The 57671-nt window shown below is 34.5% G+C and carries 53 protein-coding genes (2 of these 53 cut by a window edge); 26 read left to right on the top strand and 27 right to left on the bottom strand.

Translation table 11 applies throughout. The annotated features are described in order from the left end of the window. Positions 1-386: the 5' portion of a CvpA family protein gene (locus ACGLWY_RS05225; protein WP_396618595.1), read on the bottom strand. Its footprint begins 151 nt before the window's first position; 386 of the gene's 537 nt are visible here — the first part of the coding sequence; the start codon lies at positions 384-386; its stop codon lies off the left edge, out of view. A gap of 90 nt (positions 387-476) precedes the next feature. On the opposite strand from ACGLWY_RS05225, the gene ACGLWY_RS05220 reads away from it, so the two are divergent. The 10 genes from ACGLWY_RS05220 (at position 477) to ACGLWY_RS05175 (ending at position 12527) form a co-directional block, all read left to right on the top strand. Then, positions 477-833: a hypothetical protein gene (locus ACGLWY_RS05220; RefSeq protein WP_396618594.1), complete on the top strand. Its 357-nt coding sequence runs from the start codon at positions 477-479 to the stop codon at positions 831-833. Between the two features lie 165 nt (positions 834-998). Next, on the top strand, positions 999-2330 hold the full coding sequence (locus tag ACGLWY_RS05215) for a cytochrome ubiquinol oxidase subunit I (RefSeq protein ID WP_396618593.1): 1332 nt from the start codon (positions 999-1001) through the stop codon (positions 2328-2330). 3 nt (positions 2331-2333) lie between these two features. Beyond that, on the top strand, positions 2334-3410 hold the full coding sequence (gene cydB / locus ACGLWY_RS05210; protein WP_396618592.1) for a cytochrome d ubiquinol oxidase subunit II: 1077 nt from the start codon (positions 2334-2336) through the stop codon (positions 3408-3410). A gap of 385 nt (positions 3411-3795) precedes the next feature. Further along, positions 3796-4221 carry a hypothetical protein gene (locus ACGLWY_RS05205; protein WP_396618591.1) on the top strand — a complete coding sequence of 142 codons (426 nt, stop codon included), beginning with the start codon at positions 3796-3798 and terminating at the stop codon, positions 4219-4221. A gap of 420 nt (positions 4222-4641) precedes the next feature. After that, positions 4642-5661: a phenylalanine--tRNA ligase subunit alpha gene (gene pheS / locus ACGLWY_RS05200; protein WP_396618590.1), complete on the top strand. Its 1020-nt coding sequence runs from the start codon at positions 4642-4644 to the stop codon at positions 5659-5661. 129 nt (positions 5662-5790) lie between these two features. Continuing rightward, the gene (locus tag ACGLWY_RS05195; protein WP_396618589.1) at positions 5791-6291 is read left to right on the top strand and encodes a GbsR/MarR family transcriptional regulator; all 501 of its coding nucleotides are present in this window, start codon (positions 5791-5793) and stop codon (positions 6289-6291) included. Positions 6292-6300: 9 nt separating this feature from the next. Then, a complete protein-coding gene (locus ACGLWY_RS05190) occupies positions 6301-7428 on the top strand; it encodes an efflux RND transporter periplasmic adaptor subunit (protein WP_396618588.1) in 1128 nt (375 codons plus the stop codon). Positions 7429-7440: 12 nt separating this feature from the next. Next, the gene (locus tag ACGLWY_RS05185; RefSeq protein WP_396618587.1) at positions 7441-10575 is read left to right on the top strand and encodes an efflux RND transporter permease subunit; all 3135 of its coding nucleotides are present in this window, start codon (positions 7441-7443) and stop codon (positions 10573-10575) included. Between the two features lie 4 nt (positions 10576-10579). Continuing rightward, the gene (locus ACGLWY_RS05180; RefSeq protein WP_396618586.1) at positions 10580-12007 is read left to right on the top strand and encodes an efflux transporter outer membrane subunit; all 1428 of its coding nucleotides are present in this window, start codon (positions 10580-10582) and stop codon (positions 12005-12007) included. A 124-nt stretch (positions 12008-12131) separates the two neighbouring features. Next, complete coding sequence (locus tag ACGLWY_RS05175) at positions 12132-12527, top strand: hypothetical protein (RefSeq protein WP_396618585.1); 396 nt, start codon at positions 12132-12134, stop codon at positions 12525-12527. Positions 12528-12618: 91 nt separating this feature from the next. Here ACGLWY_RS05175 and ACGLWY_RS05170 read toward each other — a convergent pair whose 3' ends face one another. Beyond that, on the bottom strand, positions 12619-13620 hold the full coding sequence (locus ACGLWY_RS05170; protein WP_396618584.1) for an NAD(P)H-dependent glycerol-3-phosphate dehydrogenase: 1002 nt from the start codon (positions 13618-13620) through the stop codon (positions 12619-12621). Positions 13621-13820: 200 nt separating this feature from the next. On the opposite strand from ACGLWY_RS05170, the gene ACGLWY_RS05165 reads away from it, so the two are divergent. After that, a complete protein-coding gene (locus ACGLWY_RS05165) occupies positions 13821-14759 on the top strand; it encodes a nicotinic acid mononucleotide adenyltransferase (RefSeq protein WP_396618583.1) in 939 nt (312 codons plus the stop codon). A gap of 521 nt (positions 14760-15280) precedes the next feature. Here the strand turns inward: ACGLWY_RS05165 and nadD are convergent. From nadD to panC, 6 genes are all read right to left on the bottom strand, one after another. Then, the gene (gene nadD, locus ACGLWY_RS05160; RefSeq protein WP_396618582.1) at positions 15281-15859 is read right to left on the bottom strand and encodes a nicotinate (nicotinamide) nucleotide adenylyltransferase; all 579 of its coding nucleotides are present in this window, start codon (positions 15857-15859) and stop codon (positions 15281-15283) included. A 103-nt stretch (positions 15860-15962) separates the two neighbouring features. Beyond that, on the bottom strand, positions 15963-16553 hold the full coding sequence (gmk, locus tag ACGLWY_RS05155; RefSeq protein WP_396618581.1) for a guanylate kinase: 591 nt from the start codon (positions 16551-16553) through the stop codon (positions 15963-15965). Between the two features lie 87 nt (positions 16554-16640). Continuing rightward, positions 16641-17498 carry a YicC/YloC family endoribonuclease gene (locus ACGLWY_RS05150; protein WP_396618580.1) on the bottom strand — a complete coding sequence of 286 codons (858 nt, stop codon included), beginning with the start codon at positions 17496-17498 and terminating at the stop codon, positions 16641-16643. Positions 17499-17799: 301 nt separating this feature from the next. Continuing rightward, the gene (locus tag ACGLWY_RS05145) at positions 17800-18759 is read right to left on the bottom strand and encodes a lysylphosphatidylglycerol synthase transmembrane domain-containing protein (RefSeq protein WP_396618579.1); all 960 of its coding nucleotides are present in this window, start codon (positions 18757-18759) and stop codon (positions 17800-17802) included. 4 nt (positions 18760-18763) lie between these two features. Next, positions 18764-19114, bottom strand: a complete 351-nt coding sequence (gene panD / locus ACGLWY_RS05140; RefSeq protein WP_117173454.1) for an aspartate 1-decarboxylase — start codon at positions 19112-19114, stop codon at positions 18764-18766. Positions 19115-19127: 13 nt separating this feature from the next. Further along, a complete protein-coding gene (gene panC / locus ACGLWY_RS05135) occupies positions 19128-19979 on the bottom strand; it encodes a pantoate--beta-alanine ligase (RefSeq protein WP_396618578.1) in 852 nt (283 codons plus the stop codon). Between the two features lie 196 nt (positions 19980-20175). On the opposite strand from panC, the gene ACGLWY_RS05130 reads away from it, so the two are divergent. From ACGLWY_RS05130 to ACGLWY_RS05095, 8 genes are all read left to right on the top strand, one after another. After that, positions 20176-20985 carry a glycogen/starch synthase gene (locus ACGLWY_RS05130; protein ID WP_396618577.1) on the top strand — a complete coding sequence of 270 codons (810 nt, stop codon included), beginning with the start codon at positions 20176-20178 and terminating at the stop codon, positions 20983-20985. Between the two features lie 27 nt (positions 20986-21012). After that, the gene (locus ACGLWY_RS05125) at positions 21013-22704 is read left to right on the top strand and encodes a DUF4270 domain-containing protein (RefSeq protein ID WP_396618576.1); all 1692 of its coding nucleotides are present in this window, start codon (positions 21013-21015) and stop codon (positions 22702-22704) included. 187 nt (positions 22705-22891) lie between these two features. Next, on the top strand, positions 22892-24739 hold the full coding sequence (gene glmS / locus ACGLWY_RS05120; RefSeq protein ID WP_396618575.1) for a glutamine--fructose-6-phosphate transaminase (isomerizing): 1848 nt from the start codon (positions 22892-22894) through the stop codon (positions 24737-24739). Positions 24740-24961: 222 nt separating this feature from the next. Then, positions 24962-27757, top strand: a complete 2796-nt coding sequence (locus ACGLWY_RS05115) for a TonB-dependent receptor (protein WP_396618574.1) — start codon at positions 24962-24964, stop codon at positions 27755-27757. A 1-nt stretch (position 27758) separates the two neighbouring features. Next, complete coding sequence (locus tag ACGLWY_RS05110) at positions 27759-29315, top strand: G-D-S-L family lipolytic protein (protein WP_396618573.1); 1557 nt, start codon at positions 27759-27761, stop codon at positions 29313-29315. 162 nt (positions 29316-29477) lie between these two features. Then, positions 29478-30986, top strand: coding sequence for a F0F1 ATP synthase subunit beta (atpD, locus tag ACGLWY_RS05105; RefSeq protein ID WP_396618572.1), 1509 nt, complete (start codon positions 29478-29480; stop codon positions 30984-30986). A 103-nt stretch (positions 30987-31089) separates the two neighbouring features. Continuing rightward, complete coding sequence (locus tag ACGLWY_RS05100) at positions 31090-31380, top strand: F0F1 ATP synthase subunit epsilon (RefSeq protein ID WP_396618571.1); 291 nt, start codon at positions 31090-31092, stop codon at positions 31378-31380. 284 nt (positions 31381-31664) lie between these two features. Further along, the gene (locus tag ACGLWY_RS05095) at positions 31665-32102 is read left to right on the top strand and encodes a hypothetical protein (RefSeq protein WP_396618570.1); all 438 of its coding nucleotides are present in this window, start codon (positions 31665-31667) and stop codon (positions 32100-32102) included. A gap of 157 nt (positions 32103-32259) precedes the next feature. On the opposite strand, the gene ACGLWY_RS05090 is transcribed toward ACGLWY_RS05095, so the two are convergent. After that, positions 32260-33315, bottom strand: a complete 1056-nt coding sequence (locus ACGLWY_RS05090) for an endonuclease/exonuclease/phosphatase family protein (protein WP_396618569.1) — start codon at positions 33313-33315, stop codon at positions 32260-32262. A gap of 211 nt (positions 33316-33526) precedes the next feature. Here ACGLWY_RS05090 and ACGLWY_RS05085 point away from each other — a divergent pair, with 211 nt between their 5' ends. The 3 genes from ACGLWY_RS05085 to ACGLWY_RS05075 all read left to right on the top strand — a co-directional run bounded on the left by ACGLWY_RS05085 (position 33527) and on the right by ACGLWY_RS05075 (position 37929). Continuing rightward, positions 33527-36295: a carboxypeptidase regulatory-like domain-containing protein gene (locus ACGLWY_RS05085; RefSeq protein WP_396618568.1), complete on the top strand. Its 2769-nt coding sequence runs from the start codon at positions 33527-33529 to the stop codon at positions 36293-36295. Positions 36296-36420: 125 nt separating this feature from the next. Beyond that, positions 36421-37305 carry a DUF5689 domain-containing protein gene (locus ACGLWY_RS05080; protein WP_396618567.1) on the top strand — a complete coding sequence of 295 codons (885 nt, stop codon included), beginning with the start codon at positions 36421-36423 and terminating at the stop codon, positions 37303-37305. 246 nt (positions 37306-37551) lie between these two features. Next, positions 37552-37929, top strand: a complete 378-nt coding sequence (locus ACGLWY_RS05075; protein ID WP_396618566.1) for a hypothetical protein — start codon at positions 37552-37554, stop codon at positions 37927-37929. Here the strand turns inward: ACGLWY_RS05075 and ACGLWY_RS05070 are convergent, their stop codons facing one another. Continuing rightward, positions 37930-38898 (bottom strand): endonuclease/exonuclease/phosphatase family protein, encoded by a 969-nt coding sequence (locus ACGLWY_RS05070; RefSeq protein WP_396618565.1) that lies wholly within the window; start codon positions 38896-38898, stop codon positions 37930-37932. Between the two features lie 75 nt (positions 38899-38973). Between ACGLWY_RS05070 and hflX the strand changes: the two genes are divergently transcribed. Together hflX and ACGLWY_RS05060 are read left to right on the top strand one after the other, a co-directional pair. Then, on the top strand, positions 38974-40185 hold the full coding sequence (gene hflX, locus ACGLWY_RS05065; protein WP_396618635.1) for a GTPase HflX: 1212 nt from the start codon (positions 38974-38976) through the stop codon (positions 40183-40185). 24 nt (positions 40186-40209) lie between these two features. Next, positions 40210-42459 (top strand): transglycosylase domain-containing protein, encoded by a 2250-nt coding sequence (locus tag ACGLWY_RS05060; protein ID WP_396618564.1) that lies wholly within the window; start codon positions 40210-40212, stop codon positions 42457-42459. A gap of 111 nt (positions 42460-42570) precedes the next feature. Here ACGLWY_RS05060 and ACGLWY_RS05055 read toward each other — a convergent pair whose 3' ends face one another. The 13 genes from ACGLWY_RS05055 to ACGLWY_RS04995 all read right to left on the bottom strand — a co-directional run bounded on the left by ACGLWY_RS05055 (position 42571) and on the right by ACGLWY_RS04995 (position 53090). Continuing rightward, positions 42571-43497, bottom strand: coding sequence for a DUF3078 domain-containing protein (locus ACGLWY_RS05055; protein ID WP_396618563.1), 927 nt, complete (start codon positions 43495-43497; stop codon positions 42571-42573). A 512-nt stretch (positions 43498-44009) separates the two neighbouring features. Continuing rightward, positions 44010-44516, bottom strand: a complete 507-nt coding sequence (locus tag ACGLWY_RS05050; protein WP_396618562.1) for a DUF2480 family protein — start codon at positions 44514-44516, stop codon at positions 44010-44012. Positions 44517-44598: 82 nt separating this feature from the next. Then, positions 44599-44922, bottom strand: coding sequence for a DUF59 domain-containing protein (locus ACGLWY_RS05045; protein WP_396618561.1), 324 nt, complete (start codon positions 44920-44922; stop codon positions 44599-44601). A 90-nt stretch (positions 44923-45012) separates the two neighbouring features. Beyond that, positions 45013-45435: a SufE family protein gene (locus tag ACGLWY_RS05040; protein ID WP_396618634.1), complete on the bottom strand. Its 423-nt coding sequence runs from the start codon at positions 45433-45435 to the stop codon at positions 45013-45015. A 127-nt stretch (positions 45436-45562) separates the two neighbouring features. Continuing rightward, complete coding sequence (locus ACGLWY_RS05035; RefSeq protein WP_396618560.1) at positions 45563-45991, bottom strand: hypothetical protein; 429 nt, start codon at positions 45989-45991, stop codon at positions 45563-45565. A gap of 110 nt (positions 45992-46101) precedes the next feature. Next, on the bottom strand, positions 46102-47172 hold the full coding sequence (locus ACGLWY_RS05030; RefSeq protein WP_396618559.1) for a zinc metalloprotease: 1071 nt from the start codon (positions 47170-47172) through the stop codon (positions 46102-46104). A gap of 154 nt (positions 47173-47326) precedes the next feature. Next, positions 47327-48541: an aminotransferase class V-fold PLP-dependent enzyme gene (locus ACGLWY_RS05025; protein ID WP_396618558.1), complete on the bottom strand. Its 1215-nt coding sequence runs from the start codon at positions 48539-48541 to the stop codon at positions 47327-47329. A gap of 125 nt (positions 48542-48666) precedes the next feature. Continuing rightward, positions 48667-49980 carry a Fe-S cluster assembly protein SufD gene (gene sufD / locus ACGLWY_RS05020; RefSeq protein ID WP_396618557.1) on the bottom strand — a complete coding sequence of 438 codons (1314 nt, stop codon included), beginning with the start codon at positions 49978-49980 and terminating at the stop codon, positions 48667-48669. Between the two features lie 74 nt (positions 49981-50054). After that, on the bottom strand, positions 50055-50807 hold the full coding sequence (gene sufC / locus ACGLWY_RS05015; protein ID WP_396618556.1) for a Fe-S cluster assembly ATPase SufC: 753 nt from the start codon (positions 50805-50807) through the stop codon (positions 50055-50057). Positions 50808-50876: 69 nt separating this feature from the next. Continuing rightward, complete coding sequence (gene sufB / locus ACGLWY_RS05010) at positions 50877-52325, bottom strand: Fe-S cluster assembly protein SufB (protein ID WP_396618555.1); 1449 nt, start codon at positions 52323-52325, stop codon at positions 50877-50879. A 29-nt stretch (positions 52326-52354) separates the two neighbouring features. Next, positions 52355-52468, bottom strand: coding sequence for a hypothetical protein (locus tag ACGLWY_RS05005; protein ID WP_396618554.1), 114 nt, complete (start codon positions 52466-52468; stop codon positions 52355-52357). After that, entirely contained in the window at positions 52468-52647 is a 180-nt protein-coding gene (locus tag ACGLWY_RS05000) for a four helix bundle protein (protein ID WP_396618633.1), read from the bottom strand. Before ACGLWY_RS05000 ends, ACGLWY_RS05005 begins: the two co-directional genes overlap by 1 nt. Before the next feature lie 113 nt (positions 52648-52760). Then, positions 52761-53090: an iron-sulfur cluster assembly accessory protein gene (locus ACGLWY_RS04995; RefSeq protein ID WP_117173402.1), complete on the bottom strand. Its 330-nt coding sequence runs from the start codon at positions 53088-53090 to the stop codon at positions 52761-52763. A gap of 256 nt (positions 53091-53346) precedes the next feature. Between ACGLWY_RS04995 and thiL the strand changes: the two genes are divergently transcribed. Next, positions 53347-54387 (top strand): thiamine-phosphate kinase, encoded by a 1041-nt coding sequence (gene thiL, locus ACGLWY_RS04990; protein ID WP_396618553.1) that lies wholly within the window; start codon positions 53347-53349, stop codon positions 54385-54387. Here thiL and ACGLWY_RS04985 read toward each other — a convergent pair. From ACGLWY_RS04985 to ACGLWY_RS04970, 4 genes are all read right to left on the bottom strand, one after another. Then, positions 54377-54625, bottom strand: a complete 249-nt coding sequence (locus tag ACGLWY_RS04985) for a hypothetical protein (RefSeq protein WP_396618552.1) — start codon at positions 54623-54625, stop codon at positions 54377-54379. The genes thiL and ACGLWY_RS04985 overlap by 11 nt on opposite strands. A 72-nt stretch (positions 54626-54697) precedes the next feature. Next, positions 54698-54964, bottom strand: coding sequence for a hypothetical protein (locus ACGLWY_RS04980; RefSeq protein WP_396618551.1), 267 nt, complete (start codon positions 54962-54964; stop codon positions 54698-54700). A 58-nt stretch (positions 54965-55022) separates the two neighbouring features. Continuing rightward, positions 55023-55802: an alpha/beta fold hydrolase gene (locus ACGLWY_RS04975; protein ID WP_396618550.1), complete on the bottom strand. Its 780-nt coding sequence runs from the start codon at positions 55800-55802 to the stop codon at positions 55023-55025. 33 nt (positions 55803-55835) lie between these two features. Beyond that, entirely contained in the window at positions 55836-56492 is a 657-nt protein-coding gene (locus ACGLWY_RS04970; RefSeq protein WP_396618549.1) for a hypothetical protein, read from the bottom strand. Between the two features lie 331 nt (positions 56493-56823). Here ACGLWY_RS04970 and ACGLWY_RS04965 point away from each other — a divergent pair, with 331 nt between their 5' ends. After that, positions 56824-57671 carry the 5' portion of an aspartate kinase gene (locus tag ACGLWY_RS04965; protein ID WP_396618548.1) on the top strand. 475 nt of this gene lie beyond the right edge of the window, so only the first 848 of its 1323 coding nucleotides appear in the window; the start codon lies at positions 56824-56826; the stop codon falls past the right edge of the window.

Below are 57671 nucleotides of genomic sequence, written 5' to 3'. Positions count from 1 at the left end.
ATTGGTCTGTTCATTTTTTCGAACACAATAAGTACAGCACTTAAAATAACGGCAATTTTCAATCCGCCAAAAAGGGCACCCAAGGCTTTGTTAACGAGTCCAAGTGCAGCAAAATCGGCAATTTTTGTTAATGCTTTTCCTGCCAAGGCAATTGCTAAAATAATAAGCATTAAGGTAGCAACAAAAGCCACAATATTTATAGTGTTTTCATTCCAATCTACTTTTTCTTTTAAAAAATCAGAAGCAAAATCACTAAAATGAAATGCACCATAAACTCCAGCAACCAAAGCTACTAACGACGCGACTTCAACAAAAAGTCCTCGCCAAAACCCTCTTACCAATCCTAGAATTAAAAAGGCTAATAAAACAATATCTAAAACATTCATAATATAAATATTTTTATCAAATATAAGTTAACTTTGCAAATCTGCAACTTTGTAACTTTGCATCTTTGAAACTAAGCAACTTAAAAACAAATGTCTAGAGACGAACAATTAAAAGAACGCTGGGAATTGGTAGTAAAAAAACTATCTAACCAATTTGCTGATGGCGATATGCTAGACCTCGATGCCATTATTTATTTAATAGGCGTACAAGAACTTGGGCAGCTAGACAGGGAATTTAAAAAAGACCATAAGCTCGATTTAATGCACATTGCCATCTGTAAGTTGCTAACGCCATATGGCTATTACGAACTCGATTTTGTGGATGCCGAAGGTTGGCCACACTACAAAACCATTGAAACCTTGCCGCATTTAAAAGCAGGCGAACAAAGTGTTTTAATGAAAGAAGCCATTGTTAATTATTTTCTGGAAACAGAATACATAGAATAGTTTTTGAACTCTTAGTTTTTTCATTCCCACGAATCCCGTCCTGATAACTATCGGGAGGCTCATCAGAATCGAATTAACATTAGACGTTTAAATTTTACTTAATTTGTATCATATTCGACTCCGATTTTAACCTTTGTTGCTTAAATTTGCCCAAATTCTGCTTTTATGGAAGAAATGTTGTTCTATGATAGAATGCAATTTGCGTTTACTATTACGTTTCATTACCTATTTCCACAATTAACCATGGGACTGTCTTTAATGATAGTCTATTTCAAATGGAAATTCCTTAGAACACAATCAGAACATTATAACGATGCCGCAAAATTTTGGATGCGTATTTTTGCCCTTAATTTTGCTATGGGGGTTGTCACGGGAATCCCTATGGAATTTCAGTTCGGAACAAACTGGGCAAAGTTTTCAGAATTAACAGGAGGTATTATTGGGCAAACCCTAGCCATGGAAGGGATGTTTTCTTTTTTCTTGGAATCTTCCTTTTTAGGGCTGTTTTTATTCGGCGAAAAACTCATGGGACAAAAGTTACATTTCCTCACTGGGTTCTTGGTTTTTTTAGGTTCTTGGGCAAGCGGGTTTCTTATCATTGCCACACATTCTTGGATGCAAAACCCCGTAGGCTATGAAATATTGGCCAATGGGAAATTTGTCCTTAATAATTTCAGTGCGCTGTTTTCAAACCCTTGGCTTTGGCCTTCCTACTTACATAATCAGGCAGCGTCTTTAGTAACCAGTTCATTTGTGGTTGCAGGTATAGGAGCCTTTTATGTGTTGAACAAAAAGCATCTGGAATTTGGCAAGCTGTTTGTAAAAACGGGTATTATCTTTGGTTTAGTGGCCTCAATAATAGTTGCGGTTCCTACCGGCGATTTGTTGGCTAAAAATGTCGTGAAATATCAACCAGTAACTTTTGCAGCTATGGAAGGTATTTTCCATACTGAAGAAGGGGGATCTGAAATAGTATTAATAGGGCAGCCCGATGTCTTAAACAAAAAGCTTGATAATAAAATTGCAGTTCCCAACATTTTAAGCTTTCTAACCTATGGTAATTGGGAAACCGAAGTAAAAGGATTAGCTGAATTTTCAGAAGAAAAGCATCCCACAAACATTTCAGGTCTCTATTATGCGTATCATATTATGGTAGGCTTAGGTACTATTTTTATTGGGCTTTTAACATTAGCTGTTTTTCAATTAGTTATAAGAAAGCGTTACGAAACCCAATGGATTTTATGGGCCTTGCTGTTAATGATACCTTTTCCATATATAGCCAATACAACTGGGTGGTACACAGCAGAACTAGGCAGACAACCTTGGTTGGTATACAATTTATTACGAACCACCGAAGGTGTTTCTCCAACGGTGTCTTCGGGAAATACACTATTCACCTTGCTGGGGTTTATAGGACTTTATTTGTTGTTAGGCTTGTTATTTTTACTACTGGTTACTAAGATAATCAGAACAGGGCCTCATTCTAAACTGCATTAAAATATGGAAATTTTTTGGTATATAGTTTTAATACTCATGCTTGCCACATACATCGTACTGGATGGTTATGATTTTGGTGCGGGCATCATTCATTTGTTTTTTGCCAAGAAAGAAAAGGACAAAAAAGCAATTACCAATGCTATTGGTCCGTTTTGGGATGCCAACGAAGTTTGGCTTATTGCCACGGGAGGTGTCTTGTTTTTTGCTTTCCCAACGTTGTATGCATCCTCTTTTAGTGGTTTTTATCTCCCTTTAATAATGATTTTATGGTTACTTATATTTAGGGCCATCGGGCTGGAATTGCGAGGACAAATTAATCATCCCATGTGGGAAGCTATTTGGGACAAAGCCTTTGGAATAGCCAGTTTATTATTGGCGCTCTTTTTTGGTATGGCCTTAGGAAATGTGGTAAGAGGCGTTAACCTTGGTATGGTCGAAAACGGTGTGTCTACTCAAGAAGCTCACTATTTCTTTTTACCCCTTTGGAATCCTACATTCAGTCCCCAAGCCGAACATTTGGGTATTATAGATTGGTTTACATTACTCTTAGGTATTATTAGCGTCATCGCTTTAACGATTCACGGAGCCAATTGGATTATTTACAAAACCAATTCCGATTTAAATCCCAAATTGAAAAAGGTTATTTTTAATCTGAATTTTGTACTATTGGCATTGGTGATTGTGTCCCTGTTTATATGGCATATCATCGAACCAAAACCATTTAGCAATTTTATAAAACACCCTGTTCTTTGGCTGTTGCCAGTCATTACACTTACAGGGTTGTTTGGGGTTTTCAAAGTAAAACGCTTCAAAAAGGAAGGTTTAGGATTTCTGTTTTCAAGTTTATTTTTGGTGGGTGGATTGGGCTCAACCGTTGCGTCTATGTTCCCCAATGTATTGCCGTCAACAAATGATATAAATCCGTCTTTAACTCTTTATAATGTCGCTGCGGATACTTACGGACTTTCCGTAGGTATGAACTGGTTTTTTATTGCCTTTGTATTGGTTATTATCTATTTCGTCATTCAATACAAAGTCTTTAAAGGCAAGATGGACGATGTTGGTTACGGCGAGCATTGATTCGCTTTTTGGTATTACTTTCCCAATAGTTATTGAGAGGTTGCACTATAAATTATCTTAAACCAAATCGAAGGGAAACAATTGTGTTACTCTTAATGAACTTATCTTGACTTTTTTCAATTGGCTGAGAAATGACCTTTTTGTCCCATATTTCACCTGTTTTTTTACTCCGTAGCGCTGCTATGAAGTGCAAAAAATCTAAAACTAAAATCTCTATTTTTGCTTCAATCAAAAAAGTCAAGATAAGTTCATTGATAAAAAAGTTCCCACCGCAATTGTTAAGTATTTAAATTTTAGTATTGTCTTATGTCATATTTTATGATATAAATACGTAATATTTTCCTATATTTACGAAATCATTTTTTATCAATCAATTTATTTGCTTATGAAATTTGAAAACTCAAGTTATTATAGTACAACAGATTCAAAGAAAGTGAGCCTATCCATAGGAGACCTTTATTTTTTAGATTTTTTTTGTATTGCCGAATTTAAGGAAGGTGTACATATTGGTATAGAAGAAAGCGAAGACATAACTATAGCCTTGGTAGACCATTACGGTGAGAACTTAAAAATTGGTTTTATTTCAAATAGGGTAGCTTCATTTTCCATTGATATTAAACAATGGGTCAAGTTTAATACCGACTATGATTTTATTGTGGCAACAGCCATTGTTTTTTATGATGATTTAAATTTCAACATTGCCACCATTGAAAAATACCTGTCCCAATATAGCACAAAAAGGTGCTGTACATTAGATCAGTCCATTGAATGGATGAGAAACTTAAAGGAATTTAAGGATATTTATGCTTGAAAAGTATAAATCAAGAATAGGTCTTTCAAATCCCTACTTAGCCATTTAGCAATAAAAAAGCAATATAAAAGAAGGAGCAATCCATAACAGCTTGAGTTCAATTTCTTTTAAAAAGGACTATTCTTTCTAAATTCTAGGTCTTTCCAATAATAATTAATTAGAATTTGTTTAAGTGATGGTTGGTTTTTTAAAGAAATCATTTTATTGGCTGCCAAGCGGTTTTTTTGACCACAATTCACTTTTTTTTGATCCGTAACGGCTATGCATCATAAAAAACTTATATCTGGAACAAAAACCCTTCTGACTCACTCCAATCAAGAAAGTCAAGATAGGTTCAATGATAAAAAATACATTTACAGTTTATTTCCCTAACTCAAATTCCGTAAAAAATCAGTAAATTTGCCATCATTTTAGGAAGTTATGATAGACAAGATAAAAGAACTCATTGCTGAAGCCGAAGCTTTTAAAGCACAAACCAAAGAGGAAGTAGAAGCTTTCAGAATAAAATATTTAGGCTCCAAAGGGCTTCTAAAGGAGTTTTATGGAGAATTAAAAAACGTAGCAAACGACCAAAAAAAGGAATTTGGACAAATAATAAACCAACTTAAAAATACAGCCGAAGACAAAGTAAATGCCTTAAAGGAAGAACTTGAAAGCAAAGAGGAAGTAAAAGGTATTTATGGCGATTTATCACGTCCGGGAAACCCGATTCAAATTGGTGCGCGTCACCCAATTTCTATAGTAAAGAATCAAATTATAGATATTTTTTCTAATATAGGTTTTAATGTTAGTGAAGGTCCAGAAATAGAAGACGATTGGCATAATTTTACTGCATTAAATTTGCCAGAATACCATCCGGCACGCGATATGCAGGATACCTTTTTCATTCAAACTAATCCCGATATTTTATTACGTACCCACACCAGTTCAGTACAAGTACGTTATATGGAAAATAACCAACCACCAATTCGTACTGTTTCTCCAGGTCGTGTATACCGTAACGAGGCTATTTCGGCGCGTTCACACTGTTTTTTCCACCAAATAGAAGGCTTGTATATTGATAAAGATGTAAGTTTTGCCGATTTAAAGCAAACACTTCAATATTTCACAACCCAAATGTTTGGAAAATCTAAAATACGCTTGCGTCCGTCCTACTTCCCATTTACAGAGCCAAGTGCCGAGATTGATGTGTACTGGGGCTTAGAAACCGAATCAGATTACCGCATTACAAAAGGTACCGGTTGGTTAGAAATAGGTGGCTGTGGTATGGTAGATCCTAACGTATTGGAAAATTGCAAAATAGACTCTAAAGAATATTCTGGTTTTGCTTTTGGGGTTGGTATAGACCGTATTGCCATGTTGCTTCACCAAATAAACGATATTCGTTTATTAAGTGAAAATGACGTGAGGTTTTTAGAGCAGTTTAAATCAGCTTTATAGTATAGCTAACTCATTTCAAAGTATTCTAAGCCGATAATTTTATCGGCTTTTTTTATTTAACAATTTTTTAACTTCGTTTAGTTCGGAAAAAAACGAACCTATTTTATATTTACACCAAATTTCACAATCATGCCAGATAATATATGTAGCGAGAAAAAAGCGTTGGTTGAAAAACTAGGTGTTTTTATAGAGAATAAAGATCAATTGGCTCCAGTAGCAGCTCGTATTATGTCGTACATTATACTAACAGGAAAGGCAGGAACAACTTTTGAAGATTTAGTGTCAAAACTTTGTGCCAGTAAAAGCACCATATCAACCCATTTAAATCATTTACAAGATTTAAAGAAAATTGTCTATTTCACAAAGTTAGGAGACCGAAAAAAGTATTTTATAATAAATCAAGATACGATTATTCAAGGTATTGATGATATGATAGAAACTTGGTGTATCCAAAAAGAACTCCATATTGAAATTAGAGACTATAAAGAAAAATCGAACTCCAATAATCCTGATGACACTTCAAAATTTGATTTAGAATTTCATGACGATTACATTCAGTTTTTAGACGAAGCTACCAAATCTGTATTAAAATTAAGGACAAAAATCATAGAAAAGAACAATAAACTTTAAGGAAGTAACATGGAAAAAATCAGCCTATATTCAATCGCAACACTATGTTTAGCAATTGTGTTATCAAGTTGTGGTAATAAACAAGAACAACAAGCCGCTAAAATGCCGCCAGCTACTTTTCCTGTAGCGCAAGTAAGCCACAAAACTGTTACAGGCTTTCAAGAATACCCAACCAATATTGAAGGTATTGTTAATAGTGATGTGCGTGCAAAAGTATCGGGGTATATCCAAAAAGTGTTGGTAGATGAAGGTCAGAAAGTGCGAAAAGGGCAAGCTTTATTCAAATTAGAAACACAGTCGTTAAGTCAAGATGCTGGAGCAGCCAAAGCCCGTATAAATGTTGCTAAAGTTGAGGTGGATAAATTAATCCCCTTGGTAGAAAAAGGGATTATCAGTTCGGTACAGTTAGAAACTGCTAAAGCAAATTTAGCTCAAGCCCAAGCGAATTACAGTAGTATTGCTGCAAACATTGACTATGCAACCGTAAAAAGTCCAGTGGATGGTTATGTAGGTGCTATTAAATTTAGAGAAGGCTCGCTAGTAAGTGCCAATGATGAAATGCCCTTAACGACCGTTAGCGATATTAAACAAGTATATGCGTTTTTTAGTTTGAATGAAGCCGATTATTTAAATTTTTTACAAAATACAAAAGGAAATAATTCAAAAGAAAAGATTGCGAATTTTCCAGAAGTAAGTTTAATACTTGCCAATGGAACGATGTATTCTGAAAAGGGAAAGATAGAAACCAGTACAGGACAAATAAACCCAAATACTGGAACGGTAAGTTTCAGGGCTGTTTTTAATAATCCAAATCAACTTTTAACAAATGGCAATAGTGGAAAAATCCAAGTTCCAACTATTTATGAAAATGCAATCGTTATTCCACAAGAAGCCACTTATGAACAGCAGGGAAACATTATGGTTTTTAAATTAAGTGACAACTATACGGTATCATCTACAATTATCAAAGTAAAGGCGCCTGTAAACAACTTATATGTAGTAGCATCTGGTGTTGAGGTAGGAGATAAAATAGTAGTTACGGGCGTAGGTAAGTTGAGAAACAATATGGAAATAACACCTCAAGAGATTGCTTTTGATAGTGTTGTAAAACCTATCGAAAAATTATTTAAAAACTAGAAACTTATAGTTATGTTAAAGACATTTATTGAAAGACCTGTACTTTCTACAGTTATTTCTATTATTATATTAATGCTCGGGTTTATAAGTATTTCGAGTTTACCTATAGAGCAATATCCCGACATTGCACCACCTACCATTAGAGTAACGGCAAGTTACCCTGGTGCGAATGCTGAAACAGTTTTAGAAAGCGTTATCATTCCTATTGAAGAGCAAATTAATGGAGTTGAAGGTATGACCTACATCACATCAACAGCTTCCAATAATGGTACTGCGAACATTACGGTGTATTTCGACCAAAAGATAGACGCCGATGTCGCAGCGGTAAATGTTCAAAACCGTGTGGCGCGTGCCAACCCCTTATTACCACAAGAAGTAAAGCAAACGGGAGTAACCACACAAAAAGAGGAAACAAGTGCCTTAATGTTTCTGTCCATGTATTCTGATAATGAAGATTACGATGCGACATTTATTCAAAATTACTTAAGAATTAATGTTATTCCAGCATTGCAACGTATTAACGGTATTGGGAATATTGGGGTATTCTCCCAGCAAGATTATGCCATGCGTATTTGGTTAAAACCTGAAAAATTAGCGGCTTATAACTTAATACCTTCAGATATTACCACTGTTTTAAAAGAACAAAATTTAGAAGCTGCAGCGGGATCGTTAGGTGAAAATAATGGAGAAGCATTTACCTATGTTTTAAAGTATAGCGGGCGTTTTAAGGACGAAAAGCAGTATGCCGATATTATTGTAAAAGCATTAGGCAATGGTGAATTTTTACGTTTAAACGATGTTGCAGATATTGAATTAGATGCACAATCGTATACTTCCAGTGCAATGAGTTTAGGGCATCCGGCAGTATTTATGGGTGTTTTTCAAACAAAAGGATCTAATGCACAAGAAATCATCGAAAACATAAAAATCGCGTTAGATGGTATTAAAAAAGATTTACCAAAAGGCTTAAATATTTTTATTCCATACGACACCAGTTTATTTTTAACGGCATCTATTGATAAAGTAGTAAGTACCCTAATAGAGGCTTTTCTATTAGTGTTTCTTGTAGTGTTTCTTTTCTTGCAAGATTTTCGTTCTACACTAATTCCAGCTATTGCTGTACCTGTATCAATTATTGGAACTTTTTTCTTTCTGAATTTATTTGGATACTCCATCAATTTATTGACACTATTTGCTGTGGTGTTGGCCATTGGAATTGTGGTAGATGATGCTATTGTTGTTGTTGAAGCAGTTCATGCTAAAATGGATCATGGAGAAAAAAACGCTAAAAAAGCAACTTTAGAAACCATGCACGAAATATCAGGTGCTATTGTGTCTATCACCTTGGTAATGGCTGCTGTGTTTATTCCTGTAATGTTTGTACAGGGACCAACGGGCGTTTTTTATAAACAATTTGGGGTCACTTTAATTATCGCTATACTTATTTCGGCAGTAAATGCCTTAACTTTAAGTCCGGCGCTTTGTGCCTTATTTTTAAAATCGCATGATGAAAACGAATTAAAAAGTAAAAATCCTTTGCAACGTTTTTACACCCTTTTTAATCGTGGATTTAATGCCACTGTTGTAAAATATGGTAACTCCCTTCAATTTCTTTATAAGAATAAATGGATGCCTGCCATGTTGTTAATTTTAATAGTCGCAGGTATTTTTTGGGCATCAAAAACAACTCCAACAGGCTTTGTTCCAAATGAAGATAGAGGCATCATATTTGCAAATATTGAATTACCAGCTGGAGCCTCTTTAGATAGAACTAATGAAGTAGTCGATGCGTTGTATAAAAAAACACATAGTTTATCTGGTGTTGAAGGTGTTTCTTTTATTAGAGGAAGAAGTTTAATAAGTGGTTCTGGAAGTAATTATGGTTTTGGGGTTATAAAACTTGTAGACTGGAAAGATAGAGAAGACCCTTCGTTGTCTACCGAAGCTGTTACAGGTAAGTTATTTGGAATTGCCTCAACCATTCCAGGAGCCAATATTATTTTCTTTGCGCCACCAAGTATTAGGGGCTTTGGTAACTCTGCCGGTTTTGAGGTGAATTTACTAGACCGTTTTGGAGGGGCGTTTACAGATTTGGATAAAGCGAATCAAGAATTTATTGCTGCCTTAATGCAGCACCCGGAAATTAAATATGCGCAATCGTCTTTCAATACTAAATATCCCCAGTATGAAATGGAAGTGAACGTGCCTTTAGCGAAAGAAAAAGGCGTGCCAATTAACAGTATATTTTCAACATTGCAAGGGTATATAGGAGGCGTTTATGCATCCGATTTTTCAAGATTTGGAAAACAATTCCGTGTGTATATTCAATCGTTACCAGAAGATAGAGCCGATGAGAGTGCTTTAAATGGCATGTATGTTAGAACCGATTCAGGTGAAATGACGCCTATTACACAATTCATAACTTTAAAGCGTGTGTATGGACCGCAATCGGTAACCCGTTTTAATTTATTTAATTCAACAAGTATTACAGGAGCTACAAACGCAGGATTTAGTACAGGTGATGCCATTAGGGTTATTGAAGAAGAAGTAGCGAAACTACCTAGTAATTATGCAGTCGCTTATTCTGGTTTAACCCGTGAAGAAGTAAATTCAGGGAGTCAAACTACCTTTATTTTTGTTTTAAGCATTCTGTTTGTTTACTTTTTACTATGTGCACAATATGAAAGCTATGTGTTACCGCTTGCTGTGGTGTTTTCAATTCCTTTTGGGGTTTTTGGAGCCTATATAAGCACCAAGTTTTCTGGGCTTGAAAACAATATATATTTCCAAATCGCCTTAATCATGCTTATTGGTTTATTGGCAAAAAATGCCATTCTTATTGTGGAGTTTGCACGCCAAAGAAGACAAAATGGTGAAAGTATAGTTCATGCAGCTATTAACGGAGCTAAAGCACGTTTAAGACCTATTTTAATGACCTCATTCGCCTTCATTTTAGGTTTAATGCCACTGGTATTGGCAAAAGGTGTTGGTTCAGAAGGAAACAGATCTATTGGTACTGGTGCTGCCGGAGGTATGCTTATTGGTACTATTTTAGGAGTATTTGTTATTCCCATTCTATTTATTTTATTTCAATGGTTACAAGAAAAAATTTCGAGTAAACCAGCAATCCAAACTATTGAAGATTAACCGTATGACATCAATAATAAAACACACACTTTTTAGTAAAAGCCTGCTGTTAGTAGTTGTTTCCGTAACACTGCAAAGTTGTTTTGTTGCCAAAGATTACAAGCAACCGGAGTTGGTAGAAACCCAAAATTTGTACAGAACCGATAATTTGCCGACCGATAGTTTATCTATGGCAGATGTATCTTGGAAAACGTTATTTACAGATAGTTATTTGAGTCAATATATCGAAGAAGGACTTCAAAATAATATGGATGTACGTATTGCTATCCAACAAATAGTAGCTGCCGAAGCCTATTTAAAACAAGGGAAAGCAGGTTATTTTCCAACATTAACAGGGAATGCATCTGCATCACGCACCTATATTTCCGGAAACGGACAACAAGGAGCTATTTTAAGGAACCTTGGTACAGACCATGTCGATCAATTCGAATTATCTGGAGCATTATCTTGGGAAGCCGATATTTGGGGTAAAATACGCAGCAATAAGCGTGCATATCAAGCCAGTTATTTGCAAAGTGTAGCAGCACATCAAGCAGTAAAAACACAATTGGTGTCTAGTATAGCTGCCACCTATTATCAACTGTTGGCTTTAGACGCGCAATTAGCTATTACCAAACAAACTATTGAAACTCGCGAAAAAGGAGTAGAAACTATTAAGGCTTTAAAAGATGCAGGTCAAGTAACCCAAGTAGCGGTAGACCAAAATATAGCACAATACAACAATGCAAAAGCTTTACAAGTAGATTTAGAAACAGCTATTTTTAAAACGGAAAATGCTCTAAGTATTTTGCTAGGAAAAGTGCCTCAAGATTTTGAGAGAAGTCAAATGGAAATGCAAACCTTAGAATCCGATTTAAAATTGGGCGTTCCTGCAACCTTATTAAGCAACCGTCCAGATGTAATAGCCGCAGAATATGCTTTAATACAATCCTTTGAATTGACTAATATAGCACGAAGTAATTTCTATCCGTCATTAACATTAACGGCTTCAGGTGGTTTTCAAAGTTTAGATTTCGATAATTTATTTAATGCGAATTCATTATTTGCCAATTTAATTGGTGGGTTAGCACAACCTATTTTTAATCAGCGAAAAATTAAAACACAATATGAAGTAAGTAAAGCACAAAAAGAACAAGCACTTTTGAATTTTAAAAAGTCATTACTAGTGGCTGGTAATGAAGTATCTAATGCCTTATTTGCTTATAACGCCGAAACCAGAAAGTTTGAATTTAGACAAAAGGAAGTCGAGGCTTTAAGAGATGCGGAGCGTAATTCTGAAATACTTTTGAATAATGGGTATGCCAATTATTTAGACTTATTAACCGCAAGACAAAGCGCCTTAAATGCTGAATTGAATGTGATTGATAGCAAGTTGCAACAATTATTAGCGGTTGTAAATTTGTATGAAGCTCTTGGAGGTGGTTGGAAGTAGCTAAAAAATTTAGAAATAGTTTAATTACTTTTGCCGCATGAAATCGCCATGATTTGGAAATATAAACACCGATGAAGATTAAAGCGATACCATATGACCTTTAAAAAACAATAAATATCTGCATATGAAAAAAGATATCGAAATCCCAAAAGTTGAAGGTGTTTATATAGCTGTTGTAAACGAGTATAATGCTATTTATAAAACCCAAGATTGGAATGCTTATATAATCAATGACAAGGAAGTTGATTTAGAAATGGTTTTAATCGTAACTTCTGGCTATTCCGAAGAAAAGATAACCTCTACTTTTAGAAAAAAACTAGATACGCTTCCTAAAAAAAGCTATGCTAAAATTGAGTTGATGCAAGAGGAACTTTTTGCTTTAAACAATACGTTTAAAGTATCTTTTTTTGAAGGAAACAAAATGTTTGATAAAACCTTTTTGTTCAGAAAAAACACTATTAATTTAAAAGCGTTACAAGCTATTCCTTTAATGGAGGCTAAGGGTGTTTTGGTGAAATAGACCCTTCCGTCTTTGATTACCCTTCCGTCTTTCATTTTTACCAAAATGAAATCCACTTTCCCTTACAAGGGAAGGAATTTAAGTGGCGTTGTTAATCCAATTTATCAGTTAGCTTTTTAAAGGTTTTTTTTGGGTCTTTACCTTCGTATAAAATATCGTAAACCGCATTGATAATGGGCAAGCGTGTTTTCTTTTTGTTCTTTTCGTTTAGTAAATGGGCGCTTTTGGTGGCGTAATAACCTTCGGCAACCATGCTCATTTCCATTTGCGCACTTTTTACGGTGTAGCCTTTTCCAATCATGTTTCCAAACATACGGTTTCTAGAAAATACCGAATAGCCTGTTACCAATAGATCACCTAAATATGCAGAATTATTAATGTTACGTTTCATTTTATGCATCTTTTTAATGAAGCGTTTCATTTCACGAATGGAGTTACTCATAAGCACACTCTGGAAATTATCACCATAACCCAATCCGTGGGCAATACCCGCAGCAATAGCGTATATGTTTTTAAGCATAACGGCATATTCTACACCAATAATGTCGTCGCTAATTTTTGTTTTTATGTAATCGCTCGACAAACTATCGGCAATAGCTTGGGCTTTTTTAGCGTCTGAACATGAAATGGTTAGATACGATAAACGTTCTAAGGCCACTTCCTCAGAATGGCATGGACCCGCTATTACCGCAATATTATTGTAAGGTATTTTATAAGCTTCATGAAAATGTTCGCCAACCAATAAACCGGTTTCTGGAATAATGCCTTTTACTGCCGAAACAATAATTTTATTGGAAATATCAACATGCAATTTTTGTAATTCGCTATAAATAAAGGCAGAAGGAATTACAAAAATAAGCACATCGGCATAATTGGCCATGTCGTTGATGTCGTTACTAAGCTTTAGTTGCTCCACATGAAACTCTACCGAACTTAAATAATTTGGATTGTGACGCTCTTTAAGCAAATGCTCTTTGGTATAAACACTGCGCATGTACCAACCTACTTCATCTAAATTTTCGCAAAGCATTTTTACAATGGCTGTAGCCCAACTTCCTGCACCAAAAACCGCATATTTTAAAGGTTCATTCATAAATAGTTTCGTTGTTTGATGTTTCAAAAATACATAAAATATTTATCTGCGTTAGGAATGTATGTTAAAAGAGTAAAGAATACAAAAGACCTATGACGGAAGACGGTAAACTTCATACGGGGACTTAAAACTGGGAGACGAAAAAACTTTGGCACGTGTTTTGAAAACCATTAAAACAGGAACCCTAAAAACGTTTGATTATGAAAACTATAAAATTACTTTTTTCGTTTGCCTTAACAGCTACCCTATTTACTTCATGTTACACAGAAGTTATTGTAGACGATTACGATGATATTCCACAAATATCTTTAAACCAATTATTGGGTTCGTATGAGTTGTGGTATGTAGACATTAATGCCACTAAAGGTTATGGAGAAACACCCTTTTTACAAAAAGCGTTTACCCTATCGTTTATAAATAATAATGTATTAGCAAACAATAATATTGTAGGTATTGGTAATACGGGCAACGGTTTTGGAATAAAAGTAGGGACTTACGATGCTTATGATATGGTTTTGGATGTTTACCATGTTATAGATGGTTTTGAAACTTTTGATGTTTACCAAATAGACAACAATACTATTGAGCTTTACAACCCTAATAACGATACCTCATACTTTTTAGATGGTTACCAACGCAGCAATTTCGATTACGATTTTGTGTTTTATGATAATATTCATTATTTCCTGCAAGAGTATAACGCTTGGGAAAAAGTATATACTAGCGATTATGGTGGTATAAATGAGTTTGATAACGAAAACTTTTTACAGTTTTTAGCTGGTGGAAACGATTCTGAATTTAGAAGCTCACAAGATGTTAATGGCACCAGTCCAAATAATATTTATTGGGATTATACAGGAGTGTATGGTGTTGGAAATATCGCTGGCAATAACAAGCTTAAAACTTTAACATTAGATTATGATTATTTTGACAATGAATATTTTGAATTAAGCGTTATAAATGATGGAAAGATAGAATTGTATCACCCTACATCAGGCACAGCCTATGAGTTTGTTGGTAGAGGCTATATACAATTTATGAAAACAACAGATACAAAAGGAAAAACTGTTACAACAGAAAAAATGCGTAAGCATAGAAAAGATAAAGTAGAAAACCCAAGAGAAAATACAAGGGTTTAACATAAGTTTGGTTGGTTATTTAGTTTAGAAGCCGTTTAAAGATTTATTCTTTAGGCGGTTTCTTTTTTGATTTGGCTTGTATATTATCATGCATAAAAGTTTCATAAAATTGGTCACCGTTCAAAAATAGCAGTTAATTATTCTTAAAATAATCATATTAGCCACCTCCTTTTTAAGAATCTCTTAAAGATTATAGTAGTAATTAAATTAAACACCTATGATAAAAATCCATCAAGTAACCAGAAAAAGGCTATTGCTTTTTATGCTTCTTATAGTCGTATTGAATTTAAATGCGCAGAATAGCGATCAGCCCGAACTTGGGCAAACACCCTCACCCTCCAAGATTACCTGAAGGAGCCATTCCTGCATTTCAGGTGCATAGGGTGCTGGAATGTTCACCACAGGTGGACGCGGTGGTAAAGTTATTGCCGTTTTCATCTAATTCGCTCTCTTAAATTCGCTTTGATGTTTTACATCGAGCGCTAAACGAATTCAACAAAATTTTTTACAAATGAAGCAACTTACTTATAAAAATTCATTTCATCCAAGTATTCCCAAACGTGTTCTGGTAGCATGGGTTTTACGTTTTTACCTGCTTTTATGGCGTTGCGTATAAAGGTTGAAGAGAGTTCCATAATGGGTGCATCTATATGATGAATTTTTTTATGCCCATTAAACTGGGTTTCAATTTTTTCTTTTGAAACTCTTGGGTACATATAGATATCGTGGTTTTCTAGAATAACCTGGTAGTTTTTCCACTTATGAAAACTCTTTAAATTGTCTTCACCCATAATTAAAGAAAACGCGTAATTAGGATATTTTTCCTGTAAATAAATAAGTGTGTTGATGGTGTAATTAGGTTGTGGCAGGTTAAATTCTATATCGCAAGGTTTAAGTTTGATGTAGTCTTTTGTGGCGCGGTACACCATTTCCAACCGCTGAAAATTATCTAGCAAAGAGTTTTTCTTTTTAAAAGGATTATGCGGCGTTACTACAAACCAAACTTCATCTAAATTGCTGTATTCAGCTATGTGATTGGCAATAACCAAATGCCCAATATGTATAGGGTTGAAAGAGCCAAAATACAATCCAATTTTCATCTGTTTATATTTATTGTTTTAATTTGGTCAGATGGAACACCCTGAATAATCATCCTTGATCGTGTGCAAGAATGCCATTCTTATGGGTGCTTCATATGAAGGCTTAAGAATTTATAAAATCACTTACCAATTTTTCAGCCTGAGCGAGTGCTTTTTCCAAATCATCGTTTACCACAATAACGTCAAATAACGGGGCGGTCGCTAATTCCGCCGAAGCTTTGGCAACACGCATGTTTATTTTGTCTTCGGTTTCGGTTTTTCGTTTTTTAAGTCTTATTTTTAATTCGTCAATACTTGGTGGTTTTACAAAAATAGCCAATGTTTCCTCTGGGAATTTTCGTTTTATACGCAATCCACCCGATACATCTATATCAAAAATAACATTTTTGCCCATAGCCCAAATACGTTCTACTTCGGTTTTTAGCGTGCCATAAAAATTATCGCGATAGACTTCTTCCCACTCCAGAAATTCATCGTTTTTTATTTTGTTTTTAAATTCTTTTAATGACAGATAGTAATAGTCCTTTCCATCTACTTCGGTGCCCCGTTTTTCTCTAGAAGTCGCCGAAATAGAGAATTCTAAGTTTAAATCCTTTATGCCTAATAAATGCCTAACTATAGTTGTTTTTCCAGAACCCGATGGCGCCGAAAATACAATAAGTTTTCCTTTGTTTGTAGTGGTTTGTTTTGTCACGAAGTTTTATGTTTGTTGCTATATGCTATATGCTATATGCTTTAGGCTAACTATGCTTACAGCTTAAAGCCTATAGCTTACAGCTATTTATAGTACATTTAGTAGTTGTTCCTTAATTTTTTCCAATTCGTCTTTCATTTGTACCACCAATTGTTGCATGGGTGCATAATTACTTTTTGAACCAATGGTGTTAATTTCACGCCCCATTTCCTGACTAATAAATCCTAGTTTTTTTCCGTTGGAATCTTCAGAACTAATACACTCAATAAAATAATTCAAATGGTTTTTTAAACGCACTTTTTCTTCGGTAATATCAAATTTCTCAATGTAATATACCAACTCTTGTTCAAAACGGTTTTCGTCGTATTTGTCTTTTAATTCCTCAACGCCTTTTAATAAACGCTCTCTAACGCCTATAATACGCTCGGGATCCATAGCTATAACTTGATCCAATAAATCATCAATAATGGCAACACGTTTGTTAAATTCTTGCTCCAATACTTTGCCTTCATCTAAACGATGGTTGTTTAAATCTTCTATGGCTTTGTTAATTTCAACAGCGATGATTTGCCATTCGTTTTCGTCAATTTCTTCACGTACGGTATTTAAAGCATCTGGAAATCGTACCGCCATTTTAAGCAATTCAATGGCATCTCCATCAACCACTTGCCGTAATTGTTCTATATATTGTTTTACAACTGGTGTATTAATTTGTGTAGACGTATCTTCGGCAGTCGCTTCCATATAAATAGAAAAATCTATTTTGCCACGTTCTAAATTATCTGCAAGTAATTTTCTAATCGCCAATTCTTTTTCTCTGTAAATAGAAGGCATTCTAGCATTTAAATCCAAGCTTTTGCTATTAAGGGATTTTAACTCGATAGTTACTTTTTTGGTGGGTAATTGCAAAACAGATTTTCCGTAACCTGTCATTGAATATATCATAACGTGTGTATTAAGTTATGCAAATGTAATTAAAACCTAAGGGATAGAAAACACTTAAAAGTGCGTTAAATGGAATTAGTTGGTTTGAAGCAGGTAATAAAGAAACAAAAAACAGCAATTTCTTATTATAAAGCAATTGCTGTTTTGTATTCAAGCTTTGATTATGGGTTAGAATCAATAGATTCCTTATGGGTTACAAAAATTAATCCAAAAAGATTATTGTTTGTTGATGAATGGACGGAAAATAAAGGTATTGGCACAGCCACAACCACTGGTAAAGTTAGACGCAGAAGGTCGTTGTTTATATATTGGAATTCCGATTGTAAATTGGTAAATAAATTAAAGATATACCCCCAAAAACAATAATCATAAGTGTTTGGGACGCCCACATAATCCAACCAAAAGCGATACTTGGCTCTTGGGCAATGCCAAAAAATGAAAAAGCGGCATAAACAGCCAATGGATAGGAGCCAATACCACCATTGGTTGCAGCAATACTAAAGCTTGCGGAAATAAACCCTATTAAAATAGCACCTGTTGAAATACCTTCTAAATCTTCAATAGCCAACGATGTTACGTAAAACATGAGCAGATACATGGCCCAAATAAAGAGGGTATGAAAAACAAACGCCCATTTTTTTTTCATTTTAAAAACACTTAATGCACCTTCAATTAGGCCGTTTATGAAGTGTTTGATTTTTAGTGCGAATTTAGACTTGCTTTTCTTTATAAATCTGAAAAAAAATAATCCCAAAACACCCAATAATATGAATCCAATTATAATTTTTGTTGGATTGAACTTTTCAACAAAAAACCCATAGATAAAGTCAAACTGAAGAAATAATGTTGTGAGAATAATACCAAGCATGACTATTAAATCTGCAATACGTTCAGCTACAATGGTACCAAATCCTTTTTCAAAAGGGACATCTTCGTAATTTGTAAGTATAGATGCTCTTGCAACTTCGCCTGCTCTTGGTATGGTATAATTTATTAGGTAGGTGGCAAAAACAGCCATAATACTGTTGCCAAATTTTATGTTATAACCCATGGGCTCTAACTGAAAACGCCAACGGTATGCACGGGATAAATGACTTAAAAGACCTAAGAACATTCCAAAAATGATCCATAGATAATCTGATTTTTGTAGATACACCCATATTTCTTCAACTGAAACTTTAGATAGCGAATACCAGACTAAAAAAACTCCCAGCAATAATGGGAGTAAAATTCTTAGCGTTCTTCTTATCTTTTGGTTCAAACCTTTATTTTAACAAGTTTGTGGCTTCATCAGGAAAGACTAAAGATGGTTTAAAAACTTTAGCTTCTTCAATATCCATAAAAGCATAAGTAATCAATATTAAGGTATCTCCCACCGCAACTTTTCTGGCGGCAGCACCATTTAGTGTAATTTCACCACTATTTCGTGGTCCTGGAATACAATAGGTTTCTAAACGTTCGCCATTATCGTTATTTACAATTTGAACTTTTTCTCCTTGAATGATGTTGGCTGCTTCCATTAAATCTTCATCAATAGTAATGCTTCCTATGTAGTTAAGTTCTGCACCGGTGCATTTTACTCTGTGAATTTTAGATTTTACTACTTGTATTTGCATGTGGCAAAGATAATTAATTTAGAGCGATATTGTCAATAAGTCTAACATCATCAGCATAAACGGCAATAAACGCTCTATATTTTTTGTTTTTTGTCTTACGGTTTATCGTTTTTAAGGTTGAAGCATCTGCAATAATAAAGTATTCTAACTTCAATAAATTATGGCTTTCAAACTGTTTTTCAACCCATTGCGACACTTTATTAGCACTTTTTGTGCCAAAATGTGCTTTGGCAGTTGTTAATGTTTTATAAATAAAAGGTGCTGCTTCTTTATAAGCTGGTTTTAGTCGGGTGTTGCGTGAACTCATTGCTAAACCAGATGCTTCTCTAGATATAGGGCATGGTACTATCGTGACAGGGATATGATGTTTTTCAACTAACTTTTTTATAATAGCTAATTGCTGGAAATCTTTTTCGCCAAAATAAGCATTGTCAGGGTTTATAATGCTGAATAGGCGTTTTATGATGGTTCCCACACCATCAAAGTGACCGGTTCTAAATTTGCCTTCCATTTCAAACTCCAAGCCATCAAACTCAAAGGTTTCAGAGACTGTGTTTCCTTCATAAATATCATCAACAGAGGGTGCGTAAACTAAAATAGCATCTTTATTTATAGAGCTAAGCAATTCTACATCCCGCTCTAATGTTCTAGGATATTTTACTAAATCTTCTTTATTATCAAATTGTGTCGGATTAACAAAAATACTAACGACAACCTTGTCATTATTTTTTAATGCTTTTTTCACCAAAGCTAAGTGCCCTTTATGCAATGCACCCATGGTGGGGACTAACCCTAAAGTTTGATTTTTTTCTTTAAAAGCATCAATTGCAACTATAATTTCTTGTTTTTCTGTATAAACCTTCACTTTTTAATATAAAATTAACGGGTGCAAACTTAAGATTTTACAATCAATCTGCATAAATTTTTGTACTTTTGCGTGTTTTTTATTTCGATTTTCCGAAAGAAACACATTTATACAACAGGTATTTTCAAATTTCTTATACAAGAAATGGTTAATAACGGGTTGTATAAAATCTATAAAAAGCAATAAATACTAACACATGAAAGATAAGAGGATATTATATGTATCATCTGAAGTAGTGCCTTATTTACCAGAAACCGAAATTTCTTCAATGTCTTTTGAAGCACCAAGATTGGTGAATCAACAAGGTGGTCAAATCAGGATTTTCATGCCTCGATACGGCAATATAAACGAACGAAGACATCAATTACACGAAGTTATTAGGCTTTCTGGAATAAATTTAGTGATAAACGATTTAGATATGCCGCTTATTATTAAGGTAGCGTCTATCCCCAAAGAACGTATTCAAGTTTATTTTATTGATAATGATGAATACTTTAAAAGAAAAGCAACCCTAACTGATGAAGACGGTAATTTATTTGCCGATAACGATGAGCGTGCTATCTTTTTTGCAAAAGGCGTTATTGAAACGGTTAAGAAATTAAATTGGTCGCCCGATATTATTCATGTTCATGGGTGGTTAGCCTCTTTATTGCCTATTTACCTTAAAGAATACTACAAAGACGAGCCTTTATTTACTGAAAGTAAAATAGTAACTTCAGTATACAATCAAAGTTTTAACAATACGTTAAATAAAGATATGTTTAATAAAGTTAAATTTGACAATCTTAATGAAGATGCTATTAAAGTTCTTGAAGAACCATCGTATGTTAACTTAATGAAAGTTGCCATTGATTATTCGGATGCTTTAATAGTAGGATCGGAAGATATTCCAAAAGATTTAGAAACCTATTTAAAAGCGTCGAATAAACCCGTTTTAGAATACAAAAGCAAAGATGAATTTGGTGAAGCTTACAAAACATTTTTTAATACCAGCGTTTTAAGCTAGCCAATTTAAATTCATTTCAATATATATATGAAGAAGACCATTAAAGCCCTTAAATTCCCTGTTGTTTTTTTATTTATTTTCTCATCTTTTATTGCTTGCGATAAAGATTTTTCGGTGATAGAAAGCGATGTGCTTGGAGATAAAAATTTAAATTTTGGTACGGATGTAGAAAGCCTTCAAATAGCTGCCTATAATAAAAAACTTGATTCTTTACAAATTAACGGTTTGTCTTCAAACCTGTTGGGTGTTTATAACGACTTTGCTTATGGACAAACCATAGCAAGTATTATAACGCAAATAACACCAACTACCTTCAGTCCGGATTTTGGTGAGAACACCGTAATTGACTCGGTTGTTTTAACCATCCCATATTTTAGTAGAATAACAGGAACAGATACCAATGGCAATACTACTTATACCATTTTAGATTCTTTATATGGTAAAAAACCAAAAGAAGCCATCAAACCTTTTAAACTAACTATTTACCAAAACAATTATTTCTTAAGGGATTTTGACCCAAGCGGAAGTTTAGACCAAAGACAAAGATACTATTCAAAAGCAGACAGAAGCATCAACGCAACCGATAATTTTGCATTAAATGGTACGTCTATTATAAATTTTGACAACAATAAAGGAGCAATAATTAAAGATACTATTTTTGCCCCTAGTGGCAACCCAATTAGATTGGATACTTATGATGATGCTGGTGAAATTGAAACTACTGAATATTTAGCTCCTGCTTTTAGAGCTGAATTAGACCCCGATTTTTGGAAAGCTGCCATTATAGATAAAGAAGGCGATGCTGTATTAAGTAAAGCTTCTGAATTTAATAACTATTTTAGAGGGTTGTATTTTAAAGCTGAAGCTATTGGTACTGATGGCAGTATGGTTTTATTAAATTTAGCATCAACCAATGCCAACATTACCATTTATTACTCCAAAGATTCTACTGTTGCTGGTGAAAGAACACAAGCGACCTACGTATTAAACTTTACTGGAAATATTTTAAACACCTTTATTAACGACTATAGTGCTGTGCCATTACAAGACGGCGATGAAACTTTAGGTGATGAAACACTTTATTTAAAAGGTGCCGAAGGCTCAATGGCTGTTGTGGATTTGTTTAGTGGAGACAATGCCTTAGAGGATTTTTTAAACAGTTATAGAATGCCTCTAGGTAATGGAGAATACAAAAAGGACAATAATGGCAATTACATTTTAAAGCGTTTAATAAACGATGCCCAGTTACTTGTTTATGAAGACGAATTAATGCCAACCTATGGCGAAGATGAAAACGGGGATGCCTACCATGCATACGATAGAATTTACGCATACGATCTAAAAAATAATATCCCGCTTGTTGATTACAATTACGATCCCACTAATGGAAATACTGCTGCACCTTACAATTCAACCTTTTTTCATTTAGGGCAACGTAAAACCGATGATACAGATGCTGTAAAATACAAAATTCATTTAACCGAGCATTTAAATAATATTTTACTTAGAGATTCAACCAATACCAAAATAGGATTGGTATTATCTAGTAATGTAAACCTAGTTAATAATGCTAAAATTTTAAATAGTGCGGGTGACGTTACCAATGTACCAGCTACATCTGTAATCACTCCAAGAGGCACTATTTTATACGGAACCAATTCGGCAGTTCCTGATAATAGAAAAATGAAATTAAAGATATTTTTTACGGAACCTAAATAAATTCGTGTATGAACTCGCTTCAACTAAAAAAGTTTAAACGAGTTCCATATAATGAAGTTGTTTCTTATTGAGTAAAAATGAATTTTATCGTATAAAATAAGGACTTCATATAATAATTATCTTTCATTAGTATTTATTTTACATATTTGCTTTTTAATTAGAACCCCAGAAATCAAAAAAATAAATTATGTGTGGAATTGTAGGATATATAGGAACTAGAGAAGCTTACCCAATTATAATTGAAGGTCTCAAGCGATTAGAATATAGAGGTTATGACAGTGCAGGTATTGCTATTTTTGATGGTACTGACCTTAAAGTTTGTAAAACAAAAGGTAAGGTTTCAGATTTAGAAGAACGCTCAGATAAAGAAATAACAAAACATGGTAATATAGGTATTGGACACACAAGATGGGCAACCCATGGTGTTCCCAACGATGTTAACTCACACCCACATCTTTCAAACTCTGGCGATTTAGTCATTATTCACAATGGTATTATTGAAAATTACGAGTCTTTAAAGCAAGAATTGATTTCTAGAGGGTTTACATTTAAATCAGATACAGATACCGAAGTTTTAATAAATTTAATTGAAGACGTAAAAAATCAAGAAAACGTAAAACTTGGTAAAGCGGTTCAAATTGCACTAAACCAAGTTATTGGTGCGTATGCCATTGCTGTTTTTGATAGAACCAAACCAGAAGAAATTGTTATTGCCCGTTTAGGAAGTCCATTAGCAGTAGGTGTTGGTGAAGATGAATTTTTTATTGCAAGTGATGCCTCTCCTTTTTTAGAATACACCAAAAATGCCATCTATTTAGAAGATGAGGAAATGGCTATTATTAGATTTCATAAAGGCATAAAAGTTAGAAAAATTAAAGATGATTCTATCGTACCAGCCTATGTTCAAGAACTTCAAATGAATCTTGAGCAAATTGAAAAAGGCGGATATGAGCATTTTATGCTAAAGGAAATCCACGAACAACCAAAAGCCATTACAGATACTTACAGAGGACGTCTTTTAAGAAACGAGGCCATTATAAAAATGGCTGGTGTTGAAGATAACATGAAAAAATTCCTCAATGCCAATCGTATCATAATTGTAGCTTGTGGTACCTCATGGCACGCAGGTCTAGTAGCAGAATACATTTTTGAAGATTTAGCAAGAATACCTGTAGAGGTTGAATACGCTTCAGAGTTTAGATATAGAAACCCTGTAATTACTGAAAATGATGTTGTCATCGCCATTTCGCAATCTGGAGAAACTGCCGATACCTTAGCAGCTATAAAGTTAGCAAAATCTAAAGGGGCCTTTGTTTTTGGTGTTTGTAATGTTGTAGGTTCATCTATTGCCAGAGAAACAGATGCTGGAGCTTATACACATGCGGGACCGGAAATTGGCGTGGCTTCAACAAAAGCTTTTACAACGCAAATAACGGTTTTAACTTTAATAGCGTTGCGCTTAGCTAGAGCTAAAGGCACTATTAGTAGTTCAGACTTCAGACAGCATTTATTAGAGTTGGAATTAATTCCTAAAAAAGTAGAAAAAGCGTTAGAATCGGATGCACATATTAGAATGATTGCCGATATTTACAAAGATTCTCGTAATTGTTTATATTTGGGTAGAGGTTTTAATTTTCCAGTAGCATTAGAAGGTGCTTTAAAATTAAAAGAGATTTCTTATATACACGCTGAAGGTTACCCAGCTGCCGAGATGAAACATGGGCCTATTGCTTTAATTGACGAAAACATGCCTATAGTTGTTATTGCAACTAAAAAAGGACATTATGAAAAAGTAGTAAGTAATATTCAAGAAATAAAATCAAGAAAAGGAAAAATCATAGGTATTGTTACCGAAGGTGATACCCAGGTTAGGGATCTTGCAGATCACGTTATTGAAGTTCCTGACACTTTAGAATCTTTATCTCCTTTATTGACTACTATTCCGCTTCAACTGCTATCATACCATATAGCCGTGTTGTTAGGTAAAAATGTAGACCAGCCACGTAACTTAGCAAAATCTGTTACTGTAGAGTAATTTTAAGAGACTGTCTAATTACTTTATGGTTTGTAATATAAAACGTCATGATTAAGTTTTAATCATGACGTTTCTCGTTTATCAGGGCTTTTTTCAGATATAAAGCAGAGAATTCACCTATTTTTTGTTAAATTTTACTATGCGTGCATAATTTTTTTGTGTTTTTGTGTTTAAGTGACGTATAATTTTTTATATTGTTATACTAAAACTAAATAATACTAAATGAAAACAATTCTCCCTTTTTTTCTTTTGTTTTTTTGTGGCTTTGCTAATTCCCAAACGGTAATTACAGGGGTTGTTGTAGATGACAACAACCAACCTATTCCTGGTGCGAATATTATTGTAGTAGGCACTTCAACAGGCACTGTTACGGATTTTGATGGAAATTTTACATTAACTTTTAATCAAGCCCCACCTTTTAGCGTTCGAGCCAGTAGCGTTGGTTTTGAAACAGTGACCATACAAGTGGCTTCTAATAATCAAAAACTAAGCTTCGTCCTTAAAGAAGGAACCTCATTGGACGAAGTAGTTATTTCTGCTTCAAGAACGCCAGAACGTATTTTTGAATCGCCAGTAACAGTAGAGCGTTTAGGGCTTCAAGAAATTAAAAATACGGCTTCCGCTGATTTTTATGATAGCTTGGAAAACTTGAAAGGGGTTGATGTAAACACAAACAGTTTAACTTTCAAATCTATTAATACGCGTGGTTTTGCAACATTCGCTAATAACCGTTTTATGCAATTGGTTGATGGGATGGATAACTCTTCACCAGCATTAAATTTTCCTTTAGGAAACTTAGTAGGAATGACAGAAACTGATATTTTAAGTGTTGAATTACTGCCAGGTGCGTCTTCTGCCCTTTATGGTGCCAATGCTTTTAATGGTATTTTGTTCATGCGAAGCAAAAACCCTTTTGATCATCAAGGCATTAGTACATCCATAAAAAGAGGTATCACTTCACAAAAAGCTGCGGGAGACAATGCATATACCGATGTAAGTTTTCGAGCTGCACACAAGTTTACCAACAAATTTGCTGGTAAAATTAATTTTGGATACCTAAAAGGAACCGATTGGACTGCAACTAGCGAAGTAGATAACGACATGGTTGGTGGCTCTAGAGAAACAAATATAAATTATAACGGTGTAAACGTATATGGCGATGAAGTTTCAACAAATATAAATGGTGTTGCCATAACTTTAGAAGGTTTAGGAATTTTACCCACCGGTGCGAGTGCGCTTGTGCCTTCGGTTAATGTTAGTAGAACAGGTTATAATGAACGTGACTTAACAGACTATAATGCAGAAAGCGTTAAAACCGATTGGGGTTTGTATTACAGACCTTGGGAAAATGATTTTGAAATATCTTATGTAGGCAAAGTTGGTACTGGGTCAACGATATACCAAGGAACCAATAGATACAGTATTAATGGGTTTTTTCAACAACAACATAAACTAGAAGTTAAGAATGATAATTTCTTTTTAAGAGGTTACGTGGTTAGTGATAAAGCTGGTGATTCCTACGACATGGTATTCACGGGTATCAATATTAATAGAGCCTGGAAAGACGATCAAACTTGGTTTGGGCAATATGCAGGAACTTATGTGCAAGCTACCCTTGGTGGTGCAACCGATGCCCAAGCACATGCCGCCGCTAGAGCCGTTGCCGAAACAGGGCGTTTTTTACCTGGTTCCGATGCTTTTATAGCTGCCTTCAATAAGAGTATTAGTGATCCAGACTTATCTACTGGATCAAAGTTTCAAGACGCCTCTAAATACTATCACGCCGACGGAAACTATAATTTTAGCCATTTGATAGATGCTGCCGATATTCAAGTGGGTGGGTCTTACAGACAGTATAGCTTGAATTCTTCTGGAACTATTTATACCGATAAAGATGGCTCTATTGATTATTCCGAGTTTGGCTTATACACTCAGATCCAAAAAGATTTAGAGCTAACCGAAGCCTTGGAATTAAAGCTAACAGGTTCCATACGATACGATAAATCGGAATTTTTTGATGGCTTCTTTTCTCCAAGAATTTCTGCAGGTTTAACAGTTGATAAAAACCATAATATTAGGGCTTCTGTGCAAACAGGCTTTAGAAATCCAACCACTCAAGATTTATTTATAGGGTTAGATGCGGGTAGAGCCATATTAGTTGGAGCAGCACCTAGTAATTTAGATCGCTATGTTAGGACTTTTAATGTTAGTGGCGGCGGTCAACTTTTAGGACAACCAGCTACCATTACGCAAACCGGTCGAGTGGCTTATGAAAACTCATATACAAGAAAAGCTTTGGAAACACTTCAAGCAACTGGAAATCCTGCTGTTTTAGAAGACCCCGATGCCATAGCAAACCCAAGTTTGGTAAAACCAGAACAGGTTTCCTCGGCAGAAGTAGGTTACAGAGGGAAATTAAACAAAGTCATCGTAGATTTTAGCGCTTATTATAATAAATATAAAGATTTTATTTCCCAAGAAGTTGTGGTAGCACCTTATTATGGTACTGTTGGAGATAACACCTTATCGGTTGCAGCAATAGCAAATGGGGATTACCAAGTATATAGCACATACACTAACTCACCTGCAGATGTAAACTCATACGGCGCTTCCATTGGATTGTCAACTAAAGTGTTCGGGAATTTTGACTTAAGCGGCAGTTATACTTATGCTAAATTAGATTTTGATCAAGCAAAATACCCGGATTTTACAACAAACTTTAATACACCCGAGCATAAATTTAAGGGCTCTTTTGGCAATACTGAGTTGTTTAAAAACTTCGGATTTAATGTGTCATACAGATTTAGTGACGATTATTTTTGGGAAGCAACATTTGGCAATGGTGTTGTGCCAGAATTCCATGTTGTAGATGCCCAAATTAACTTATTAGTGCCTAGTATGAAATCCATATTCAAGGCAGGAGCCACAAATATTACAGGTAAGGAGTACTATACCGCATATGGAACAGGCTATATAGGTTCTATGTATTATGTTTCTTGGTCAATTAACAACTTATAAAATGAAAACTAAAATAATGAATACAAAATATATATGGCTATTAATAATCCTATTAGGGTTTGTAGCATGTAACGATATTGAAGATGTTAGCAGGCTTGAAGATGAAGTTGAATTGCCTGAGCTAACTGCTGGCTCTGCCGATTTTTCAAACTATGTAGCAATAGGGGCTTCATTTAGTGCTGGATTTACCGATAATGCTTTATTTAAAGCTGCTCAAGAAAATTCATTTCCTAATATATTATCTCAACAATTTGCAAAAGTTGGAGGCGGTACTTTTATACAACCCTTAACAAGTGATAATTATGGGGGGTTAGCAGCAGGAGGTTCAAGATTACCTGGTTTTGATCCAAGATTGGTTTTTGGAGGTGCTGGACCAGTGCCTTTGGAATCTGTAATTGGTCCTGTAACCGTGAGTACAGATATTGCTATAAATAAACCAACTGGTCCTTTTAACAATATGGGAGTTCCTGGAGCTAAAAGTTATCATTTATTGTTTGATGGATATGGAAACATTGCAAATTTAGCAACCAAAACCGCTAATCCTTATTTTGTAAGAATGGCATCGAGCACCACAGCGACTGTTTTAGGTGATGCCATGGCACAAAACCCAACATTTTTCACATTATCAGAAATTGGCGGTAATGATGTTTTGGGTTATGCAACTTCTGGGGGCGATGGTTCAAATACAATTACACCAAGTGCAGGAGTTGTTGGGGTAGGTTTTGACCAAACTTTCGGTTACATTGTTACAACATTAACATCAGGTGGCGCAAAAGGTGTGATAACCAATGTTCCTTATGTAAAAGACTTACCACATTTTACAACGGTTCCTTATAATCCAATTCCATTAGACGCAGCAACCGCAGGATTTTTAAATAGTGCTTCTGCTTATGGAGCTTATAATGCGGGAATTGTTCAGGCATTTGCATATTTAGTTAGTGTTAACGCAATTAGTCAAGAAAATGCAAATCTGGAGATAGCAAAGAGAACCATTGTATTTTCTGCTTCTCAAAATAACGCCGTTGTTATTATGGATGAAAGCTTAACCGATTTAACAGGAATAAACCCTGCATTGATAAGTATGAGGCAAGCAACCCCTGAAGATTTGTTAGTATTAACCGCATCGTCATTTATTGGGACAGAAGCCATTCCTGGAAATGCACAAACCGTTAATGGAGTTGCTATTCCTTTAGCAGACAAATGGGTTTTAACCCCGGAAGAACAACAAGAAATTAAAGACGCTACCGATGCTTACAACAATACCATTGAAGCTGTAGCTAATGCAAATCCAAATGTTGCACTTGTAGATTTAAATCAAATACTGCAAGACGCCACTTTAAATGGTATTCCTTTTGATAATTATACCATGACAACAAAATTAGTTACAGGTGGAGCAATAGGCTTAGATGGTGTACATTTAACAGCTAGAGGCTACGCTTATTTGGCTAATAAATTTTTGGAAAAAATAGATGAAGCTTTTGGTTCGAACTTTATCGCATCAGGAAATGTTGCAAAAGCAGGAGACTATCCAACAAATTATTCTCCAACCTTAAATTAATTTTAAAGAACATCATAAAAACGCCTTGAATTTCAAGGCGTTTTTTTATTGTAAAAAAGCTTAAAAAACAACTTTCAATTTAAATTAAAAAAATTATCTTTGCACGCGGAAACTAAAAGTGTTTTCATTCAATTAAAACGCATAATATTAAACATATAAGCAATGTCTAAAGTTACAGGTAAGGTTGCACAGATAGTAGGTCCGGTTATCGATGTTGAATTCGGTGCTGGTTCTGAACTTCCAAAAATTTATGATTCATTAGAAATTAAAAGACCTGACGGTTCTTTATTAGTATTAGAAGTGCAATCTCACATTGGTGAGGATACGGTACGTACTATTGCTATGGACTCATCAGACGGTTTAAGCAGAGGTACTGAAGTTGTTGCAACTGGAGCGCCTATACAAATGCCTATTGGCGATGATGTTTACGGACGTTTGTTTAATGTAATTGGAGATGCTATTGATGGTCTTGGAGATTTACCTAAAGCTGGAAATGCTGGGTTGCCAATTCACCGTCAAGCACCTAAATTCGAAGATTTATCAACTTCTACCGAAGTTTTATTTACAGGTATTAAAGTAATCGACTTAATTGAACCTTATGCAAAAGGAGGTAAAATTGGTTTATTTGGTGGTGCTGGTGTAGGTAAAACGGTATTGATTCAAGAGTTGATTAACAATATTGCAAAAGGACATGGTGGATTATCAGTATTTGCTGGTGTTGGAGAAAGAACTCGTGAAGGAAATGACCTTTTAAGAGAGATGTTAGAATCTGGAATTATTCGCTATGGTGATGATTTTATGCATTCTATGGAAAATGGTGGATGGGATTTGTCTAAAGTTGATAAATCTAAAATGAAAGAATCTAAAGCAACTTTCGTATTCGGTCAAATGAACGAGCCACCAGGAGCACGTGCACGTGTTGCCTTATCTGGTTTAACAATTGCTGAGTATTTCCGTGATGGTGCTGGTGAAGGACAAGGTAAAGACGTACTTTTCTTCGTAGATAACATCTTCCGTTTTACACAAGCGGGTTCTGAGGTATCTGCATTATTAGGTCGTATGCCATCTGCAGTAGGTTACCAACCAACTTTAGCAACTGAGATGGGAGCTATGCAAGAGCGTATTACTTCAACAAAAAGAGGTTCTATTACATCGGTACAAGCGGTTTACGTACCTGCGGATGATTTAACGGATCCTGCGCCTGCAACAACGTTTGCCCACTTAGATGCTACAACTGTATTATCACGTAAAATTGCTGAGTTAGGTATTTATCCTGCGGTAGACCCATTAGATTCTACTTCTAGAATTTTAACTGCCGATATTTTAGGTAAAGATCATTATGCTTGTGCACAACGTGTGAAAGAGTTGTTACAACGCTACAAAGAATTACAAGATATTATTGCTATTCTTGGTATGGAAGAGCTTTCTGAGGATGATAAATTAGCTGTAGGACGTGCAAGACGCGTGCAACGTTTCTTATCCCAACCTTTCCACGTAGCAGAACAATTTACAGGTATTCCAGGGGTTTTAGTAGACATTAAAGAAACCATTAAAGGATTTAACATGATTATGGATGGTGAATTAGATCACTTGCCAGAAGCTGCGTTTAACCTTAAAGGTACTATTGAAGAAGCTATTGAGTCCGGAGAGAAAATGCTAGCTGAGGCGTAAGCCGAAGCTAATGCTGAACTTGTTTCAGTATCTCTTAAATTGAAACTCGAATAAACATTAAAAGACCCTGAGATAAATTCAGGGTATTTAAACAAGTTTAAATATGTATTTAGAAATTGTATCACCAGAAGCTACTTTGTTCAGTTCAGAAATTGATTCTGTAACGCTTCCTGGTCTTAATGGTGAATTCCAAATATTAAAAGATCACGCTTCTATTGTGTCTCTTTTAAAAGAAGGTACCATTAAAATTAATACACATACACAAAATTTGGTTTTGGATACGTTACACTCTGAAATTGTTCCTCGTAAAGACGATCAGAAAATTTTAACGCTAAAAATCAATTCTGGCACTATTGAAATGAAAGATAATAAAGTAATTGTTTTAGTAGACTAAACGTTATCTTATTACTTGTATAAGATAAAACCGCTTCAGTTGAAGCGGTTTTTTTATATGAACTTATCTAGACTTTTTGTTTTTAACCGAAAATGAGATAAAATTTATATAGATGAGGCGCTTTTTGAAAGGCATAGCAGAGCTAAGTATAAAAAAAGAAACGAAATATAGACGAATTATAGCCATTCCTGCCTGCCGGCAGGTTTTAGGAAATAGAAAAAGTCAAGATGAGTTCTATTTTAAATTGCTACATTTGTTATTATAAATTTTAAATCATTTAATTCATGTCTGATGTTGTATTAAAACTCCATTCTTATTGGGCTTATCTCGTGCTTTTAATTTTAATTATTGCGGTTGTAAATGCATTAATAAAAGTATTTGGAGATAAAGAATACGAGGCTAAAGATTTTAGAATATCGTTATTTACCTTAATAGTATCGCATATTCAATTACTAATTGGGTTAATATTATATTTTGTATCTCCTAAATTCGAATTATGGAGCCAATTAGGTGCTGAGGTTATGAAGAACCCGCTTGCAAGATTGTATTTGGTAGAACATCCGTTAGTGAATATTATAGCTGTTGCTTTAATTACAATAGGCTATTCAAAACATAAAAAGAAGCTAACTTCAAAAGCAAAACTAAAACCAATAGCTATTTTTTATAGTATTGCTTTAATATTATTCTTATCAAGGATTCCTTGGAGTATTTGGTTAGCTTAGAAACAAAAAGAGGCTAAAAAGTCCTTTAAATTTAATTTGTCAGGTTGAGCTTGTCGAAACCGATATTGATTAGCAGTAAGTTAAAATATTTTGATAAGCCCCGATATGACATAGAATTAGACTTTTTAACCTCTTTTTGTTTTATATATTAGTAAAACTAATTGCCTACTTCCTTTATAATATAAACATAAACAGGAAAGTGGTCACTAAACCCATCGGTAAAACCACCATTAGAAAAGCTGCGTTTTGGGTAGCCTTTGTAAGTACCTGATTTGCCAATTAAATAGTTTTTGTTGTAAATGCTAGCTTTATAAAATTGGAATGACGAATAATCTTTTTCAAGTAAAGGTTTGGTAATCATTATTTGATCAAATAAACTCCAGGCATCTCTATGGGCTGTAGTTCCCAATCCGTTTTTAAAGTAATTTTCATAAGGGTTGTAAATGCCTTTAAAACCTACTTTTTCTTTGTCTTTTTCAGTTTTTAAAACTTTTTTAATGCTTTCATTTGTAGGGTCGTCGTTTAAATCACCCATAACAAAAATCTTAGCGTAAGGGTCTATAGCTTGCAGCGAATCTACTAAATGTTTGGTTAGTTTGGCAGCCGCTACACGTTTGGGTCTGCTTTTTGCTTCACCACTGCTTCTTGAGGGCCAGTGGTTTACTATGACATGTATTAAATCGTCTTCCAGTTTGCCACTAACCAGCAATTGGTCTCTGGTATACACACGTTTTCTGGTTTGGTCATCAAATATCTTTAATTCATGGCTGCTTGTAGAAATAGGAGTGAAAAGTTTTTTTTGGTATAACAGTGCCACATCAATACCTCTAACATCAGGCGAGGGGTAGTGTATAATGCCGTAATCTTTACTTCTTAATAAAGTGTCATTAACAACATCTTCTAAAACTTCTCTGTTTTCAACCTCACAAACCCCAATAACGGCAGGCGAGTTGTTGGTGTCCTCTTTACCAATATCGGCTAAAACACGAGCCATATTACTCACTTTCTTTTTGTATACCTCTTCTCTGTTTGTGTTTAGTTTCATAATGGGACTCGCTTCATCAAACTTGGTAGGGTCATCTACAGGATCGAATAGGTTTTCTAAATTATAGAAGGCAATTGTATGTATTTTATAAACCTTTTTTTCTTGTGCGTTAGCTTGTACTATAAAGAATAAAATGAAGGTTAAAAAACAGAGTTTAATTTTTCTCATCAATGAAATGTTGTTAGTATTATTTGGATTACAAATTATAAGCCAAAAGTAAATATTAATTAAATATAATAGTAATTAGATTATTAAACTAATATTATTTAACTTACAACTTTTAATTTCAGTATGAAATTGCTTCAACAAAAATTTGCGTGTAAACACTTATTCAAATAAAGCGATATCATATAACCTTTAAAACAATAGATGTTTACGTATGAAAAAAAGACTATTTATTTCTTTATTTGGAATGTTTTCAATTTTCACGGGTTTTGCACAACAAACCATTGTAAAAGGCAGTGTAAAAGACGCAGTGTCTTTTGAACCAATCCCAAATGTTTCTGTCACTATAGAAGAAACAGATCAAACAACACAAACAGATGCTAAAGGGATCTTTGCGTTTTCTGCAAATGTGCCTTTGGGTGAGCAGGTTTTAAGAATTTCTAAAGTAGGTTATATTACCAAGCGATATTCTATAGTTGTAAATGAAGCCAGAACAGTAAACATTGCCGATATGACTTTAGAATTTGATATTACAAGTTCTCAAGATTTATTTACCATTACCCTTTCCGATGATGAATTGAACGACGATACCAGTGGTTCAGACAACATTTCTGGGTTATTATCATCATCCCTAGATGTGTTTCAACGTACTGCAGCATTCGAATTTAGCTCGTCGTTTTTTAGAGTACGAGGATTGGATTCTGAAAACGGTTCAGTACTGATTAATGGCATTGAAATGAACAAGGTATATGATGGTAGACCACAATGGAGCAACTGGGGCGGATTAAACGATATGCTAAGAAACCAAGAATTGACTTCAGGTTTAACTCCATCGGCGTATAATTTTGGAGGTATTTTAGGAACCACCAATATGAATACCAGAGCCTCCAATTATCGTGAAGGTGGGCAAATTACCTATTCATTTTCCAATAGAAGTTATACCAATAGAGCGATGACAAGTTATGCAACCGGTTTAATGAAAAATGGCTGGTCTATGGCCATGATGGCATCGAGACGTTGGGGTAACGAAGGCTATCAAAATGCCACGTTTTATGATGCCAATTCATTTTTTGTCTCTATAGAGAAACAATTTGGAGATAAGCATAGTTTAAATATCACAGCTATTTACGCACCAAACAGACGTGGGAAATCGTCGCCAAACACTCAGGAAGTATACGATTTAAAAGACATAAAGTATAACGATTATTGGGGTTGGCAAGATGGGGAAAAGCGCAATTCGCGTATAAAAAAAGTAGAAGAGCCCATTTTGATGCTAAACCATTATTGGGATATTTCTAAAAAAACAAAGTTAAATACCAACGTTGGTTATCAATTTGGACAGGTTGGTAATAGTAGGTTAGATTATGCAGGAGGCGCTAACCCAAGTCCAACGTACTACCAAAAATTACCAAGTTATTTTTTGTCAGATCCCGATGGACCTGATACATCTGGAGCCTATGAAGCAGAACAAGAATTTTTAAATAACGGACAAATAGATTGGAACAGAATTTATGACGCCAACCTTACCAACAATGTTACAGGCACAACAGCTGCTTATGTATTGTATGAGGATAGGAATGACGATAAACTACTTACATTAAATTCAATTTTGAATTCAGAAATCAATCAAAATATTATAGTAAACGCTTCTGTGAACTATAAAAAATTGAAATCTGAAAATTTTGGAGAAATTTTGGACTTGTTAGGTTCAAATACGGGGGTCTTAAATGTAGATTCTTTTGATAACTACCAATACGACTCCCAAAATCCAGATAGAGTTGTAGGTGAAGGCGATACATATAGATACAACTACAATTTATTTGCCAATGTTATTTCAGGTTATGCACAAGCACAATTTAAATACAATAAAATCGATTTTTATCTTTCAGGTAGTGCAACAAATACAAGCTACCAAAGAGAAGGTTTATGGGAACACAGTAGGTTTCCGGGGGCGTTGTCTCATGGTAAAGGCGAAGCGTTGACTTTTAATGGTTTTGGTGCTAAAGCAGGAGTTACCTATAAAATAACAGGAAAGCATTTAATAGATGTGAATAGCGGGTATATTACCAAAGCACCATCGTTACGCAATACCTATTCAAACTCCAGAGAAAATCATGATATAGTTAGGAATATAGAAGAAGAAAAAGTAACTGCTATGGATGCAAGTTATATTTTCTGTTCGCCCATAGTAAAAGTAAAATTAACGGCGTACTATTCTAAAATTGAAGATGCTAACGAAGTTGGTTTCTATTTCGCTGATGGTTTAAGTGGAGAAGATATAGAAGATAATGATACTTCAGCTTTTGTTCAAGAAGTGTTACAAGGGATTGATAAAAAGAATATAGGTACAGAATTAGGTATTGAAGCACAGGTAACACCAACTATTAAACTAAAAGGAGCTGCTTCTGTGGGTCAATTTACATATGATAATAATCCAGAGCTGTATTTAACATCTGCTAATTTTACATCATCAAGTGGCTCCATATCTTATGGACAAGCTAATTTGAAAGATTATAAAATTGCTGGAGGACCACAACGTGCCTATTCCATTGGGTTTGAATATAGAGATCCAGATTACTGGTGGTTTGGTGCAACAGCAAATTTTTTCACAAATGCGTATGTAGATATCAATACCTTAACAAGAACTGAGAATTTTTATTTAGATGCTGATGGTTTGCCATTTAACGATTATGATGAAGCTATTGCGAGAGCACTTCTGAAACAAGAAAAATTTGATGATTATATGGTTATAAACCTTGTTGGAGGTAAATCTTGGAAAATTGGTGGCAAGTATATAGGCTTTTTTGCAAGCATAGGAAACCTTTTAGATAAAGAGTACAAAACAGGAGGATTTGAACAAGGAAGAAATGCCAATTACCGTGAATTAAGAGATGATAATGCAAATCCTGCCCGCATATTCGGAAATAAATATTGGTACGTCCGTGGTGCTAATTACTTCGTTAACTTTTACCTAAGATTTTAAAAAAAAAACACTATGAAATCACTACAAAAAAGAAGTTTGTTTACAAACACCCATGAAAATAAAGCGACACCATATTCTGAATTTTGAATTCAGAATAAACAAATAAACGAATAATATTAAAGACTATGAGAACAAATAAAAGTTTAATGTTAATACTGGCTGTAGTGGCTGGTTTTGCTATCACCTCATGTGTACAAGATGATAGTTTTACAGTGCCTAAAAGCTTAGGAAATGATGAGAATGAAGGACTGACAAAGTTATTAGGTAAAATAGAAAGTGGTCAAGTTCAGTTGCAAACCATTGCAGAAGTAAAAAATAACTTTGTTCCATATGAAGCCACTCAAATAATTTCTGAAATTGCAGTAAAAGGTTATGTGTCTTCAAGTGATGAAACAGGGAATTTTTACAAAGAATTCTTTATTCAAGACAACCCAACAAATCCTACTTCAACACTTAAGATTGTTTTAAATCAGGGAGACACTTACAATCAATTCAATATAGGAAGAGAGGTTTATATTTATTTAAAAGATTTATACATAGGCGAAACTAATACAGGTGACGATGTAATAACTATTGGAGGCAAGTTTGATACGTCCGATAACGATATTTTAGCAATGACTGCAAACCAAATACCAGATCACCTATTTAGATCTGCAACAACAGAAACTCTTGTTCCTAAAGAATTAAGTTTATCACAAATTACAGAAGCCCATATTGGTATGTTTGTAAAATTATTAGATGTACAATTTCCAATAGGTTTAGCAGGCCATTCTTATGTAGACCCTACCGATGATTTCGATTCTCAACGACCCATTGAAAGTTGTGGAGATTCAGCATCATTTATTTTGGAATCTAGTTCATTTGCTTCTTTTAAGAATATTATCTTGCCAACTCATGGAAAAGGCACTATATCTGGAATTATTAATAAAACGTATAATGGTTATAATTTAGTAATAAACTTAAATTCTACAGATGATGTGGTTATGGATGGTAACCGTTGCGACCCGTAATTTGAAGATTATCTCTTTACTGGAAACCTTGATAATAACACCTCATTATAAAAAAAGACTGTTTTTGGCGGTCTTTTTTTTGTTAACTGTTTTTGTTTTCGAAAGATATAGAGATAATGAGTACATTTATTGGCTTGTCATTGAACTCATCTTGAGTTTTTGATTTTAATCTAATCTTTTGAATTGAAAAGCGGTTGATCGAAAAATAAGAATAAAGCGCAACCCAACAAAAAAACCTAACCAAAAATGAACACTTTCGATACCCTATTCTACAGCATATTTACCTTTTTCAAACCCAAATACAAACAAAAATCCAATAGTATTGCTATTGCTTATATCTCGATATTGCAATGTGCATTGTTATTGCTTTTGGGTGTTTTCTTTGCGAAATTTTTTAATCAAATGAATGTGACAACCATGAGCAAAGAGAAAGCATGGACGCTGTTTGTTTTGGTTTCAGGATTTGTGTTTTTTAAAAACTGGATGCAGTACACAGGTAAAAGACGCATGATGATACATGCTAAAATGAACAAAAAAATAAAACCACAACATAATATCTGGTTGCTTTTATTGTTACCTGTTGGTGTTTTAGTACTAGTTCTTATTCTTTTTCAAGCAACTTAATCACTTCTTAAAAATAGCATATACAGGAAAATGGTCACTATAACCGCCCATGTATTTTTTGCCAACATAGGTTCTAAAAGGGGTGCCTTTAAAACTACCACTAAAAAGTTTTAGAAAATCATCATCAAAAATATTGGCCATTTCAAATTCAAATGTGTTTGGAGTATTTTCAAAAAAATTAGTAGAAAATATAATTTGGTCAAATAAATTCCATTGACGGTTGTGGTATGTGGTGCCCCTGCTAAAAGAACGTAAAGTTTCCATAGGGTTGTACAAATTAGAAGTTCTAACCAATTGCTTCATACTATTGCTAGAGGGGTCGTCGTTAAAATCGCCCATAATAATAATTTTAGCATCGGCATCTTCTAAACGTAAATTGGCAATTATTTCGGATACTTTATGTGATGAAGCCATGCGTTTAGGTTCTGTTTCTTTTTCCCCTTCACGTCTAGACGACCAATGGTTTACTACAATATGAATAAATTCACCATCCAAAAACCCAGAAACCAACAGAATATCCCTAGTATAATCTGGTGTTCCATCTTCATCAATTAAATGAATTCTAAAAACTTCAGAATGTGTGACTTCAAAAGCAGTCGTATCATATATCAAAGCGACATCAATGCCACGTTCATCTAAAGAATCGTAATGCACATAATTGTAATGACAGTCTCCTAAATGTTTATAGGCTATTAAATCTTGAATGGCTTTCGCGTTTTCAACCTCTGCCAAACCAACAATAGCAGGATGTTTACCTGTTTCTTTTTTTCCAATGTTAGAAATGGCAAAACTTAATTTTCTAAGTTTGTTTTCGTAACGCTTAAATGTCCATTTTTTTGCGGAAATTGGTAAAAAATCATTATCGCCAGTTCGTGAATCGTCATAAAAATCGAATAAGTTTTCAAGATTGTAAAATGCCACGGTTTGTAAATCGTTGCGTACTAAATTGTCTTCAGAATAGTCGGTCATAAGTCAAAATAATCACTAAAAATATAAAAATTAAAGTGAATGCAATTATGTAACTTTGCACATTACGTTTATTTTATGTTAGAAAAGAAAGATATTACTTTAGAAAAAGCCGTTTTAATAGGTATTATAACTAAAGAACAAGACGAAGTTAAATCTCGAGAATATTTAGATGAGTTGGAGTTTTTAACCTTTACCGCTGGTGGTGAGGTAGTGAAACGCTTTACCCAAAAAATGGAAAGACCAGATCCAAGAACCTTTATTGGAACTGGTAAAATAGAAGATGTTCGTAAATATATTGAAGAACATGAAGTGGGTACTGCTATTTTTGATGATGAGTTATCGTCAGCACAGGAACGCAACATTAGTAAAATCCTAAATTGTAAAGTATTAGACAGGACCAATTTAATCCTCGATATTTTTGCGCAACGTGCCCAAACCAGTTATGCCAGAACGCAAGTAGAATTGGCACAATGTGAATATTTACTGCCCCGATTGCGAGGTATGTGGACGCATCTTGAGCGTCAAAAAGGGGGTATTGGAATGCGTGGACCTGGTGAAACCGAAATTGAAACCGATAGACGTATAGTACGTGATAAAATAGCCTTACTTAAAGAAAAATTAAAAACCATAGACAGACAAATGTCGGTACAACGCGGTAACCGTGGTGCTATGGTTCGTGTCGCATTGGTAGGTTATACGAATGTTGGAAAATCGACGTTAATGAATGTAATAAGTAAAAGTGATGTATTTGCCGAAAACAAACTATTTGCAACGTTAGATACCACCGTTAGAAAAGTGGTCATTCAAAATTTACCGTTTTTATTAAGCGACACCGTTGGGTTTATTAGAAAACTGCCTACCCAATTGGTAGAAAGTTTTAAAGGAACGCTTGATGAGGTTAGAGAAGCTGATTTGCTGCTGCATGTGGTAGACATTTCGCATCCAAATTTTGAAGAGCATATAGAGTCTGTAAATAAAGTTTTAGGCGAAATAAAAAGTTCCGATAAGCCAACTATCATGGTGTTCAATAAAATTGATGCTTATAAAGCAGAGCCTTTAGATTCAGATGATTTAGAAACCGAGCGTACCAAAAAGCATTATTCACTAAACGAATGGAAAAGTACATGGATGAGCAAAGTAGGTAATAATGCCTTGTTTATTTCGGCAATAAATAAAGAAAACATCGAAGATTTTAAAAAACGTGTTTACGATGAAGTTCGTGAAATTCATATTACGCGTTTTCCTTATAATAAATTTTTGTACCCCGACTACGAAGACACTTTGTAGTGTGAAATAAAAGCAAATCACTAAATGAATTGGATTTTATCATTATTAAAAAAAAGATGGTTTAAGTGGTTGTTTTTTAGTGGTGCTTCCATTATCGCTTTTTTTGCCATTATATATATAAGCGTATTGTTGGGTTTTTTTGGGAAACTACCCACAAAAGAAGACTTAAGCTCTATAAAGCAGGCTGAGGCGACACGGGTATTAGATAAAGAAGGACGCCTAATAGGGAAATATTATATTTATGATAGGCAACCGCTAAAGTTTGAAGACTTACCCAAACACCTTATTGATGCTTTAATAGCTACGGAAGACACACGTTTTTATGAGCATGATGGGGTTGATAATGTAAGTTTAATGCGTGTATTTTTTAAAAGCATTATTTTACGGGATAAATCGGCAGGAGGTGGCAGTACGATTACACTTCAACTTGCTAAAAATCTATTTGAAAGGAAAGATTATGCCATGTTTAGCATGCTAATCAATAAGTTTAAGGAGTCGATTATTGCCAAACGTATTGAAACCATTTATTCAAAAAAAGATATTTTAACGCTATATATTAACACCGTACCGTTTCCAGACAATACGTATGGTATTGAAAGTGCGTCGCTCAAATTTTTTAATAAGTCGGCATCGGCATTAACGCATTCCGAAGCATCAACACTTGTTGGAACCTTAAAAGCAACCAACTATTACAATCCAAGACTTCATTTGGAGCGCTGTCAATCACGACGAAATGTGGTATTTCGACAAATGCATAAATATGGATATATGTCTCAAGACTCTGTTGATTTGCTTTCTAACCAAAATATAGAGCTGCAGTATAAATCATTTAATCATGATGTAGGATTGGCGCCCTATTTTAGGGCTGAAGTTAAAAAGGAATTAACAGCGATATTGGATACACTTAAAAAGCCGAACGGTGAAGCTTATGATTTGTATACAGATGGTTTAGTAGTTCATACCACTTTAGATGCTACCATGCAGGGACTTGCCGAAACATCTATGAAAGAACACCTCACCGATTTGCAGCATACCCATGAAGCTTCTTTTGGAAAAACAGCACCTTGGAACCATAAAGCCACTGTTTTTGCTTCCTTAAAAAAGCTTCCCGTTTATAAATCATATAAAGCATCAGGATTGTCAGAAAAACAAATAGTGGATTCGCTTTCGGTAAAACGTAAAACGGAATTATTTAACTGGACAGGGGATACGATACAAAATGTTTCTGCAATTGATAGCTTAAAACATTATTTAAAATTTTTAAATACGGGTATGTTGGCCATCGAACCGAGTACAGGAGCTATAAGAACTTATATAGGAGGTATTGATTACCGCTTTTTTAAATACGATCATGTATCGCAAAGTGAACGGCAAGTAGGTTCTACATTTAAGCCTTTTGTATATACGGCGGCTATCGAAAATGGCATGAAACCATGTACGTATTTTTCGTTATCAGAAGTTACCTATACCGATTTTGATAACTGGACACCCACTAATTCTGGTAATGAGACTGGGGATCCATATCTCAATTATAATTTGGAAATGGCTTTAAGTAACTCGGTTAATACCATTGCTGTAAAGGTTTTAAATGAAGTGGGGATAGTGAAGGTTATGGAACAAGCAAATAAAATGGGCATTAGTAAAGAATTGCCCGAACAACCATCACTAGCATTAGGTGTTGCCGAAATAAATTTAAAAGAACTTACAGGGGCTTATGCAAGTTATGTAAATGCGAGTAGAAGTGTAAAACCCTACGCTATTACTAAGATTGAAGATAAAAATGGCAACCTTATTGCTTCTTTTAAGCCTGAAATAAGCAAAGAACAAGCTTATAGCGATTACACAAGGCAGATACTGCTGCAAATGATGCAGTCTACCATAAATGTGGGAACTGCAAGCAGATTACGAACAACCTATAGCCTTAAAAATGACATAGCAGGAAAAACAGGAACCACACAAGAAAATAAAGATGGGTGGTTTGTTGGGATAACGCCCAAATTGGTTACTGTAACTTGGGTAGGCAACGATAACCATAGTATTGGGTTTAAAACTACAGGTATTGGGCAAGGTGCTAATTCGGCATTACCGATTTTTGCTAAATTTTATCAGAAACTGAATGCAGACGCTCAGTTTAATGCCATTACTAATAGTCAGTTTGAAACGCCTTCACAAGAAGTGATAGATGATTTAAACTGCGATTCCGAAAAACGAGATGGATTTCTAAAAAGAATTTTTGGCAGTAAAAAGAAAGCGCGAAAATTTAAAAAGAAATAGAATATTATAATTTATGTAAAAAAGAGACTGTCTTCTAAAAAGTCTAGTTTTAAATTAAATTTAAAGGACTTATAGAAGACAACCTCTTTTGGTTTTTATAAATGAAAAGGGTTAAAATTTATAACTCAACCCAATGGTATAGTAAGTTTGTAAATCGTTATCAACATCATCAAAACCTGTTGCTGTGGCAGGTGTTTGTGCTAAGGCATAGTTTAAAGCCTCTTGTTTGTTGTTTCTCAAGCCAAAATCAAAACCAACACCAATCATTTTCCAAAGCGTGTAGCTAAATGAGTTGTTCCAAGTCCAGTTAGAGTAGTTGCTACTTTTGTAACTTTGAAACATCGATAGGTTTGTTTTAAAGTTAATAGCACTAATTTGTCGGGTATAATCGGCTACAATTTTAGCACCAAGAGACGATTCGAAAACAGTTTCACCCTCACTAAATACAAAGTTATAGTTTAAAGGGTGAATCACCACTATTAAATTATTAATAGGCGTCCATGTAGCACCAATACCTAAATCTAAATAACCAGGATCGTTAAAGTTGTCTAAAATGGTTGTTCTGTATTCCATTAATCCAGAAGCAGCCAATGTTTTAGTGATGTTTCTTCCGTATAAAGATGAAATATTAAAAACATCGGTTGTTGGTTTGAAACTATCGTCATCGGTATCAATATCTTTGTTGTCTAATTTTACCCAGTTTAAATTGGTAGTTAAAGCATTTCTCCAAAAGAATTTTTCTTGGATTAAATTGGCATGACCGTTAAAAGTAAAGCCTATATTACCAGATGAGTTATTTGGAGCCCCTTGTGCATACCATTTGCTGAAGTTGGATAAACTACCTCCAATAGTACCAAATGCACCTACTCTCCAACCTGGTAGGGCATCAATTTGTGCCTGTAAAGCCTTTGCTTCAGCTTGTAAAGCATTTGCTGCAGCTTGTTTTTCGGCTTTTTGGGCCTGAAGTTCTTCTTTTGTTTGTGCGTTTACGGTCACTATACCAATAAAGAATGCAAATAATAAAAAGGTTTTTTTCATTTTTTTAGTGTTTATAGAATGAACTCATCTTGACTTTTTCTATTTCCTAAAACCTGCCTGCCTGCCGGCAGGAATGGTAAAATTTATACATATTTCGTTACTTTTTTTATGCGTAGCGATGCTATGCCTTGCAAAAAGTGCCTTATCTATACAAATTTTATCTCATTTTCGGTTAAAAACAAAAAGTCAAGATGAGTTCAATGGTGCAAATATAATTTTAAATTAAACAAGCTACAATTTATGTCTTAAAATAATTACAGATTAAGAGGCTGTTTAAGTTTTATCCTTTGGCTCTTTTATGTGCCTTTTTCCGTCATACATCAGCTATTTTTCGGTCCATAGCTATGGCTATGAATCTCCCTTGCGGCAGCCTGGCTCCTTCACTAAAAAGGTCTCCCAGACCTTTTTTATACGCTCGACCCTGTCTGACAAAAAAATACCCTATAAAATATTCCAAAAACAAAATTGAAACAGTCTCTAAGGCAGGGTTTTATTGTGAAGTCACATTAAGGTTATTTGTTTTTGTAAAGAGGAACAGACGAGCAGGCTTCACCATACATGATAGATTTTGCAATGGGTTTTAATTTTGAAGCAAGCATGATATAGGCATTTTGAGGTACGGGTTTTTTAGAGCAGCCCTTAATAATCAAGGGTTTATTTGTAAATTCTGTTACATCTAAATTAGCTAAAACATCTTGATAGATAGAAGTTTCTAAAACTTCAAGATTGCCAATGACGGTTTTTTTTGCAAATGGTTCAAGTTGGATACTAATAAGCATATAAGCCCAACCTGGTATAATGGCATCACTACTACAAGTTAATGCTACATAGCAATCTTGGTATCGTGACCAGTCATATTCGGCAACTTGGTTTCTAAAGTCTTTTTCGCGTAACACAAACCCCTCAAAAAGCCAATCTTTAATATCAAACAATATACGGTCTCCTTTAGGATAGTAATCCTCAAGGTTGATAGTCACTAATGCGCTATTTGCAACGCGATTTATTATGTCGTCCTTCAAAATGAGTGTGTTAAGTTGATTACTGCTTACTGAATACTGCTTACTGAGTACTGAATACCGCGACTTAAAACTGCAAACTATGCTAAAGCATTCCTAATTCCAATTTAGCTTCTTCGCTCATTAAATCTTGTGTCCAGGGCGGATCGAAAGTAATTTCAACTTCAGCACTTTTTACTTCGTTTAATGATTTAATTTTTTCTTCAACCTCCAAAGGTAATGTTTCTGCTACGGGACAGTTGGGTGTTGTTAGTGTCATTAAGATTTTCACATCGTAATCTTCATTTACAAATACATCATAAATTAAACCTAATTCATAGATATCTACGGGGATTTCCGGATCGTAAATGGTTTTTAGCACATTTACTATTTTTTCGCCTAGTACAGTGGTATCAATTGCTTCGCTCATTTTTTATAAGTTTATGGGTTTATAAGTTTATAAGTTTATGGTTTAAACGTGATTTAGCTGAATAAACTCATAAACTTTAACCTCCTAACCCTATTTTAACTGTGTTTGGTATGCAATGGCATACATTTTTAATTGTTTTATCATGCTAACCAAACCATTGGCTCGGGTAGGTGATAAATGTTCTTTTAAACCAATTTTATCAATAAAATCAGTATCGGCATCAATAATATCTTTTGGGTGCTGATTTGAAAATACGCGTATTAAAATAGCAATAATACCTTTGGTGATAATGGCATCACTATCAGCAGTAAATTCTATTTTATCGTCTTTCATTTCGGCATGAACCCAAACCTTACTTTGGCAACCTTTAATAATGTTGCTGTCGGTTTTGTATTGGTCGTCAATTAAGGGTAAATCTTTCCCCAAATCAATCATATACTGGTAGCGTTCTTCCCAATCTTCAAACATTGAGAATTCGTCTATTATTTCTTTTTGTATGTCTTCAATAGTCACTTTTAACATTTTATAAGTACCCCTGTAGTCGAGAGGTCGTTTTTTGTATTCGTATAAGCATAATTAGGTCTCGACAACGTTCGACCTGACAGCAATTTATACCGCAAAAATACAATAACTAATATTGCTATTCAATGTTTTCTGAAATTGATAAGATTTCTTTAACAAGTTGTGCTATTTTTTTAGGAGGATTGCCATGATCGAAACTTTGGCTTTCATAGGTTTTACCATCATAAGTGATTTTTAAGCTGGCTATAGCGGCACCATCGAAGAAACGATTTTCTGAAGGCGCTTTCAGGTTTGGAATGTTTTCAATGTCAACATGCTTTAAGGTTTTTAAAATGGTTTCCCAATCAGTTTCCGTACATGATTTAACAATTGGAGTCCCACCTCTTTTGTTTACTGCTGAAATGCTTTTTTTGTTGATTGTAATATGTTTGAAAGTTCCTCTAGAATGTGCTGAATACTCCAAAGAAAGAGCATCTTGGTTAATCTTTTCTTGCGCACAACCATGTTCTATAAAAAGGAATGACATAAAAATTATTAAGAATTTCATCTGTTTATATTTATTGTTTCAATCAAAAAAGTCAGTATGCGTACTATGTTTAATATTACAAAAAAGACGCCAAACTTGGCGCCTTTTTCAATAATTTATTAATAAAGCTTTTAATTTCCAGCCATAGCAGCTCTTGAACCACCTGAAGTGAAAATAGCACGCATTCTGTTTCTTTGTCCGTCTGTAAACATGTACATGCAAGCATCATCCGTATAGTCCATATAGTTCATGGTCATGTCTGCTGAGCTACAGTTAATTGTTGGATAGGAAGGACAGCCATAATTTGCACCGTCTGAACTAGGAGTGTCTGTAACAAAATCATCTTGTCTACATCTTCCATCGCCCCAAATATGACGTAAATTTAAGTAATGACCAACCTCATGGGTTGCAGTTCTTCCTAAATTATAAGGTGCTGCAGAACCACCTGGTAAACTAGAGTATAGTAATACAACACCATCGGTATTTGAATTTCCTCCTGGAAATTGTGCATATCCTAAGATACCTCCACCAATATTACATACCCAAATATTTAAATGGGTTTCTGGAGTAATAGGCGGGTATGCCGATTTTATGGCGTTATTTGTCCCCCAAGATGCTGTATTGTTGTTATGTCTAAACGTACCAGCTAACGTAAAGTTAACATCGGTAGTTGTAGCATCATTCACAAAATTCGTAGCGCCTGAAGGTAGCAAGTTAGTATTAGGACTATTAAAATCACTATTTAAAACATTTATTTGTGATTGTACTTGTGAGTTTGTCACATCGTTAGCATTAGGTAATACAATGTGAATATACACAGGAATATTTATGGTGCCTAAACCGTCATCAATGGGTAGTACATCAATATCTGTGTCTCCGCTTCCACCACCTGGTTTTCCACTGTCACCTCCAGGTTTGCCTTTGGCAGTTAAGAATTGGCGTGTATGAAGCTCAATGTCATACATTTTCTTTTCTAAACCCGGATTTTCAATAAGTTGCTTGTTTAGAACATTCATGGTGTAACAAGTTTTAAGCGTTTTCTTTGAATCAACGGATTTAGAACTTAAATCTTCATTAACATCGGTGAAGACATAAAAGTCGCTCATGTCAATTTGTTGTTCCTGAACAACCTCATTTTTGTCATTGTCGCATGCTGTAAATAGTAGTGCTATAACAGCCATACTTAAAAAATTTTTTTTCATTTTTAATATAAATTTGAATTAGTCGGTGATGAAGATATACTATTTTTAGAAAATAGCGAATTTTTTTGCAAAAAATATGTTAATTATTCGACAAAAAGCATCTTTTTGTTAAATATACAACAATATAATATAAAAATTAATTCGGGAGATAGGGTTACGAAAGCATCATTTTTGCTTTTTTAACACCTGCAACCAAAGCATCAATTTCAGTTTTGGTATTGTAAAAAGTAAAAGAAGCACGAACGGTTCCTGGAATTTTAAAATAATCCATAATAGGTTGTGCGCAATGGTGACCTGTACGGACCGCAATGCCTAATTTATCTAAAATAGTACCAACATCATATGGATGGATACCTTCTAAGTTAAAAGAGATTACGGAGGTTTTATGTTTTGAAGTGCCGTATATTTTTAAACCTTCAATTTGCAACAATTGATTGGTGGCGTATTCTAAAAGCTCATGTTCATATTTTGCAATAACATCAAAGCCAATGGCATTCATATAATCGATAGCTGCTCCAAAAGCGATGCCACCACAAATATTTGGGGTTCCTGCTTCAAATTTATGAGGCAAATCGGCATAGGTGGTTTTCTCAAAGGTTACTTCGGCAATCATTTCGCCACCACCTTGGTAAGGAGGTAGTTTATTTAACCAAATTTCTTTGCCATACAACATGCCTTGTCCTGTTGGTCCGCACATTTTATGGGCCGATGCTACATAAAAATCGACATCCAACGCCTGAACGTCTGGTTTAATGTGTGGACAAGATTGTGCACCATCAATTAAAACAGCAGCATCAACTTGATGCGCTTTTTCAATAATATATTCAATAGGGTTGACGGTTCCTAAAGCATTTGAAATATGATTAACAAAAACAAGTTTGGTATTTTCTGTTAGTAGTTTATCAAATTCTGTCATCACCAATTCCCCTTCTTGGTTCATAGGGATAACTTTTAAAATAGCGCCAGTATGTTCGCAAAGCATTTGCCAAGGCACAATATTGCTATGGTGTTCTAAAGCTGAAACAATTATTTCGTCACCTTTCTTTAACAGAGATGAAAATCCATTGGCGACTAAATTAATGCCATGTGTTGTACCCGAGGTAAATATAATCTCGTGTGCAAATTTGGCATTGAAATGGGTTTGTATTTTTTTTCGAGCTTGTTCATATTTGTCGGTAGCTTCTTGACTCAAAGCATGTACACCTCTATGTATATTGGCATTATAGTTTGAATAATAGTCTACAATAACATCAATAACCTGTTGTGGAGTTTGTGATGTTGCAGCATTGTCAAAATACACTAAGGGTTTTCCATTTACCTTTCTGGAAAGTATTGGAAAATCTTTTCGTATGTTTTCTACGTTGAACATGATTGTATGTTTAGCCCCGATTGAGGCATTTGTTGGAGCTCCTCGCAGAGAGCGACTGCCGAAAGCGGGATTAGCTTCAAAAAAAATTAATAATTTTTATCATGAGATTTCCTCTTGCGAGGGAATTATAGGTCGAACCCAATTTTAACACCTAATTTGTTGGCGATAATTTTAGTAATGCGTTGTTTAATTTCTGGAATTTTAACCGAACTTAACACGTTATTACTAAAAGCATACATTAAAAGGGCTTTGGCTTCTTTTTCTGGAATACCGCGCGAACGCATATAAAACATGGCGCTTTCGTCTAACTGCCCAATGGTACAACCGTGGGAACACTTCACATCGTCAGCAAAAATCTCTAATTGCGGCTTGGTATTTATGGTTGCCTTATCGCTTATTAAAATGTTGTTGTTGGCTTGGAACGCATTGGTTTTTTGAGCTTCTTTATTAACGATAATTTTACCGTTAAATACCCCCGTTGAGTTTTCGCCAAAAATGCCTTTGTAATCTTGATGGCTTTCGCAATTTGGTTCTATATGGTGCACCAATGTGTTGTGGTCTACATGTTGTTTCTCTCCAATAATGGTGACACCTTTTAGTGTGGATTCAATGCGTTCGCCCGTTTGATAGAAATTCAAATTATTACGTACTAATTTACCGCCAAAGGCAAAAGTATGCACCGATGCAACACTTTCTTGCTTTTGTTTTATAAAGGTATTGTCTATAAGGCTGGCATTTAAGTTGTCGTTTTGAATTTTATAATAATCAACAATAGCGCGTTTGTTCGCAAAAATTTCGGTAACGCTATTGGTTAAAACAGGATTATCGGTTAAACTTTGGTGGCGTTCTATAATTTGTACATGCGAATTCTCGTCTACCACAACTAAATTACGTGGTTGCAACATGGTTGCGGATTCATTACCTGTTGAAAAATAAATAATTTGAATAGGCTTTTGAACCAATTTGTTTTTTGGTATATGGATGTAAGCACCTTCACTTGAAAATGCGGTATTTAATGAAGGTAAGCTATCTTTAGTAGCCGCTTTATTAAAATAGTTTTCAATGACTAAACGGTATTTCGGTTTTGAGAATGCGGCAGACATTAAGCAAACATCTAGTCCATCGTGTGTGGTTTGCGATAGGTGTGACGAATATCTTCCATCTATAAACACCACATTAAAGGTATCTATATCGTGAATAAAATATTTTTTTACGTCGTTGTATTCTATAGCATTTTCTTGTTTGGGGAATACACTATAATCTTCCTTTAAAATACTGTTTAAAGACGTGTATTTCCAAGCTTCTTCTTTTTTAGAAGGAAAGCCTTTTTCTTCAAATATTTTGATAGCATCGTTTCTAACATCGTGAACATAGGTATCTGTATCTACTTGGTTTTCGAATGCTAAAAAGGATGATATTAATTTTTCTTTTAAATCCATTTTGTTCAGTTTTCAGTTTTCAGTCCCAGTTTTCAGTCCTTCTGATTACTGCGACTGTGACTGTTTACTTTGTTTTATGCGTTCACTTCTTCTTTTATCCAGTCGTAGCCTTTTTCTTCAAGTTCATGTGCCAATTCCTTACCACCAGACTTTACAATACGGCCATCGTACAAAACATGGACAAAATCTGGAACGATGTAATCTAACAACCGTTGGTAATGTGTAATTACAATAACAGCGTTGTCCTTACTTTTAAGTTTGTTAACGCCGTTCGCTACAATACGAAGTGCATCAATATCCAAACCAGAATCTGTTTCGTCAAGAATGGCTAATTTAGGTTCAAGCATGGCCATTTGAAAGATCTCGTTACGTTTCTTTTCACCACCAGAAAATCCTTCGTTTAAAGAACGTGATAAAAATTTCCTATCAATTTCCAATAACTCCGATTTTTCACGAATTAACTTCAACATATCTTTAGCGGGCATTTCTTCCAGACCTTGCGCCTTACGGGTTTCATTAATGGCCGTTTTCATGAAGTTGGTAACTGATACTCCTGGTATTTCAACAGGGTATTGGAATGATAAAAATACGCCTTTGTGCGCACGCTCTTCTGCTGCTAATTCGTCGATGTCTTCACCGTTAAAAAAGATATTTCCTTCAGTTACTTCGTATTCTTCTTTTCCAGCAACTACTGAAGCCAACGTACTTTTTCCAGAACCGTTTGGGCCCATAATTGCATGTACTTCTCCTGCTTTAACTTCTAAATTTATGCCTCTTAAAATGGCTTTATCCTCAACACTTGCGTGTAAATTTTCAATTTTTAACATACTTTTTATTCAAAGTTTAAAATTCAAGATTCAATCTTATGAATCTATCTTTGCTTTTCTATTTTTATTTTATCCTACTGAGCCTTCTAAACTTATTTCTAATAGTTTTTGAGCTTCCACAGCAAACTCCATAGGAAGTTTATTCAATACTTCTTTACTAAACCCATTTACAATAAGAGCGATGGCTTTTTCGGTATCAATACCACGTTGGTTGCAATAGAAAATCTGGTCTTCACCTATTTTACTGGTCGTCGCTTCATGTTCTATTTTTGCTGTTTTATTTTTTGCTTCTATATAAGGGAAGGTATGTGCACCACACTCGTTGCCCATTAGCAAACTGTCACATTGCGAAAAATTACGGGCGTTATCTGCGTTCGGACTTATTTTAACCAATCCGCGGTAACTGTTTTGTGATTTTCCTGCTGAAATACCTTTTGAAATGATGGTCGATTTGGTGTTTTTTCCTAAATGAATCATTTTCGTTCCGGTATCCGCTTGCTGGTGGTTGTTCGTTACAGCAATAGAGTAAAACTCACCAACCGAATTGTCACCTTTTAAAACGCATGAAGGATATTTCCAAGTAATGGCACTACCAGTTTCTACTTGGGTCCATGAGATTTTGGCGTTTTTTTCACATAAACCACGTTTGGTCACAAAATTGAAAACACCGCCTTTGCCTTCTGCATTTCCTGGATACCAGTTTTGTACTGTTGAATATTTTATTTCTGCATCGTCTAAAGCAATTAACTCTACTACGGCTGCATGTAATTGATTTTCGTCACGACTTGGCGCTGTACAACCTTCAAGGTAACTAACATAGCTACCTGCATCGGCAACCACTAAAGTTCTTTCAAACTGCCCAGTTCCTGCTTGATTGATTCTAAAATAGGTTGAAAGTTCCATAGGGCAACGAACCCCTTTTGGAATATAACAGAAACTTCCATCACTAAAAACGGCAGAGTTTAAAGCGGCATAGAAATTGTCTTTTTGGGGCACAACGGTACCAATGTATTTTTTAACTAAATCTGGATGCTCACGCAATGCTTCAGAAATAGAACAAAATATAATGCCTTTTTCACCTAACGTTTTCTTAAATGTGGTCGCCACCGAAACGGAATCAACTACCACATCCATGGCGACACCTGATAGTTTTTTTTGTTCATCTAAGGATATGCCAAGTTTTGCAAATGTTGCCAATAACTCGGGGTCAACTTCATCTAAACTATCATATTTTGGTTTGCTACTTGGGGCAGAATAATAGGAGATGGCTTGAAAGTCGGGTTTTGTGTAACGTACGTTTGCCCATTCTGGCTCTATCATCTTTTCCCAAGCACGAAAGGCTTCCAAGCGCCATTCGGTCATCCATTCTGGTTCTTCTTTTTTAAGTGAAATAGCACGAACAATATCTTCATTTAAACCAATAGGAAATGTGTCGGAGGCAATATCGGTATAAAATCCGTATTCATATTCTTTGGTTTTTAGCTCTTCTCTTAAATCGTCTTCTGTATATTTATTCATAATTAGTATTAATGTTGTAAAGTAAAAAGTTATAAAGTTGAGCTTAAGTACTTTATTAAACCACTAATTAACTTTGAAACTTCGTTTACTTTTAACTTTAATTTTTCAAATTCTTCTGAACTTAAATAATTTATATCATACACTAAATATAGTTGCCAGCGAAACTCTCCTGGGTAGTTTTAGCAATATATAAAAAGCGAATGAACTCTTTAGTGGTCTCCCTTTCAAAACCTTCAGCTATGTTTGAAGATATTGAAATGCTTGACCTTCTTATTTGGTCTCTTAAACCAAAATCGTTGTTAAAATATTTATTCTCTTTAATTAAATTGTAAATGTCTTTGTTTAATTCTCTTGCCTTTTGCCATGATATTATTTCTTCAAAAGAATTAAATTTCGCTATTTACTTTAAAACTTATTAACTTTCAACTTTAGAACTTAAAGAGAGAACGATTCGCCACATCCACAAGTGCGATTTGCATTTGGGTTGTTAAACACGAATCCGGTGCCGTTTAATCCTCCAGAATATTCTAAGGTAGTCCCTATCAAGTAAAGGAAACTCTTTTTGTCAACAATAATTTTAACGTCATTATCTACAAATACTTTATCGTCTTCTTGATTTTCTTTATCAAACTTTAAATCGTAAGATAGCCCAGAACAACCACCGCTCTTAACACCCACACGCACGTAGTCGGTTGCAGGGTTATAGCCATCTTCTTGCATAAGTTCGATAACTTTTTTCTTAGCTGTTTCAGAAACTTTTATCATATTTTTTTAATTAGATTTAGATTCATCTTATATAAATGGTTTATTAAGACAATTTCTAAATAGTGTACAAATATACAATATAAGTCACGTATTACCATATAACCTAACATTATATTAGCATATAGTTTTATAGGTTTTTCTTATTGATTAAAAAAAGACGCCTTTGTTATAGATTTTTGATTTTAAGTTAACAAAATTGAATTTTTATTATATGAAGCGTATTCATTTATAAAAATAAGCTTCTTATTTTTGCAGTATGATAGAAGATAAAAATCAACAACGTACACCGTTAAGTGAATTAGGTGAATTTGGACTGATAGACCATTTAACAAAAAACTTTGAAATAAATCATAGTTCTACCATAAAGGGGATAGGTGATGATGCAGCCGTATTAAATTTTGAAAACAAAAAAATTGTAGTTACTACAGACCTTTTGGTTGAAGGTGTGCATTTCGATTTAAGTTACATGCCACTAAAACATTTAGGTTATAAAGCGGTTGTTGTAAACCTATCTGATGTGTATGCTATGAATGCAAAAGCAACACAGATTACAGTATCTATTGCGGTGTCTAATAGATTTCCTCTGGAAGCACTTGAAGATATTTATGCAGGTATAGAAACAGCAGCCAAAATTTATGATATAGATGTGGTAGGTGGTGATACAACATCATCTAACACGGGGCTTTTGATTTCCATTACAGCTATTGGCGTAGTGGAGAATGAAGTTTATAGAAGTGGTGCTAAACCTAATGATTTATTGGTTGTAACTGGTGATTTGGGCGGTGCTTTTATGGGTTTGCAAGTGCTTGAACGTGAGAAAGAAGTATATAAAGTAAACCCAAATAACCAACCCGATTTAGAACCTTATACCTATATTATAGAACGCCAATTAAAACCAGAAGCACGTAAGGACATTATTAAGTTGTTGAAAGATTTGGATGTAAAACCAACAGCTATGATTGATATTAGTGATGGTTTGTCGTCTGAAATTATTCATTTATGCAAGCAGAGTAATGTGGGATGTGATTTATATGAAGAAAAAATTCCATTAGACCCTCAAGTTATTTCAACTTGTGAAGAATTTAATGTTGATAGTACAACCGTTGCTTTAAATGGCGGGGAAGATTATGAATTGTTGTTTACGGTATCTCAAGCCGATTTTCCTAAAATACAAGCAAATCCTAATTTTAGTGTTATTGGATATATGAAAGAAGCAAATGAAGGGATGCATTTGGTAACTAGGGGGGAATCAAAAATACCAATTAAGGCACAAGGGTGGAAAAACTTTAATGACTAAACACTAGTAGTTTGCTATCAATTTTTTGGCGATTGGTTTTAGAAATACGTTTATGATGGATGTGTTCCAACACATCGTTAATTTCTTTAAACTTAGGTGTCAATTCAATTAAACTTCCGTTGCTGTTTGTTGTTAGTTGTTTTTTACAGGTTTTGCATGCATATTCTTTGACATGATAAGTAACATTTCTGGTTACTTTAAAATCATGCCCGAATACCAGACAATGAATATTTTTCATTTAAATATTTTAATTAGTTACGTTAGAGCCTATTAAACTATAAAAAATGAATCAAAAAATATTGACAACGTATTAATAAATCGACGAAACGAGTCTTTTTTCCCTTGAACGTTCCATTCTTGTGTTATGGATGCGTTCTAAAATATCATTAATTTCTTTAAATTTTGGAGTCAATTCAATTAAACTTCCGTTGCTGTTTGTTGTTAATTGCCTTTTGCAATGCGAGCAAGTGTACTCTTTTACGTGGTAAGTTACTTTTTTAGTTACTTGATAATCATGCCCAAATAAATTGCAGTACATTTTTGGTATGAGTGCTGGTTTGGTGGTAGACTTTTTCATATTCTTGGTTGTTTGGTCGTTAAACATAAATAAAAAAATCAAATAAACCGCTAAAACGCTAAATATTTTCGATGAAATGCATTATTTGTATTAAGAATTCACTTTCATTTTCAATATGACTCATGTGTCCATCTGGAAATTCAACCACGTGAACGTTATTGTTTTTAGTTTGATTAATGAGTGTGTTGTAATCTAAAGCAGGATCTTTTTTACTAATAATCATCATTTTTTTGAAATGGGATAATTGAAGAATGTGCTCTCTATTTTTTCTGGTTTTCATGCCTTCCAATGCTGCAACAATGCCTTGTAAAGGCGTTTGTAAAGCTTCATTAACAACATCCTTTATTTTATCTGAAAAAATAATTCTGTTTTTTGGCCTGAATAAATTGTTGACAGCAATTCTAATAAAGGTTTTGTGGTTCTGTTTTACGGCAACAATAGCCCGATCCCTGTTTTGTTTTTTTTCCTCGGTATCGGGTAATGCTGTAGAGTTCATTAAGCATAATCCTTTTAAGGCATTTGGTTTTTTTTCCGCGAAAGCGAGTGCTACATAACCACCCATGGAATGTCCGATAATAGTTGAACATGTTATGTTTAAATGGTTAAGTATCGCTTCAACAGTTTCTGCCATAAGTTCCATAGAATGTATGTACCCTAAACACGCTGTTTTGCCATGACCTAGCAAATCAATACAAATAACCCTGTTTTTTTTTGTTAGTTCCGGGATGAAGGCATCCCACATAGAAGTATTTTCTAAAAAACCATGGAGTAAAACTACGGGGTTTCCTTCGCCTTCATCTGTGTAAAAAATGTTGATACCTTTGTATGTTAGTGTCATATTCAATAATATTTAGAACATTACATATATCAACTAAGCTTTTACCTTTTTTATTGCGGTAAAGGCTTTATCAACAAACTCATCTTCAACTAAAATGGTAAATTCGTTGGTAGTCGAAATGACTTCGTAAAGTACAATGCCTTCCCAAGCTAAACGTTTGAAAAATTGATAATATAAACCCGCAATTTTTGAGTTGTCTTGAGGAAGGTTGACACTAATAGCCGATAGGCCATCTTGTTTTGCAATGAAAGTTTCGGTTTTTAGATTGTCTTCAATATATTCTTTTAAACTACTTGATATAATGATGTTGCTTTCGTGAATACCACGTGTGAATGTATAGAAAAGTTTAGATTCTTGATTGATACGGTCTAAAATTTTGGCGTGATTATCAATAATGGTTTCAGAATTTTTAATTGTGAAATCGGTGAGGTTTGAGCGTACGGTAATATCCCCTAAATTCTGCATCATTTTTTTCATTTTAACAGAATTGGATAATGCAGGTGGCGGATTGTAACGTCTTAAAGCCATCATAATGGCCCCAGGTTTTACATCTTTTTTTAGCATTTTACTTATAGGTTCGGTAAGCTCTATGGCTAAAGCACTAAAATTTATAATGTTTCTAGAAAGAGCTTCTTCTAGATAGGGTTGTGTAATTAGAATGTCTTCTACGCAATTTGATACAGTTTTCATCTGTTTATATTTTTTGTTTTATTTGGTCAGATGGAACACCCTGAATAATCATCCTCGTGTGTGTGCCATTCTCATGAGTGTTTCATGTGCTGTATTTATTGTTTTTTTAAGATCATATTTCGATGAGGCTCAGTATAAGCATGTAACATTCGGTACCTTTTTCTTAAAAACAAAGTTTAGAAACCAATGTTCAATGTTAACTATTTAACAATATGTGCAAAAATAAACATATTTTTTAATAAATATCTTTTTTAAGCCAAGGAGTTATAGTTTAGCGTCCTGAATTGATGTAAATGAATCAATTAGATAAAGGTATAAGCTTATAAAAAGTATGAAAGTATTAAAATTCGGTGGCACTTCGGTAGGATCGGTTGAAAATATATATAACGTTAAAAGTATAATTAGCGATGGCGAAAAAAAGGTTGTTGTTTTATCAGCTATGTCTGGTACAACCAATCAGTTAGTTGCTATATCGAAACATATTGCCGATAATGAGGCTAATGAAGCTATTGATAAAATCAATGAACTTCATGACACTTATTTTAAAGTAATAGACAACCTACTAGCGAATGCTTTTTTAAATAAAGATGTTAAAACATACGTTTCCAGTATTTTTAATTTATTGGTAGAATGTACTGCAAAGCCTTATTCTATGGAGTTGGAAAACCAAATAGTGGCGCAAGGCGAATTACTTTCGACGTATATGGTGAATAGTTATTTAAATCAAGAAGGTGTAAGTTCAGCATTGTTGCCTGCATTAAGTTTTATGCGTATTGATGCGGCTAAAGATCCTGATTTGAATTATATAAAAGAACATTTTAAAAGCACTTATAATAAAGCTGAAGACGCTCAAATATATATCACCCAAGGGTTTATCTGTTTGGATGATAAAGGGGCGATTTCAAACCTTCAACGTGGTGGAAGTGATTATACAGCAACTATTATTGGTGCTGCGATTAACGCTGAAGAAGTGCAAATTTGGACAGATATTGATGGGATGCATAACAACGACCCAAGATATGTTGAAAATACGAGACCCATTTCAAATTTGTCTTTTGATGAAGCGGCAGAATTAGCATATTTCGGAGCAAAAATATTACACCCTCAAACCGTAACACCTGTTAGATCGCTTAATATTCCAGTGCGATTAAAAAACACGATGAACCCTGAGGCTTATGG

Origin of the sequence: Mariniflexile sp. HMF6888, assembly GCF_044335535.1 — a bacterium.
GTDB lineage: Bacteria > Bacteroidota > Bacteroidia > Flavobacteriales > Flavobacteriaceae > Mariniflexile.
Note: the sequence above shows the minus strand (reverse complement) of the source record. Positions and strands in the feature narration are given on the sequence as shown.

Excerpts from the sequence above, each read along its gene's own strand:
- sufD (WP_396618557.1), bottom strand. The coding sequence starts at position 49,980 with ATGGATTTAAAAGAAAAATTAATATCATCCTTTTTAGCATTCGAAAAC.
- ACGLWY_RS05150 (WP_396618580.1), bottom strand. The coding sequence starts at position 17,498 with ATGATATATTCAATGACAGGTTACGGAAAATCTGTTTTGCAATTACCC.
- ACGLWY_RS04975 (WP_396618550.1), bottom strand. The coding sequence starts at position 55,802 with ATGACACTAACATACAAAGGTATCAACATTTTTTACACAGATGAAGGC.
- ACGLWY_RS05195 (WP_396618589.1), top strand. The coding sequence starts at position 5,791 with ATGCCAGATAATATATGTAGCGAGAAAAAAGCGTTGGTTGAAAAACTA.
- ACGLWY_RS05025 (WP_396618558.1), bottom strand. The coding sequence starts at position 48,541 with ATGTTCAACGTAGAAAACATACGAAAAGATTTTCCAATACTTTCCAGA.
- ACGLWY_RS05045 (WP_396618561.1), bottom strand. The coding sequence starts at position 44,922 with ATGAGCGAAGCAATTGATACCACTGTACTAGGCGAAAAAATAGTAAAT.
- ACGLWY_RS05080 (WP_396618567.1), top strand. The coding sequence starts at position 36,421 with ATGAGAACAAATAAAAGTTTAATGTTAATACTGGCTGTAGTGGCTGGT.
- ACGLWY_RS05205 (WP_396618591.1), top strand. The coding sequence starts at position 3,796 with ATGAAATTTGAAAACTCAAGTTATTATAGTACAACAGATTCAAAGAAA.
- ACGLWY_RS05115 (WP_396618574.1), top strand. The coding sequence starts at position 24,962 with ATGAAAACAATTCTCCCTTTTTTTCTTTTGTTTTTTTGTGGCTTTGCT.
- ACGLWY_RS05110 (WP_396618573.1), top strand. The coding sequence starts at position 27,759 with ATGAAAACTAAAATAATGAATACAAAATATATATGGCTATTAATAATC.
- ACGLWY_RS05130 (WP_396618577.1), top strand. The coding sequence starts at position 20,176 with ATGAAAGATAAGAGGATATTATATGTATCATCTGAAGTAGTGCCTTAT.
- nadD (WP_396618582.1), bottom strand. The coding sequence starts at position 15,859 with ATGAAAATTGGATTGTATTTTGGCTCTTTCAACCCTATACATATTGGG.
- ACGLWY_RS05055 (WP_396618563.1), bottom strand. The coding sequence starts at position 43,497 with ATGAAAAAAACCTTTTTATTATTTGCATTCTTTATTGGTATAGTGACC.
- ACGLWY_RS05190 (WP_396618588.1), top strand. The coding sequence starts at position 6,301 with ATGGAAAAAATCAGCCTATATTCAATCGCAACACTATGTTTAGCAATT.
- ACGLWY_RS05085 (WP_396618568.1), top strand. The coding sequence starts at position 33,527 with ATGAAAAAAAGACTATTTATTTCTTTATTTGGAATGTTTTCAATTTTC.
- ACGLWY_RS05215 (WP_396618593.1), top strand. The coding sequence starts at position 999 with ATGGAAGAAATGTTGTTCTATGATAGAATGCAATTTGCGTTTACTATT.
- cydB (WP_396618592.1), top strand. The coding sequence starts at position 2,334 with ATGGAAATTTTTTGGTATATAGTTTTAATACTCATGCTTGCCACATAC.
- atpD (WP_396618572.1), top strand. The coding sequence starts at position 29,478 with ATGTCTAAAGTTACAGGTAAGGTTGCACAGATAGTAGGTCCGGTTATC.
- ACGLWY_RS04985 (WP_396618552.1), bottom strand. The coding sequence starts at position 54,625 with ATGAAAAATATTCATTGTCTGGTATTCGGGCATGATTTTAAAGTAACC.
- glmS (WP_396618575.1), top strand. The coding sequence starts at position 22,892 with ATGTGTGGAATTGTAGGATATATAGGAACTAGAGAAGCTTACCCAATT.
- ACGLWY_RS05060 (WP_396618564.1), top strand. The coding sequence starts at position 40,210 with ATGAATTGGATTTTATCATTATTAAAAAAAAGATGGTTTAAGTGGTTG.
- ACGLWY_RS05035 (WP_396618560.1), bottom strand. The coding sequence starts at position 45,991 with ATGAAATTCTTAATAATTTTTATGTCATTCCTTTTTATAGAACATGGT.
- ACGLWY_RS05100 (WP_396618571.1), top strand. The coding sequence starts at position 31,090 with ATGTATTTAGAAATTGTATCACCAGAAGCTACTTTGTTCAGTTCAGAA.
- ACGLWY_RS05175 (WP_396618585.1), top strand. The coding sequence starts at position 12,132 with ATGAAAAAAGATATCGAAATCCCAAAAGTTGAAGGTGTTTATATAGCT.
- ACGLWY_RS05125 (WP_396618576.1), top strand. The coding sequence starts at position 21,013 with ATGAAGAAGACCATTAAAGCCCTTAAATTCCCTGTTGTTTTTTTATTT.
- ACGLWY_RS05095 (WP_396618570.1), top strand. The coding sequence starts at position 31,665 with ATGTCTGATGTTGTATTAAAACTCCATTCTTATTGGGCTTATCTCGTG.
- ACGLWY_RS05090 (WP_396618569.1), bottom strand. The coding sequence starts at position 33,315 with ATGAGAAAAATTAAACTCTGTTTTTTAACCTTCATTTTATTCTTTATA.
- ACGLWY_RS05070 (WP_396618565.1), bottom strand. The coding sequence starts at position 38,898 with ATGACCGACTATTCTGAAGACAATTTAGTACGCAACGATTTACAAACC.
- ACGLWY_RS04980 (WP_396618551.1), bottom strand. The coding sequence starts at position 54,964 with ATGAAAAAGTCTACCACCAAACCAGCACTCATACCAAAAATGTACTGC.
- ACGLWY_RS05185 (WP_396618587.1), top strand. The coding sequence starts at position 7,441 with ATGTTAAAGACATTTATTGAAAGACCTGTACTTTCTACAGTTATTTCT.
- ACGLWY_RS05170 (WP_396618584.1), bottom strand. The coding sequence starts at position 13,620 with ATGAATGAACCTTTAAAATATGCGGTTTTTGGTGCAGGAAGTTGGGCT.
- panD (WP_117173454.1), bottom strand. The coding sequence starts at position 19,114 with ATGCAAATACAAGTAGTAAAATCTAAAATTCACAGAGTAAAATGCACC.
- sufC (WP_396618556.1), bottom strand. The coding sequence starts at position 50,807 with ATGTTAAAAATTGAAAATTTACACGCAAGTGTTGAGGATAAAGCCATT.
- ACGLWY_RS05180 (WP_396618586.1), top strand. The coding sequence starts at position 10,580 with ATGACATCAATAATAAAACACACACTTTTTAGTAAAAGCCTGCTGTTA.
- thiL (WP_396618553.1), top strand. The coding sequence starts at position 53,347 with ATGATAGAAGATAAAAATCAACAACGTACACCGTTAAGTGAATTAGGT.
- ACGLWY_RS05030 (WP_396618559.1), bottom strand. The coding sequence starts at position 47,172 with ATGAAAAAAAATTTTTTAAGTATGGCTGTTATAGCACTACTATTTACA.
- ACGLWY_RS05220 (WP_396618594.1), top strand. The coding sequence starts at position 477 with ATGTCTAGAGACGAACAATTAAAAGAACGCTGGGAATTGGTAGTAAAA.
- ACGLWY_RS05075 (WP_396618566.1), top strand. The coding sequence starts at position 37,552 with ATGAACACTTTCGATACCCTATTCTACAGCATATTTACCTTTTTCAAA.
- ACGLWY_RS05165 (WP_396618583.1), top strand. The coding sequence starts at position 13,821 with ATGAAAACTATAAAATTACTTTTTTCGTTTGCCTTAACAGCTACCCTA.
- ACGLWY_RS04995 (WP_117173402.1), bottom strand. The coding sequence starts at position 53,090 with ATGATAAAAGTTTCTGAAACAGCTAAGAAAAAAGTTATCGAACTTATG.
- pheS (WP_396618590.1), top strand. The coding sequence starts at position 4,642 with ATGATAGACAAGATAAAAGAACTCATTGCTGAAGCCGAAGCTTTTAAA.
- sufB (WP_396618555.1), bottom strand. The coding sequence starts at position 52,325 with ATGAATAAATATACAGAAGACGATTTAAGAGAAGAGCTAAAAACCAAA.
- hflX (WP_396618635.1), top strand. The coding sequence starts at position 38,974 with ATGTTAGAAAAGAAAGATATTACTTTAGAAAAAGCCGTTTTAATAGGT.
- ACGLWY_RS04970 (WP_396618549.1), bottom strand. The coding sequence starts at position 56,492 with ATGAAAACTGTATCAAATTGCGTAGAAGACATTCTAATTACACAACCC.